Here is a 55,927-nt window from a genome sequence, read left to right as displayed (position 1 = left end):
CGGTCCGCCACGACGTGGACACCCCGGACGACCTGCGCCTGGCGCTGACCCTCGGCGTCGGCCCCCGCACGCTGGCGGTGGCGAGAAAGATCTCGGCGTCGGGCCCGGACGGAGGGCGAGACCCGGAGGACGGGGACGGCGGACCGAGAACGGACCGCGAATGAGACGAGGGCGGCGGGCGCGGGACGGGCGCCCAGGCGGGAGTTAGGCTGGGCGGGTGCAGGCGACGGTGCGGAACTTCGACCCGGCGACCCGGTCGGGGTCGGTCTTCCTGGACGACGGGACAGAGATCCCGTTCGAGGCGGCGGCGTTCGACGCGGGGCCGCTGCGGCTGCTCAGGTCCGGCCAGCGGGTCAACCTCGTCATGGACGGCGACGACGTCACCTACGTCACCCTCTCGACCTTCCCCGTTCCCGGGTAGAGGCCCCGTTCCCGGACAGGCGGCGCCGGGCACGCACCGGGGAGGTCCTCGGGTGAGCGGCCTCGCCGGGCGAGGCCGCCGGGAAAGCCGGACGCCCGGCCCCCCGTCGTGGGAGTCCGGGCGCCTGTGCCCGAGGCCTACCGCTTCTTGGACGCCTTCTTGCCGCCGGTGTTGACGAGTTCCTTGAAGTCGGAGCCCGGCCGGAACTTCGGCCCCCAGCTCTCGGCGACGCGAATCTCGGCCCCCGTCGAGGGGTTGCGGGCGGTGCGGGCCGGCTTGTGCACCATCTCGAAAGCACCGAACCCCGTGATCGAGACCTTGTCGCCATTCGCGACGGCGGTCTGGATGGCGTCGAGCACCGCGTTCACGGCCTCGGTGGCCGTCTTCTTGTCGCCCACCCGATCCGCGATGGCGTCGACGAGTTCCTTTTTGTTCATAAGGTTGCTCCCCCTGCTTACCGATGTCCGGGAGTGGGTCACGAGGCAGAAAACCCGTCTCACCCGATTTGTCACGGCGAGGGGTCTCATCACAGATCTCTCATCAACGATCACGATGAGAAACCCCTTGCCCGCTTGAAATTAGGGGACGGAGCCGTATGACTCAATCACCTTCCGCAATGTTTCCAGTGCTTGGCGTATCTGAAACCACGACATCAATGCTGAGAAGGAACAAATCAAGACGCCCGGCGGCGTGTTCGAGGTCGCGTTTGGCCAAATCGCAGATGGCCAGAAGACGCCGCGCGAGACGTTTTTTCTCCTCGTCGGGCACGGGCAGGGACCGGACGTGGCGGTGCGCCTCGCGCAACCGCCACGCCAGCTCGTGTTCTGAACTCGTCAGACGGTCGTCGGCAGCCATGGCTGCCGACCATTCTCGTATGCCCCTATGGCGTCGGCGTTGCGCAGGGTCAGCCCGATGTCGTCCAGGCCCTCCGTGAGCCGCCAGCGCGTGTAGTCGTCGATCTCGAACGCGGCGACCTCGCCGGCCCAGCGGACCTGGCGTTCTCCCAGGTCGACGGTGATCTCCAGCGTGGGATCCGCCTCCACCGCGGTCTGCAGGGCCTCGACGATCTCGCCCGGCAGGACGACCGGGAGCAGACCCATCTTGGTGGAGTTATTACGGAAGATATCCCCGAAGCGGGCCGCGATCACGACGCGGAAACCGTACTGCTGCAGCGCCCAGACCGCGTGCTCGCGGGAGGAGCCGGTGCCGAAGTCGGGTCCGGCGAGCAGGATCGTGGCGCCCTCGTGGGCGGGGTTGTTCAGTACGAAGCCGGGGTCCTCGCGCCAGGCGGAGAACAGCCCCTTCTCGAAACCGGTCCGGCTGACCTGCTTGAGCCAGACGGCGGGGATGATCTGGTCGGTGTCGACGTTGCTGCGGCGCAGCGGCACGGCCCGGCCGGTGTGGGTGACGAACGCTTCCATCGCGAGGACTCCTTACAGGTCGGCGGGCGCGGTGAGTTTGCCGGTGACGGCGGTCGCGGCGGCGACCTGCGGGGACACGAGGTGCGTACGGCCGCCCTTGCCCTGACGTCCCTCGAAGTTGCGGTTGGAGGTCGAGGCGCTGCGCTCGCCGGGGGCGAGGGTGTCGGGGTTCATGCCCAGGCACATGGAACAGCCGGCCTCGCGCCATTCGGCGCCCGCGTTCCTGAAGACCTCGTGCAGCCCCTCCTGCTCGGCCTGGAGCTTGACCAGCATCGAGCCGGGCACGATCAGCGTGCGCGTGACGACCTGGCGCCCGCGCAGCACGTCGGCCACGGCACGCAGGTCCTCCAGACGCCCGTTGGTGCAGGAGCCCACGAAGACCGTGTCGACCTGGACCTCGCGGAGCGGGGTGCCCGCGGTCAGGCCCATGTACTCCAGGGCGCGGGCGGCCGCGGCCGGGTCGTCGGTGTCCTCGGGGCGCGGCACGGACGTCCCCAGCGGGGCGCCCTGGCCAGGGTTGGTGCCCCAGGTGACGAACGGGGTCAGCGTCGCGGCGTCGATCTCCACGACGGTGTCGAAGGCGGCGTCCTCATCGGTCACCAGCGACTTCCAGTACGCGACCGCGGCGTCCCAGTCCGCGCCGGACGGCGCGTGGGGGCGGCCCTTGAGGTATTCGAAGGTGGTCTCGTCCGGAGCGATCATGCCCGCGCGGGCGCCCGCCTCGATGGACATGTTGCAGACGGTCATCCGGCCCTCCATGGAGAGCTTGCGGATGGCCTCGCCGCGGTACTCGACGATGTATCCCTGGCCGCCGCCGGTACCGATCTTGGCGATGATCGCCAGGATCAGGTCCTTGGCCGTGACGCCGGGCGGCAGCTCGCCGGAGACCTCGATGGCCATCGTCTTCGGCCGGTAGGCGGGCAGCGTCTGGGTGGCCAGCACGTGCTCGACCTCGGAGGTGCCGATACCGAACGCGATGCCGCCGAAGGCACCGTGGGTGGAGGTGTGAGAATCACCACACACGATCGTCATGCCGGGCTGGGTGAGGCCGAACTGCGGGCCGATGATGTGGACCACGCCCTGGCCCGCGTCGCCCATCGGATAGAGCCGGACGCCGAACTCCGCGCAGTTCTTGCGCAGCGTCTCGACCTGCACCCGCGACACCGGGTCGTCGATGGGACCGCGTACGGTCGGGACGTTGTGGTCCTCGGTGGCGATGGTGAGCTCGGGCCGCCGGATGGGGCGATTGGCCAGGCGCAGGCCGTCGAACGCCTGCGGGCTCGTGACCTCGTGGATGAGGTGCAGGTCGATGTAGAGCAGGTCGGGTTCTCCTTCGGCACGTCGCACGACGTGCTGCTCCCATACCTTCTCCGCGAGCGTGCGGCCCATGTCGCCTCCTTGCGATCGGCTGTCCCACTCCCACTTGCTTTCTCATATGTCGAGACGGCAGTATCGGTGTATGGACAACTCTAGCGGAGTCGGCGTACTCGACAAGGCCGTCCTCGTGCTCAATGCCCTCGAAGCAGGCCCGGCGTCCCTCGCACAGCTCGTTCAGGCCACCGGCCTGGCACGGCCCACGGCCCATCGGCTGGCCGTCGCGCTGGAGCATCACCGGATCGTCTCCCGCGACACACAGGGCCGGTTCGTACTGGGCCCACGCCTGTCCGAGTTGTCCACGGCCGCCGGCGAGGACCGGCTGCTGGCCGTCGCCTCCCCGATCCTCACCCAGCTCAGGGACCTGACCGGGGAAAGCGCGCAACTTTACCGTCGCCAGGGTGACGAGCGGGTCTGCGTGGCCGCCGCCGAGCGCGCCAGCGGGCTGCGCGACACCGTGCCGGTCGGCTCGGCGCTGCCGATGCTCGCCGGTTCCGCGGCGCAGATCCTGCTCGCCTGGGAGGAGCCCGACCGCCTGCACCGGGGCCTGCGCGGGGCCAAGTTCACCGCGGCCACGCTGGCGAGCGTGCGGCGCAGGGGCTGGGCGCACAGCGTCGGCGAGCGCGAGCAGGGCGTCGCCAGCGTCTCGGCGCCGATCAGGGGCGCGGCCGGCAAGGTGGTCGCCGCGGTGTCGGTCTCCGGCCCGATCGAGCGCCTGACCCGCACCCCCGGCCGCCTTCACGCCGCCCCCGTGGTCACCGCCGCCGAGCGGATCACCGAATCGATGCGCCGCGCCAACTGAGGACCGGCCGAGGACCGGCCGACGGCGAGCGGCCACGTCACGGCGACCGGCGGCGAGCCGGAGAACCACCCGGCCGTCGGCGAGCGGCCCGCAGCGCCGGAGGACCACGCCGGCCGGTGACGAGCGGGCCGCCGGGCCGGACGGCGGTGCCGGGCCTCGGCGGCCGGATCACCTGGCGAAGGGCCGCGCCGGTTGACATCGGCCGACCTGAGGACGATATGAGGAGGCGAGCACCCCTGCGGCCCCCTAGGCTGGGAAGGTGACAGATCGCATCGAGGCAGCCGCGGCTGAACTGCGTCCCCTGCTCCAAAACTTCATCCTCTGGGCGCGTGAGAACGCACCCGGCAGCGATTCCAATCTGGTCGGCTCTGTCGCACTGTGGCACCGCCTGATCGCCTCCGACGACGTCGGCCGGTGGAAGCAGTCCGACCTGCGCACGGTGCTCCTCGATCGGATGCCGCAGGTCGTCGAGGACCCTGACGCCGCCGCCGACGGCATGGTGCCCGCGATCCGCGCCTACCTGACCTTCCTGTCGGAGTCCGACCGCCTGGCCAAGGGCTCCGCCTCGCTGGACGATCTGCTCGCCGAGCTCGACCGCCTCGAGGACGACTTCGTCGACGCCATGGAGGATCTCGTCGTCGAGGACGACGAGGACGAGGAGTACGACGACGAGGAGGAGTCCGAGGGGCTCGGCGACTTCGAGCCGTTCGCCGACGAGCTCTCCGAGCTGCCGACGATCCGGCTCCGCCCGGACAGCGAGCTGGCCGCGGCCACCCGCGGGACGACCCTGATCGCCAAGGCCCGCGACCTCGCGGTCTGGGTCGGGACCGAGCGCCGGGTGGGCGAGACGAGCCTGCTGGACGACGCCGAGATCGCCGAGGCCCTGGCGGTCCTGAAGCTTCCGGTCCCCGAGAAGGGCGGCGCGTCGCTGGCCGACTCCGTCCCCGCCCTCTGGAACATCTGGAACCTCGCGATCGACCTCGACTTCCTCCAGCCCGAGGGGGAGGACACCGTCAGCGTCGACGCCGACACCGCGGAGTGGCCCTTCGAGGAGGACGACGACGCGCTCGACGCGTGGATGGCGGGCCTGCACTCCATCGACTACGGCGACCCCGAGCTGGAGGACGAGGAGGCCACGATCGCCCTGTCCGGGCTGACCAGGGCGCTGCTGGTCCGGGTGCTGCTGGCGACGGGTTCGAAGCCGCTGGCCGAGCTCCGCACCGAGCTGGCCGAGGCCGCCGCCGAGTACGACGACCTGGGCGCCGAGGCCTGGGCCGCCGCCACCGCGCAGTACGGCGACCCGCTCAACCCCGTGCTCGACTGGCTGGCCGGATACGGCATGGTCGAGGTCGAGCACAACCAGGTGCGGCTGACGCCGCTCGGCATGGAGGGCGTGGTCCACCTCGTGGACGACGCCGACATCGAGCTGGACGCCCGGCCCGCCATCGACGCGATGACGGCCCTCGACCTGCTCTCCTTCGGCGCCGAGCTTCCCGAGGAGGAGGCGGACGCCGAGTTCGCGGCCTGGATGGAGCTGCGCGCCCCCGAGCAGGCCGCCAGGGACCTGCTGGAGGCCGCCGCCGAGGACGACGCGGACGCGCTGATCCGGGTCCAGGCGGCCAGCATGGTTGGCTCGCTCGGCGACGTGGCCGTGCCCGCGTGGCGGGAGGCCCTCGACGAGCCTTCCCTGCGCCCGTACGCGGCCACCCACCTGGCCCAGCTGGGCGTCGAGGACGCTCCCACCCCCACCCAGGCCGACACCCACTGGCTGATCCTCGACATGCTGACCATCTCCGCCGGCCTCGGCCGCCCGGAGTTCGTCAGCAGCCTCGACGACATCGGCAACGTGCCGAACCTGGTCAGCCTGCTCGAGGTGATCTGGAAGGTGCCGCACCCGCACCTCGAGGAGCTGCTGGAGGCGATCGGCAAGGCCCACCCCGACAAGCAGGTGGGCAAGGCCGCCAAGCGGGCCCTGTTCAAGGCCCGTTCGGGACAGAACTAGCCGTCCGGCCCGCTCCGGAGCCCGGGCGACCGGCTCCGGGGCGGGACCCGGCCCCTACCGGGAAACAGCCGGGGACGGCTGGAGGACGGCTGGAAACGGCCGGGACGGATCAGCCCAGCGGGAAGACGGCGCAGGTCGTGGTGGCGTGGGCGTACAGCTTGCCGTTGCCCTCACCCACGATCCGCGCCTCCGAGGTGGCGACGGTCCGGCCGACGTGCAGGGTCCTGGCCTCGCAGCGCAGCGGCCCGGTGTTCGCGTAGACCGGCCGGACCATGTTCACCCCGAGCTGGACGGTCGTGTACGCCTTGCCGGGCGGCAGCTCTGTCATGATCGCGCACCCGAGGGCCGAGTCGAGCAGGGTGGCGAGATAGCCGCCGTGCACGCTTCCCAGCGGGTTGTAGAGGTGCTCGCCGGTCTCCCCCACGAAGACCGCCAGGCCACGCTCGACGTGGGTTATCCGGAAACCGAGCGTGCCCGCGATCGGCGGCGGCGGGATGCGGCCGTCGACCAGCCGTTCCAGGAACTCCAGGCCCGACAGTTCCGCCAGGTCGGCGGGGAACGCCGGTGGCGTCCACGAGTGGGTCCGCGAGATCGTCGGCTGGGTCTCAGGGGTCGTCGGCATGGGCTCCACCATCGCGAGGGGTCGTACCCGGGTACGGATCACGTACCCCGCACGGTATTTGATCGCCTGCCCGCCGGGGAGGGCGATCCGCACTCCGGGGCCCGTCCGGGCAGGAAGCCCGGTCCCTGGTCGAGGGACCTCCCGGGCGGGGAGCGCGGCCCCCGTTCCGGGATCCGCCCAGGTGGGGAGCGCGGTCCCCGCTCCGGGATCCGCCCAGGCGGAGCGGGGTCCGCGCGGAAACGCGAGGGCGGAAACAGGAGGAGAGATCCGGAACGGGGGCGCGGGAATTTTCGAGGGATCCGGAAATGCGAAAACCCCGGAAGCGGTTGCTTCCGGGGTTCGCGATGTAGCCCCGACCGGATTCGAACCGGCGCTACCGCCTTGAGAGGGCGGCGTCCTAGGCCACTAGACGACGGAGCCTTGCGAGAGACAGTGGTAGTCCCGACCGGATTCGAACCGGCGCTACCGCCTTGAGAGGGCGGCGTCCTGGGCCACTAGACGACGGGACCCTACACACTGTCATCAGATTCGGAGGGGACCGAATCTGCGGCATCTTCCTGAGAAGATGCAGCTGGGGTACCAGGACTCGAACCTAGAACAACTGAACCAGAATCAGCCGTGTTGCCAATTACACCATACCCCACCGCGCTGGACCCCCTTGCGGGACTCGCTGGCGACTCCGAAAGAATAGCCCAGGTTGGGGGTCAAGACCAAAACGATTGCCTGCGGCCGAATCGCGGTATCACCGGGCTGCCGCCACGAAGGTCCACTGTGTAACGCTGCTGGAGAAGATCCAGCCGCATGTGAGGAGTTCCCACCTTGACCGACAACCCGTTCTTCACCCCCAGCGAGCTGCCCTACGGCCTTCCGCCGTTCGCCCTGGTCAGGGAGGAGCACTACCTTCCGGCCTTCGAGCGCGGCATGGCCGACCAGCTCCGTGAGGTGCGGGAGATCACCGAGAATCCGGAGCCCGCGACGTTCGCCAACACGATCGAGGCCCTGGAGCGCTCGGGGCGGATCCTCCACCGGACCGTGACCGTTTTCTTCAGCGTCTCGGCCTCCGACGCGACCGACGGCATCCGGGAGATCGAGACGGAGATCTCCCCCAGGCTGACCCAGCACGCCGACTCCATCCGTCTTGACCGCTCCCTGTACGCCCGGATCAAACAGGTGACCACCGATGACACCGAGGAGGCGTGGCTGCTGGAGAAGTACCGCGTCGACTTCGTCAGGGCCGGGGCCGACCTGTCGGAGACCGACCAGGGGCGCCTCAGGGAGCTCAACGAGGAGCTGAGCAGGCTCGCCACGACCTTCTCCCAGAACCTGCTGACGGCCTCCACCGCCTCCGCGCTGGTCGTCGATGACGTCAGACTGCTGGACGGCCTCCCCGAGAGCACGATCAAGGCGATCGAGAAGGACGGCTCGTACGTCCTGACGCTGTTCAACCACACCAACCAGCCCGCCCTGGCGGAGCTGACCGACAGGGAGACCCGCAGGAGGCTGTACGAGCTGTCCACGGGCCGGGCTCCGGAGAACTTCGAGCTGGCGGCCAGGATGGCGACGCTCCGCGCCGAGCGGGCGGCGCTGCTCGGCTACCCCAGCCACGCCGCCTACTCCGTCGCCGACCAGACGGCCAAGACCACCGACGCCGTCGAGGAGATGCTCGGCAAGCTGGTGGGCCCGGCGGTGGCCAACGCCCGCCGGGAGGCCGAGGCGCTGAGCGAGCAGGCCGGTTTCCCCATCGAGCCGTGGGACTGGTCCTTCTACGCGGAGCGGGTGCGCAAGGCCCGGTACGACTTCGACGGCGCCGACCTGCGCCCGTACTTCGAACTGGACCGGGTGCTGCGCGACGGGGTCTTCCACGCGGCGGGCGAGCTGTACGGGGTCACCTTCTCCGAGCGGGACGACCTGGCCGGGTACCACCCGGACGTGCGGGTCTTCGAGGTGTTCGACGCCGACGGCTCGCCGCTCGGGTTGTTCCTGTTCGACGCGTACGCCCGGCCCACCAAGCGCGGCGGCGCCTGGATGAACAACCTGGTCGACCAGTCGCACCTGTTCGACGAGCGGCCCGTGGTGATGAACAACCTCAACATCACCAAGCCCGCCGAGGGGCCGACGCTGCTCACGTTCGACGAGGTCAACACCGCCTTCCACGAGTTCGGCCACGCCCTGCACGGCCTGTTCTCCGACGTGCGCTTCCCCCTGGTCTCCGGGACGGCGGTGCCGCGCGACTTCGTGGAGTACCCCTCTCAGGTCAACGAGATGTGGGCCACCTGGCCGTCGATCCTCGCCAACTTCGCCAGGCACCACGAGACCGGCGAGCCCGTGCCCGCGGAGCTCCTGGAGAAGATGAGGGCCGCCGAGAAGTTCAACCAGGGCTTCAGCACCGTCGAGTACCTCGCGGCGGCACTGCTCGACTGGTCCTGGCACAAGCTGGCGGCGGGCGAACCCATCGAGAACGCCGCGGACGCCGAGGCGTTCGAGAACGCCGCCCTGGAGCGCGCGGGGATCGCCTTCGACCTGGTCCGACCCCGCTACCGGACCAACTACTTCGCGCACATCTTCTTCAGCGGGGTGGGCGGCTACAGCGCCGGCTACTACTCGTACATCTGGAGCGAGGTGCTCGACGCCGAGAGCGTCGACTGGTTCGAGGAGAACGGCGGCCTCGGGCGCGAGAACGGCGACCACTTCCGCTCCACCCTGCTGTCGGTGGGCGGCTCGCGGGACGTGATGGACGCCTTCCGCGACTTCCGCGGGCGCGACCCGCGCATCGAGCCCCTGCTGAAGCGCCGCGGCCTGCTGGTCTAGCCGGCCGGAGCCGTCCTTCGAAGGACACGGTCTGCCGGTATGTGCCTCGGCGCACCGCCGGGGTGCGGTTTCCCGCACCCCGGCCGGGGACGCAGATCCAATGCGCCGGGAGGCGGCCGGAAGGCATCGTGGACGCCATGAGACGACCGTGGAACAGGACGGGCGCCGCGCTCGTCGCCGGCCTGGCCGGAGCCCTGCTGCTGGGAACGACGGGCCCCGCGACGGCACGGGCACAGCAGGAGGAAGGCCCTGACGCGCGACAGGCCGCCCCCGTCGCGGCCTCCCCGATCTCCCCGGCCTCCCCGGCCGGAACCGGCGGGGACATGACGGTGCGTACCGACGCCGGGTGGGTGAAGGGCGTGCGGGCCGGCGGCCAGCGGCTCTTCCAGGGCATCCCGTACGCCGCGCCGCCGGTCGGGGAGCTGCGCTGGCGGTCGCCGCAGGCCGTCGCCCCGTGGCGGGGGGTACGCGACGCCGGCGCGCCCGGCAGCCGGTGCGCGCAGGTCGCCGACAAATGGGGGCTGCCGGGAAGCGAGGCGGAGGACTGCCTCTACCTCGACGTGACCGCGCCCGCGCCCGCGCGAAGCGTCGGGAACCGCCCCAGGCCGGTCATGGTGTGGCTGCACGGCGGGGGCCTGATGAGGGGCGCGGGCAGCGACTACGACGCCCGCAGGCTGGCCGGGCGGGGCGACGTCGTGGTGGTCACGGTCAACTACCGGCTGGGGATCTTCGGGTTCTTCGGCCATCCCGGGCTGGAGAACTCCGGTTCCTTCGGGATCGAGGACCAGCAGGCGGCCCTGCGCTGGGTGCGGCGCAACGCGGCGGCGTTCGGCGGCGACCCACGCAACGTCACCCTGGCCGGCGAGTCCGCGGGGTCGCACTCGGTGTGCGCGCAGCTCACCTCCCCCTCGGCGGCGGGGCTGTTCCACCGGGCGATCGCCCAGAGCAGCCCGTGCGGGGCGGGGAGCTTCGAGGGCACCCCGCTGACGCCGGTCCTGAAGGTGCCCCTGTGGCTGCCCAAGGCCTCCTACGAGGGCTACGGGCAGTATTTGGCCGCTCTGCTGGGGTGCGGCGACCCAGGGACCGCGTCTGCCTGCCTGCGGGGCAAGCCGGTGGCCGACCTGCTCACCGCGCCCGTCATCCCGCTGCCGGGGTACGGCAACGCGGTGTTGCCCGAGGATCCGGCGAAGGTACTTCAGGAGGGCCGCTTCCACCGGGTGCCGGTGCTGACGGGCATCACCCGGGACGAGGGCACCTTGTTCGCTCCGGCGCTCTTCGAGGAGCCGCTGACGGCGGAGGACTACGAGCTCAAGGTCAGCGCCAACTTCGGCACCGCGGGGCCCGAGGTCCTGGCCCGGTACCCGGTGGGCACCCACGACGGCCCGCCCCTCCAGGCGCTGGCGGCCATCATGAGCGACCTGGACTGGGCCTGGCAGGCGCGCGACACCGACCTGCTGCTCGCCCGGCACGTGCCGACCTACTCCTACGAGTTCACCGACCGTACGGCGCCCCCGCTCTTCCCGCTGGACCACGGGGTCAGGCCGCTCGCCGCGCACGGCTCCGAGCTGTCGTTCCTGTTCGGGGTCGGCTGGGAGTCCGCTCCGCTCACCCCCGCGCAGCGGCGGCTCGGGGACACGATGATCGACTACTGGTCGAGGTTCGCCGCCACCGGCGACCCGAACCGGCCGGGCCTGCCCGCCTGGAAGCGCGTGCGCCCCGCCGACGGCACGCCGTACGTGCAGGAGCTGGCCCCGGGAAGGGGCGGTATCAAGCCCTTCGACCGCGCCTCGGCCCACAACCTCGCCTTCTGGGACGAGCTCGCCGGGCGGGGGACGGGAGCCGGGCAGGGCGCGAAGACCGAATAGGGCACGAAGACCGCTCAGGGCGCGGAGCCCGGTCAGGGGTGCGGAAGGGAAGCGTTCCTCCGAGTCCCCTTCCTGATCTCTCTCCCGCGGCTCCGGCCACCGGCGGCCACCCGGTGGCCACCCGTGGTCGGTGACCGGTGACCGAAAGCGAAGGCCCGCCCCCGGCGAATGCCCGGGGGCGGGCCTTGTGGTTCGGCCTCGTCCCGTCAAAGCGTTCGGCCAGGCCTGAGACCCCGGCCCTGAGACCCCGGCCCGTCAGATCACCCGGCCGGGCCCGGAGCCCGGCTCGGATCCGCGGGGTCCGGTCAGGCCTGGAGCTTCGCGAGGGCGGCGCGGAGGCGCTCGGCGGAGCGCTCGCGGCCGAGGACCTCGATCGACTCGAACAGCGGCAGGCCCACGGTCCGGCCGGTGACGGCCACCCGCACGGGGGCCTGGGCCTTGCCGAGCTTGAGACCGTGTTCCAGGCCGACCTCCTCCAGGGCGGTCTTCAGCGATTCGGGGTCCATGTCGACCGTCTCCAGGCGGGCGAGATAGCCGGTGAGGATCTCCACGGCGGAGTTCTTCATCGCCTTGTCCCACGACGCCTGGTCGAAGACGGGCTCGTCCAGGAAGAGGAAGTCGACGTTCGCCGTGATCTCGGACAGGACCGCGATGCGGGTCTGGGCGAGCTCGGCGACCTTGGCGAAGGTCGCGCGGTCCCAGCCGGGCTCCAGCCACGGCTCGCAGCGGGCGGCGAACTCCTCCAGGGGCAGCGCCCGGATGTACTCGCCGTTGAACGCGCGGAGCTTCTTCTCGTCGAAGAACGCCGGGGAGGGGTTGACGTCCTCCAGCTTGAACAGCGGCACCATCTCCGGCCAGGGCATGATCTCCCGGTCGTCGCCGGGCCCCCAGCCGAGCAGCATCAGGTAGTTGACCATCGCCTCGGCCAGGTAGCCCTCCTCACGGTAGGACTCCAGGGCGACCTTGTCGCGGCGCTTGGACAGCTTCTGGCGCTTCTCGTTCACGATCACCGGCACGTGCGCCCAGGTGGGCGGGGCGACGCCGAGCGCCTCCCAGAGCAGCTGCTGCTTGGGCGTGTTGGACAGGTGCTCCTCGGCCCGGACCACGTGGCTGATCCGCATCTCGACGTCGTCGACGACGTTGGCCAGCACGAACAGCGGGGAACCGTCGCCGCGCGCGACGACGAAGTCCTCCATCGCGTTGTTGGGGAACTCGACGGTGCCGCGGACCAGGTCCTGGACCACGGTGACGCCCTCGTCCGGGGTGCGGAAGCGGATCGCGCCCTCGGTCAGGCCGCGGTCGCGGCAGAAGCCGTCGTAGCCCTGGTGCTCGGAGCCGGTGCGCGCCTTCACCTCGTCGCGGGTGCACGTGCAGTAGTAGGCCCGGCCCTCGGCGACGAGCCTGGCCGCGGCCTCGCGGTGCTGCTTCTCGTACGACGACTGGAAGTAGGGGCCCTCGAAGGCCGGGCTGTCCTCGTTGACGCCGATCCAGGCGAGCGCCGAGATGATGCCCTCGGTCCACTCCGGCCGGTTGCGCGCGGCGTCGGTGTCCTCGATGCGCAGCACGAACCTCCCGCCGGCCTGCTCGGCCAGGGCCCAGTTGAACAGCGCGGAGCGGGCGCCGCCAACATGGAACATGCCGGTCGGCGAGGGAGCGAAACGAACCCTAATCACGGGAGACCACCCGGTTGCTGAGAGTGCCGATTCCTTCGACGAAAACGCTGACCTCGTCGCCGACGCTGAGCGGGCCGACCCCTTCGGGGGTCCCGGTGAGGATGACGTCACCGGGAATCAGGGTCATGACCGCGCTCACGTGGGCGATCAGCGCGGGGATGTCGTACATGAGCTTGGAGGTGCGCGAGTTCTGCTTGATCTCGCCGTTCACCGTCGTGACGATGCCGACGTCGCTCGGGTCGAGCTCGGTCTGGATCCACGGGCCGAGCGGGCAGAAGGTGTCGAAGCCCTTGGCCCGGGTGAACTGGACGTCCTTCTTCTGCAGGTCCCGCGCCGTGACGTCGTTGGCGCAGGTGTAGCCGAAGATGACCTCGTGTGCCCGCTCGCGGGGCACCTCGCGGCAGAGCCTGCCGATCACCACGGCCAGCTCCCCCTCGTAGTCGACCCGCTGGGAGAGCGTCGTCGGGTAGGCGATGGCCTCGCCCGAGCCGATCACCGAGGTCGACGGCTTGAGGAAGACCAGCGGCTCGTCGGGGACCTCACCGCCCATCTCCCGGGCGTGGTCGGCGTAGTTCTTGCCGATCGCGACGACCTTGCTGGGCAGCATGGGCGCGACCAGCCTGACCTGGGAGAGCGAGTATCGCTCGCCGGTGAACTGGATCGGCCCGAACGGATGACCGGAGATCCCGGAGATGAACTCCTCCCCTGGGCCGCCCTCGACCACCCCGAACCCGACACCTTCTCCTGTGGAGAACCTCGCTATACGCACACGACAAGGCTAGTCGCGCTCAGGGTCCCGCCGGACCGTGCCCGCGTCTCCTCGCTCCGCCGCTCGGAAACCTTGCACCATATGCAGCTAAAAGTAGCTACAAATCCGATTTTATCGATAGTGCCATGTTTGCTCCAAGAAAAGCTATGTCCTGATTTATGTGCATATGAGGGGTATGACCGCCTCAGAGGCATCGGGGAGGCCAGAAGGCCTTCCCAACGGGGGAAGGAACGGACGTGACTGAAGCCAGCACGGTGAACAGGCCCAAGGGCGACGAGGCCACGGTGCCGCGGGCACGCACCGACAGCCCCGGATCCCAGAGTGGCCTGGTCACCTCCAAGGGGACCACCACCATCGACAGCGGGGTCGTATCGAAGATCGCTGGGCTCGCGGCCAGGGAGATCCCCGGCGTGCACAACATGGGCACGGGCACGGCGCGCGCTCTGGGCGCGGTACGCGGCATGGTGGGCGCCGACAAGAGCGCCACCCAGGGGGTCTCGGTCGAGGTGGGCGAGCGGCAGGCCGCCGCCGACCTGGAAGTGGTCGTCGATTACGGGATCGCCATCCCCGACCTGGCCGCCGCCGTACGCCGCAACGTGATCACGGCGGTCGAGCGCATGACCGGGCTCGAGGTCACCGAGGTCAACATCAAGGTCTCCGACGTCCACATGCCCGGCCAGGACAAGGACAGCTCGGAGGATTCGTCCGAGTCGGAGCCCCGCGTCCAGTGAAGGGCCCGGCAGGCGGTGCGGCGGGACCGGGCCGCGAGCCCAGGGACCCGGCCCGCGAGACCGTGACGCCTCCGACGCCGGCGGATCCCGGCCGCGGGACGGCCGCGCCCGCGCGGCACGGGGAGTCCGGCGCCGGCACGACCCCGCCCGCGCGGCAGGGGGAGCCCGGCGGCGAGACGACCACGCCCGCGCGCGAGCCGGCGAAGCCCGCCAGGACCGCCGTTCCGACACCGGCGACGGCCATACCCGCGCACCGGCCGAGCGATCCGTCGCGCAGGCCGGCCGCCGCAGCCCGGCAGGTACCCCGGCAGAAGGCCGCGCCCGCGCCGGCGGACCCCGCCCGCGGACCGGCCGGTCAGAGCCGGGAAACGGGTCGTGGCCGGGAGACCGGGGAAACGGCGAGGCCGGCGCGCGAGCCCGGAGCCCCGGCCCGGGCGGCACCGGGTCCCGCACGCGATACAGCCGTCGTCACCCGCGAACCCGAAAATCCGGTTTTCGGGGCGACCGACCTCGCGCACAGGATCGCCTATGCCGTACGGCGCTGCCCCGACGTGGTGGACCTGTCGGGCGGGCCGTTCGGGACCGTGGCGACCTACCTGCCCGGCGAGCGGTTGGCCGGTGTCGCGCTGCGCGAGAACGAGGTGGAGGTCTCGGTCGTCGTCAGGCTGGGGCGCCCGCTACCGGAGATCGCCGACGGAGTGCGAGCGGCGGTCGCCCCGATGGTGGGGAACCGGCCGGTGAACGTCCATATCGGAGGTTTGAGATGAGTAATTTCCCAGTGTGGTCCGTGGTCGGCACGATCGTCGGTGTCCTTCTGGGCTTCGCGGCGGCCTTCGGCGGCCTCGGCGCGTTCCTGCTGGTGCTCGTACTGGGCGCCGTCGGATTCCTCATCGGCCGCTTCGCGGAGACCGGAGAGGTCGACCTGTCCCGGCTGGCGGCGAGACGGCGATGAACACCCCCGTCGAGCACCGTCCCGCGTCCTCCGGGACGGCCGCGGATCCGGACCCCCCTGCCTCGCGGCAGGCGGGCTCCGTCCCCGCGGAAACCGGCGGGTCCGCGCGGCCCGCCGTCCCCGCCCAGCCGTCACGGCAGGCCGTACCGGCCGAACGGCGCGGCAGGACCGACATACCCGACCGGGTGGTGTCGCGCATCGCGGCCCGCGCGGCCGGAGAGGTGGCACGGGTACGGGAGGTCGGCGAGCGGAGGCCGCTGTCCTTGCGCGGCGGCACCCACGCCACCCTCGACGGTGAGCTCGCGACGCTCCGGCTGGAGGTGACGGTCGAGTATCCGGCTCCGATCCGCGAGGTGGCCGAGGAGGTCAGGCGCCACGTCACCGAACGGGTCATGGCCCTCACCGGCATGGACGTCGGCTACATCGACGTCTTCGTCACCGATGTGGCCCCCGCCCGTGATGATCACGGCGATCGTGGAATCTCGCGGGCCGGGGACGCCGTACCGGCCGGAGGAGGTCAGGCGGAGAACCCGGCGGGCGGCGTCGGCCGGGCCGGCGCCGGGACCCCGGACCGGACCGCAGCGCCCGTCGGCGATCCCGCCGACGACCCCACCGAGGACATCGTCCCGTTACGTGAGGAGCGATGATGGCCAGGCAGGTACCCGACCCGGCGGAGCCGGTCCCCGGAGCGGAACCGACCGGCGAGATGACGACCGCACCCCGTGCGGAACCGGCCGTACCGCCGGCGTACGGCACAGCCGAGTCCTCACCGCCGCCGATATACGGCACGGTGGCGAAGGACGCCTCCGCGGATCGCGCGGCGGTCAGGGCGTTCCGCCCGCGCCGGGTGGTTCCCGCGGTCATCACGGCCATCCTGATGACCCTGCTCGGCCTCCTCGTCGCGCTGGAGGTCATCTCCGCGCTGCTGGGCCGCCCGCTCCGCCTGGTGCCGTACGACCGGATCCTGTCTTGGGCGACGTCGACGCCGTGGAACGACCCGCGGGTGATGACGGGCGCGGGCCTGGTGGGGTTGCTGGGCCTGCTGCTGGTGCTGCTCGCGCTCATTCCGGGCCGGCCCACGCTGATCCCGGTGAGGACCGGGGACAGGGACCTGGCCATCGGCATGCAGCGGCGGGGCTTCACCCGGTCGCTGGCCCACGCGGCCGAGCAGGTGCAGGGAATCGAGCACGCCCGGGTACGGCTGCGGGGAAAGGCCGTGCACGTCGCGGCCGACAGCGGCATGCGGGACACCCGCGGGCTGGCCGACGCCGTACGGGAGGCCGTGAACCTGCGGATCACCGCGCTCTCCCCCGTCTGGAAGTATCCCGTCCGCGTGCATCTGCGAGAGAAGTGAGCGCCATGGACGACAGGACCGCCCGGGGCAACCGGCTGGGGTTGCTGATCGTGGGACTGACACTGATGATCCTCAGCGCCCTGGCGATCGCACGCGGCGCGGGAGCCTTCCCGCAGGCCGTGGCGCCCGCCCGCAGCCCGCTCGTGGACGGCTCGGTACGCCAGCCGTTCGCCACCTACAACCCGTGGCTGTGGTGGGTGATCGCGGCGGCGGGCATCGTGCTCGCGCTGTTCGGCCTGCGCTGGCTGCTGGCCCAGGGACGTCGCGGCAGGCTGGGCGGCATGCGCCTCGAGGGCGGCCCCGCCGGGGTCACCGAGGTCGACACGGGCAGCGTCACCGACGCGGCGGCCGCCGAGGCGGGCACGCACCCCGCGATCATCAACGCCACCGCCGACATGATCGGTACGAACGCGCACCCGGCCGTACGGATGAAGGTGGTGGTCGCCGAGGACGCGCCGATGAGCGCGGTCCGCGAGCAGCTGGGCGGGGTGGTCATCCCGCACATGCGCCAGGCTCTGGAGACCGAGCGCATGCCCGCCGTCGCCCGGGTGAGCCTGGAGGACGCGCCACGCCGCCCGAGGACCATCGCCTGACCCGCACGACGGAGCGCCGATCATAGAGTGATCAGGGAAACCAACGCTTCGAGGAGACGATGTGCCTTCGGTCGTGAAGATAAACGCGCTGACGGTGTCCGGGGAGATGCGCGAGGAGCTGGAACGCCGCTTCTCCAACCGGGCGGGGATCGTCGAGTCCGCGGACGGGTTCGAGTGGTTCGAGCTGCTCCGCCCCGTGGACGGCACCGACCGGTACCTGGTCTACACCCGCTGGCGCTCCGAGGAGGACTTCAAGCGCTGGACGGAGAGCCAGGCCTTCCAGCGGGGCCACGCCCAGGCCGCCGCCGAGACCGGCCAGGGACAGGGGCACGCCGACGCCCACAGCGCGGCCCAGGGCCACGGGCACGGCCAGGGGCAGGGTGGCCCGGCCCAGGGGCACGGCCACGGGCAGGGGCCCGCCGCCACCGGGGCCGAGCTGTGGTCCTTCGAGGTCGTCCAGAGCACCGGTCCCGCGCCGGAAGCCTGAGCGGCGACGAGAGCAGGGCTTCCCCCGAGAAGCCCGAGCGGCGACGAGAGCCGGGCTCCCCGCGGGGAGCCCTCAGCGGTCCAGCGGGTTGGCGGCGATGCGCTCGGCGACCCCCGAACGGACGAACCGCCCGGCCAGGCTGTCCGGCTTGCGGGCGGCCTGGTCGACGAAGCACGCGGTGAACTCCGGGCCGATCCCCAGCCGGGGGTGGCGTTCCAGCACCTCGGCGCGGAGCTCCGCCGGGAAGTCCTCCGGCCGCCGCCCGGAGATGTCGAGCCCGGTGGACAGTTCGAGCAAATACCCCTCGGGGTCCTGTTCGGGGTCGACCTTGTCCCACATGTGGCGTACGACGATCTCCGACGCGCGCACGCGGCGCTCGACGGGCCACCCGGCCCCGGCGGCGAAGACCCACGCCACGTGGCCGCCCGCCTCCTCGAACGGCACGGTGTGGCTGTCGAACTCCTTGACCAGGCCGATGTCGTGCATCATCGACGCGACGTACAGCAGCTCGTCGTCGAAGGCGACGTCGTTCATCGCACCGTAGGCCGCCGCGAAAAGGTAGGCCCGGACGGAGTGGTTGAGCAGGGCGGGCGAGCAGTAGGCGGTCGCCACCTCCAGCGCCCCTCGGGCGGCCGGTGTGTCGGGGATGACGATGTCGGCGAGTCTCATACCGCCCAGCCTGCCGAAACACGGCGACGTCCGCGAGTGGCAGGAGAGCCATCGACCGACAAAATCGCGCCATGGGCGAACGGACGGGCCGGGTGGGGCGGGTGGGCGCCCGCAGGCATGCGGGAGGTCCGGAGAACGCCGGGAACACGGTGAGAGCGGTGAGAGCGGTGAGAGCGGCGAGAGCGGCGAGAGCGGCGAGAGCGCCGGACGCCCCGCGAAAGCCATGGCCCCGTGACTCCTGTGACCCTCGTGACCTCTGTGGACTCCGGTGCACGCTGTGAGGAAACTGGGAGACCCGCATCTAGTTGCTAACGATGTTCCAGAAGGGACCATCCCGGCTTGACCGGTTTGGTGGGATCCGGACAGCATGATCCGCCCCCCTCGTTCGGCCCGGAAGGAACTGGCGTGCGCCGCCGCACAAAAGCATTCGCTCTCTGCATCATCCTCCTGACGACCTGCGGCGTCACGGTCGGTACCGCGGAGGCGAGGGAGGCGAAACGCACCGCCGAGTGCCAGGGCGACTGGCTGCCCGCCACGCCGACGTCGACGGACATCATGAACGGCGAGGTCGACTTCCTCGACCTCGCCCCGGTGAAGGTCGGCAGGAACGTCGACTGGCGCACCGACCCCTACCGCAACCGCTCGTGGAGCATGGTCTTCCACTCGCTGCGCTGGATGGGCCGTCTCGTCGCCGACTACGAGACGAACGGCAACGAGGCGTACCTGACACGGGCCGTCGAGATCGCCAAGGACTGGGTGGCCGACAACCCCCGCGGCGGCGCGAGAACCAGCCCGTACGCCTGGCAGGAGCACCCGATCGCGCTGCGCGCCCCCGCGCTGGTCTGCCTCAGCAAGCACGTCGGCGGCTCGTGGCTCTCCGGCAGCCTGGCCGAGCACGCGAAGATGCTCTCCGACCCCAGGCTGTACGAGAAGGGCCACAACCACGGCATCGACCAGGACATCGCGCTGCTCGGCATCGGCTGCCGCTACGGCCGCGACCAGTGGTCCAGCCTCGCGATCAGGCGGCTCACCGAGACCGTGAAGCTCGACGTCGACTCCCAGGGAGTGCTGCGCGAGCAGGCCCCGCGCTACGCGCTCTACGTCTACGACCGCCTGAAGGTCGCGATGGACAACATCAGGGCGTGCAAGCGGAAGGTGCCCGACGACATCTCCCGGCGCTGGGAGTCGCTGGAGGACTTCATCTCCCACTCCACCCAGCCCGACGGGTTCATGGTCCCGATCGGCGACGGTGGCGCGGACGTGCGGCCGGTCGGCTACAGCCACCCGAAGCAGACCGTGCGGGTGTTCGGCGGCGGCTACGTCTACGGGCGCACCGCCTGGGACAAGCCCGAGTCGGCCTTCTACTCCATCCGCTTCGGGCCCGGCATGAAGTACCACGGCCACGAGGACCATCTGGGCGTGACCTACTACGCCCAGGGCCGTGACGTCCTGGTCGACGCCGGCTTCGACTCGTACGAGAACAGCGGCTACCGAAACTGGACGATCTCCCCCGAGGCGCACAACACGTCGATGGTGGCCGGAGCGAGGTTCCGCGGCAAGACCGCCACCGCGCTGAGCAGGTCGTCGATCGGACAGGACCGGCAGAGCTACCGGCTGACCGACAGGGCCTACGGCGTGCCCAGGACCCGCTCGGTGCTCGTCAACCACCGCCAGGACGTGATGGCCGTGCTGGACACGGTCCCCAAGGGCTCGAAGGTCCGCAACGTCTGGCACTTCTCCCGTGACCTGTCAGCCGTCTCCAGCGGTGGCGGCCAGGTCGTGGTGAAGGACAAGGCGGGCTGGAAGGCGACGCTCGCCCAGGTCTCGATGCCGTCCTGCCGGCCGGTCTCCGGGCTGAAGGTGGTCCGCGGCCAGAAGAACCCGTACCAGGGCTGGGTCTCCTCCGCCTACCTGCAGAGACACCCCGCCCCCGCGGTCGTCGCACCCGCCTCGGGCGACTCCGTGCTGACCGTGGTGGTCCCCGGCAGCGGGAAGCCGTCGCTCTCCTGCTCCGGCGGCAAGGTCAGCCTGGAGACCTCCGAGGGCCAGGTGAGCTTCCGCGTCAGCGGCGCCGACCTCTCCTGACGGGCTTCGTCCCCCCGGCTCTCGCCGAGGGGGCTCTCCGGCCGTCTCCCAGGCGGTGCCTTCCGGCTGGGAGACGCCGGTGGCCTGGCGACGGCCGGGGCGGGCGGGTCAGGCGGTGTGGCCCGCGCGCAGGAGGCCGTAGGTGACGGCCTGCTCCAGCGCCTGCCAGGAGGCCTCGATGATGTTCTCGTCGACACCGACCGTGGACCACTCCCCGGCGGCGTCGCTGGAGGTGATCAGCACGCGCGTGACGGCGTCGGTGCCGTGCGTGCCCTCCAGGATGCGTACCTTGAAGTCGATCAGCTCGACCCCCGCCAGCTCGGGGTAGAGCCGCTCCAGCCCCAGCCGTACGGCCCGGTCGAGGGCGTTGACCGGGCCGTTGCCCTCACCGGTGGCGACGATCCGCTCCCCCTTGGCGTGCAGCTTCACGGTGGCCTCGCTGACGACCTCGCCACCCCGGGCCCGCTCGACGATCACCCTCCAGGACTCGACCTGGAAGTGGCGCCTGCGCTCGCCCGCGACGGTGTCGCGCAGCAGCAGCTCGAAGGAGGCGTCGGCGGCCTCGAAGGTGTAGCCCTTCGACTCCATCTCCTTGACCCGGTTCACCAGTTCCCGCGAGGTGTCGGAGGCCAGCTCGTAGCCCAGCTCGCGGCCCTTGAGCTCCACCGAGGCGCGTCCGGCCATGTCGGAGACGAGCATGCGCATGTCGTTGCCGACCTCGGCGGGGTCGATGTGCTGGTAGAGGTTGGGGTCGACCTTGATCGCGCTGGCGTGCAGCCCCGCCTTGTGGGCGAAGGCGGAGACGCCCACGTAGGGGGCGTGGGAGTTGGGGGTGACGTTGGTGACCTCGGTGATCGCGTGGGCGATCCTGGTCATGTCGGCCAGCGCCTCCCGCGGCACGAGGTCGAACCCCCGCTTGAGCTGCAGGTTGGCCACCACGGTGAACAGGTTGGCGTTGCCCGAGCGCTCACCGTAGCCGTTGGCGCAGCCCTGCACGTGGGTGGCGCCGGCCTTCACCGCGGCCAGGGAGTTGGCGACCGCGCAGCCGGTGTCGTCGTGGCAGTGGATGCCGATCCTGGCCGACGTCCCGACCGCCGCGTGCACGACCTCGGCCAGCTCGTCGGGGAGCATGCCCCCGTTGGTGTCGCACAGCGCGATGACCGAGGCTCCCGCCTCGGCGGCGGTGCGCAGCACCTCCAGCGCGTAGTCCGGGTTGGACTTGTAGCCGTCGAAGAAGTGCTCGGCGTCGAGGAAGACCCTCTGTCCCTCCGCACGAAGGTGGGAGACCGTGTCGCGGATCATCGCGAGGTTCTCCTGGAGGGTCGTGCGAAGGGCCAGCTCCACGTGCCGGTCGTGACTCTTGGCGACAAGCGTCACGACCGGCGCGCCGGATTCGCGCAGCGCGGCCACCAACGGGTCGTCGGCCGCCTTCACACCTGCCCGGCGGGTCGCGCCGAACGCGGCGAGCTGCGCGTGCTTCAGGTCGAGCTCTGTTTGGGCGCGCCTGAAGAATTCCGTGTCCTTGGGGTTGGCGCCGGGCCAGCCTCCCTCGATGAAGCCGACGCCCAGGCCGTCCAGGTGACGCGCGATGGCCAGCTTGTCGGCCACCGTGAGGTTGAGCCCCTCCTGCTGGGCACCGTCACGGAGAGTCGTGTCGTACACGTGGAAGCGATCGTCGGCCATGTCGTTCTCCTTCGCGGGTTCGATGATTCGCCGCGCGCTCATCCGGCTTCTGGAAACAAAAATGACCCCTCACGGACGTGAGAGGTCTGCGCGCTGGCGGTGTCCCTTTTCAGCCAGCGCGCCTGCCGATAATGAGCAGACCGTAGAACATGATGCTTCGGAGTCTGCCATACGCCGACACCATCTGACACATCGATCTCAGGATCCGAGACCCGCGGCGTGTCGGCACAGACCGGGCGGGCCCGGAACACCGGCTCGTACACGACCCGGACACGACCTCGAATCACCCTCCGCCGCCGTCCGGCACCGGCGAGAATGGGCCCCATGAAGGCGACTTATCTCGACCCCACCGTGGGGCAGTATCTGCTCGCGCACACCACCCAGCCCGACGACGTCCTCGACGCGCTCGCGCTCGAGACCCGCGAGCTGACCGGCAACAACGCGTCGATGCAGATCTCCCCCGACCAGGGGCGCTTCCTCACCATGATCGCCCAGCTCGGCGGCGCCAGGAACGCGGTGGAGGTGGGCACCTTCACCGGCTACTCCTCCATCTGCCTCGCCCGCGGGCTCGCCCCGGGCGGCGGGCTCACCTGCTTCGACGTGAGCGAGGAGTGGACGGCGATCGCCCGGAGTTACTGGGACAAGGCGCGGGTCGCCGACCGCATCGAGCTGAGGATCGGCCCCGCGGCCGAGCGGCTGCGCGAGCTTCCCGAACACCCGGCCATCGACCTGGCGTTCATCGACGCCGACAAGGTCAACTATCCCGTCTACTACGAGATCCTCATGTCACGCCTGGCCCCCGGCGGGGTGATCCTCGTCGACAACACCCTGTGGAGCGGCCACGTCGCCGATCCCAGCAGGGACGACGAGACCGTCAGGCACATCCGCGAGTTCAACGACATGGTCAGCGCCGACGAGCGGGTCACCTCGATCATGCTCCCCATCGCCGACGGGCTCACCATGATTCGAAAGCACTGACGAGAACTTTCCCGGATCGCGGGCGCGCGGGAATCTTTTCGATTACTTTAAGCGACGCGACAAACACGTTGCGCCCACCCGCGTGGAGGGAAGGATGACCGCATGGCCAAGACCCTGGACCGTCGTGAGGCGAAGCCCATGTCCACCAACCACCAGGAGCTCGAACGGCACTACCAGAAGACCTGCGATCAGTGGCCCGACCGCAAGGTCGAGCTCATCAACGGCCGGATCGTGGTGAGGGAGTTGCCTACCCTCAACCACGCCAAGATCATCCTGCAGCTGCTGATCCAGCTCATCCCGTTCGCAACGGAACAGGGCTGGCATCCCGTATACGACGTCAAGCTCTTCCTGGGCGTCCAGAAAGATCGCTATCGGCCCGATCTCCTCGTCGTGCCGAAATTCCCCCGCATGTGGGACGACGAGAACGTCTATGCCGAAGAAACGCTGCTCGTCGTGGAGGTGGTCTCCCCCAGCAGCCGGGACGACGACCACGTCACCAAGCCCGAGAACTGTGCGATCGCGTGCGTCCCGCTCTATCTGGTGATCGACGCCACCCAAAATCTCGCCCGGCTGCTCAGCCACCCCGGGGAAAGGGGCTACCAGCAGCAACACCAGGTGATCCTCGGAGAGCCCCTTGAGCTCCCCGCGCCCTGGAATCTCACGATCGACACCGGCAAGCTGATCGAGGGATAGATCCGCCCGCCAGGAGGCCGGGCCGGGTGGGAGACCGGGCCTCCCGCGCGGGGACCGGTGGACACTTCTGCCGGCCGGTCCCCGCGGATCTCCTTCGGGCGGGACTAGCAGATCTTGTGGACCCAGCTGTGCGGGTCGGGACGGGATCCGTACTGGATGCCCACGAGTTCCTCGCGGATCTTCGAGGTGACGGGCCCCTGGGTGCCGTCACCGATCGTCCAGGCGCGGTCGGCGCCCTTGACCGAGCCGACCGGGGTGACCACCGCGGCGGTGCCGCAGGCGAAGACCTCGGTGAGCTCGCCCGTCTCGCAGCCCCGCTGCCACTCCTCGACCGACAGGCGCCCCTCCTCGGCGTGGAGGCCGAGGTCGGAGGCGAAGGAGAGGATCGAGTCGCGGGTGATGCCGGGCAGGAGCGTGCCGGTGAGCGCCGGGGTCAGCAGGCGGTCGCCGTAGACGAAGAACAGGTTCATCCCGCCCATCTCCTCGACGTAGCGGTGCTCGCCCGCGTCGAGCCAGACCACCTGGTCGCAGCCCTGCTCGACGGCCTGGCGCTGGGCCACGAAGGCCGCCGCGTAGTTTCCGCCGCACTTGGCGAAGCCGGTCCCGCCGGGGGCCGCGCGGGTGTACTCGGTGGAGAGCCAGACGGTGACGGCCTTGCCCCCGCCGAAGTAGGCCGCCGCCGGGGAGGCGATGACCATGTACTTGTAGGTCCTGGACGGGTAGTTGACTCCGAGCGCCGGCTGCGTCGCGATCATGAAAGGACGCAGGTAGAGGCTGTGTCCCGGCGTGGTCGGCACCCACTCGCGGTCGGTCTGCACGAGCAGCTCCAGCGACTCGACGAACGTCTCCTCGGGCAGCTCGGGCATGGCCATCCGCGCCGCGGAGGTGTTGAAGCGCGCGGCGTTGGCCTCGGGCCGGAAGGTCACGATCGTGCCGTTCTCCTGGCGGTAGGCCTTGAGCCCCTCGAAAAGCTCCTGCGCGTAGTGGAAGACCGACGTCGCGGGGTCGAGGGTGAGCGGGCCGTACGGCATGAGCCTGGCGTCGTGCCAGCCCCGTCCCTCGGTGTAGTCGATCGAGATCATGTGGTCGGTGAAGACCTGACCGAACCCCGGGCTCGCCAGTACCTGCTCGCGCTCTGCCGCGGTGCGAGCGTGGTCGGAGAGCTGCACGTCGAAGCTGAGCTTCTGAGCGGTGGTCATCGCACGGATCCTTCTCTTGGTGTCTGGCTTACCCTTGGGTCCATTCTGCGTCGGACCGGGTAACGGGAAACTACTCCATCTATGCCGAAAACCGGCAGTGCTGGAGAAACAAAAACGCACCTGGCGGCTCGGGTGAGCCGCCAGGCGCGTCGGGGTCGAGGAGGGCGGCTTCCTCAGCCGGCTACTCGGGCGGTGATGTCGTCGCCGATCTCGTGGGTGGTCCGGCCGGCCCGGCCGGCCGGCCGCTCGGCCAGGTCGTCGGCGACGGCCCGCTCGACCCTGGCGGCCTCGGCGGCCATGCCCAGGTGGTCGAGGAGCATGGCGACCGACAGGATCGTGGCGGTCGGGTCGGCCTTGCCCTGGCCCGCGATGTCGGGGGCGCTGCCGTGGACCGGCTCGAACATGCTCGGCGCGGTGCGGTCGGGGTTGACGTTGCCGCTGGCCGCCAGGCCGATGCCACCGGCGATCGCCGCGCCGATGTCGGTGAGGATGTCGCCGAAGAGGTTGTCGGTGACGATCACGTCGAAGCGCTCCGGCTGGCTGACGAAGAACATCGAGGCCGCGTCGACGTGACAGTAGTCGGTCTGGACGTCGGGATACTCCAGGCCGACACGGTCGAAGGTGCGGGCCCAGAGGTCGCCGGCGTAGGTGAGCACGTTGGTCTTGTGGACCAGCGTCAGCTTCCTGCGGGGGCGGCCCAGCGCCTTGTCGAAGGCGTAGCGCACGACGCGCTCGACGCCGTGGGCGGTGTTCAGCGACTCCTGGGTGGCGATCTCGTGCGGCGTGCCCCGGCGCATGACGCCGCCCGCACCGGCGTACGGGCCCTCGGTGCCCTCGCGGACGACGACCATGTCGATGTCCTCGGGACGGGCCTTGCCCAGCGGCGTCTCGACGCCGGGGAAGAGCTTGACCGGGCGGAGGTTCACGTAGTGGTCGAGCTGGAAGCGGAGCTTGAGCAGCAGGTCGCGCTCCAGGACGCCCGGGGGCACGCTGGGGTCGCCGACCGCGCCGAGCAGGATCGCGTCGTATCCGCGCAGTTCGTCGAGGACCGGATCGGGCAGGGTCTCGCCGGTCTCGTGGTAGCGCTTGGCACCGAGGTCGTAGGTGGTGGTCTCCACCTTCGTGCCGACCGCTTCGAGGACCTTCAGCCCCTCGGTGACGACCTCGACTCCGATTCCGTCCCCGGGGATGACCGCCAGGCGAATGTTACGCGAATCCATGCAGGCACCTTACCGGTCCGTCTCGGTGATCGAACACCGGTCTCATCCTCCGGACACATCCGCCCGACGAGGCCTCTGATCGTTTTGTCCATCTTTGCTTGGTATTGACCGTTTCGAGAGGTTTCGTTATGGTCCTCCCATTCACGTCAATGCCTAATCCGTACGGGCCATCCCCTTACCGGGCCCGCACGGAGCCGGGGAACCACTCTTTACGGGATCTACCGGACCCCGGGCACCCCGCTCCTCCCCCGGAGCGCGTTCCCGGCCGTCATCAGGTGGATTCCTTGGGGCGAATCAGCGCGTTCTCGCGCCGTAGGGCGGCCTCCACGCCCGAGCCCGACAGCTCACCCGGCCGGCCTTATGGAAGGAATCACCCTGTCCGGCACAGTTCTCCCCCGTGTCCTGTCCATCTCCGCCTCCATGATCGTCGCCGGCGCCGCGGTGTGCGCGACCTCGACCGCCGCCCTGGCCGCATCACCGCCCCCCGCCCCCGGGCCCGCCGCGCTCAACACCCCCGCGCTGAAGGACGCGCTGAAGGCCACGGCCGTCAAGCCCGCCTGGCAGAAAGCCGTGAAGTGGGCCATGTCCAAGCGCGGAACGCCCTACGTCTGGGGCGGCACCGGCAACGGCGGCTTCGACTGCTCCGGCCTGGTGCTCCGCGCCTACGGCGCAGCCGGGATCAAGCTCCCCCGCGTCACCAACGACCAGTACGCCGCCTTCTCCAAAAAGATCACCTGGGAGAATCTCAAGCCCGGTGACCTGGCCTTCTTCAGTGGCCTCGGCCACGTCGGCATGATCACAAAGCCCGGCTACATGGTTCACGCCCCGCGGACCGGCGACGTGGTCAAGGAGGAGAAACTCGACTCCTGGCGTCGCGAATCCTTCGTCGGCGCGGTGCGTCCCGACCCGCAGGGGGTTCAGCTGGCCAAGCGGGTCGAGCTCGCGACCGAAGCCGTGACCGACGGATGAGACACGCCGGCGGATCACCGCTGGGAGGCCGTGGAGACCCCGGCGGTGGAGAGAACGGGTTCAGCGGGTGGGAGCACCGCCGTTGTCCCTGCGGTCCAGAGCGGTCTGGAGCGCGTCGATGGCCTCGTCCTCGGTCTCCTCGGGACGGTTCCAGGGATACATGTCGTACATGGCGAATCTCGTCTCGGTCGCATGCCGGCAAGGAAGGTGGTCGAGACTCCGGTCGGGACTCCGACCAGGCCTGATGTCGCGGGTCCGGATCACGGACCGGCGGCGGGGGCTTGGGGCCGGCATGCGCCACGACACCGCGGCGAGTCGCCGGCCTGCCCCTGTCAGGCCTCGCCGCGGCAGGTAGGAATTACGAGAACCTGGCGCATTTGACTCCAGGTTACCCGTCCGCGGGAAAACCGTCTCGCCCGGCGTACGCACTTCTCACATGCTGAGACGAGACGTGGCCGCCGCCCCGGTCCCCGGGGCGGCGGCCACGTCGGCGGTACGGCTAGTCGGCCAGGTCGACCGAGCGGCCGCTGTCGGCGCCGATCTCCGAACCAATCTGGTCGATCACCTCGGCCGGGATGGCGGTGTCGACGGTGAGCGCGATGAGCGCCTTGCCGCCCTTGGCGTCACGGGCCACCTGCATCGAGGCGATGTTGATCGAGTGGTCGCCGAGAATGCGGCCGACCACGCCGACGATGCCGGGGCGGTCGGTGTAGGTGAAGAACGACAGGTGGTCGGTCGGCTCGATCTCCATCTGGTAGCCGTTGACCTCGACGATCTTCGTGATCTGCCTCGGCCCGGCCAGGGTGCCGGAGACCGAGACCGCGCGGCCGTCGGCGAGGACGCCCCGGACCGTCACGACGTTGCGCCAGTCGGGGCTGTCGGAGCTGGTGATCAGCTCGACCGACACGCCGCGGTCCTTGGCCAGCAGGGGGGCGTTGACGTAGGTGACCAAGTCCTCGACCACGTCGGTGAAGACGCCCTTGAGCGCGGCCAGCTCCAGTACCCGGACGTCGTGGGAGGCGATCTCACCGCGCACCTCGACGTCGAGCTTGGTGGCGACCTCGCCCGCGAGGGCGGTGAACACCCGGCCGAGCTTCTCGGCCAGCGGCAGGCCCGGCTTGACGTCCTCGGCGACGGCGCCGCCCTGGACGTTGACCGCGTCCGGCACGAACTCCCCGGCGAGCGCGAGCTTCACGCTGCGCGCGACCTGGGTGCCGGCCTTCTCCTGGGCCTCGTGGGTGGAGGCGCCCAGGTGCGGGGTGACGACGACCTGGTCGAGCTCGAAGAGCGGGCTGTCGGTGACCGGCTCCTTCGGGAACACGTCGATGCCGGCGCCGGCGACGCGACCTTCCTTGATCGCGGAGTAGAGGGCGTTCTCGTCGATGATGCCGCCGCGGGCGACGTTGATGAGGCGGACGTTCGGCTTGACCGTGTGGAGCTCCCTGTCACCGATGAGACCGATGGTCTCCTTGGACTTGGGCAGGTGCACGGTGATGAAGTCGGCCTCACTCAGCGCCTCCTCCAGCGAGACCAGCCGGACGCCCATCTGCGCGGCGCGGGCCGGCTGCAGGTAGGGGTCGTAGGCGATCAGCTCGACGCCGAACGGCTGGAGGCGCTGCGCGACCAGCTGGCCGATCTTGCCGAGGCCGAGGATCGCGACGACCTTCTCGTCGAGCTCCACGCCGGTGTACTTCGAGCGCTTCCACTCGCCGCCCTTGAGCGCGGAGTGCGCCTGGGCGACGTTGCGGGCGGAGGCGAGAATGAGGGCGACGGTGTGCTCGGCGGCGCTGGTGATGTTGGAGGTGGGCGCGTTGACGACCATGACTCCGGCCTTGGTGGCCGCCTCCACGTCGACGTTGTCCAGGCCGACGCCGGCGCGGGCGACGACACGGAGCCTGGGAGCGTTGGCGATCGCCTCGGCGTCGACCTGCGTGGCGCTGCGCACGATGAGCGCGTCCACGTCGGCGAGGGCGGGCAGGAACTGGGCACGGTCGGCGCCGTCGGTGTGGCGGACTTCGAAGTCCGCGCCCAGAACCGCGAGACCGGCCTCGGAAAGTTCCTCAGCGACCAGTACGACGGGCTTGTTCACAGGCTGGATCCTTACTAGGCGGTGAGGGGTGCACGGACCTCACGTAGTCTATCGGCGCTTGTGAACGCGTTCACGAGTGTCCCGCGATCCGAGACGCCCCACGCCGTCCCGGGCGCCTTCCGAGGCCTTCCGGAAGCCCTGGGAGGCTCGCGGGACGCGAGAGGGCTCCGCGACCCATGAGGCGGTTACCCGTCCTTGACAGATCTCATGCACCCAAAATTCAAGTTGGTATTGATCCCAGGAAAACTTCGCGATTACCCTGATAAGCCGTGGTCCACTACCTATCGTTCCTCATATGAGCATCGGGAACCCCGCTCTCGGCAACGTGCTCGCGCAGCACGGCGACCCGCACCGGCTGCTTGCGGCGCTGGCCGAATGGGGACTCCTGGTTGCCGTGCGACCCGACCGCTCCGTCGTGCTCGGCACGACCCAGGCCGGTGATCGTGTCCTGCTCGGTTACACCTCGGCGGACACCTACGCGCGGCACCGTGGCAGCCACTCGCTGTCGGCGTGCGACGCCGACACCATCCTCGACATCCAGCGCGTCACCGGCGTGCGGGAGATCGTGATCGACGCGGCGGGCCCTGCGGCCGCGGCCGTGCCGATCGAGGATCTCCAGCGCTACCTGCTCTCGACGCGCAGCGGCCCCACGCCCGCGCTGTCGAGCGCGGCGCCGACGGCGTACGCGACCGGGGCGATGGCCACGGTCTCGCGTCCCGCGCCCGCGCGCCCGCCGAGAGCGCCGGTGCCCGCCGCGCCCTCCCAGCCGTGGATCCCGGCGCCCCGGCCGCACCTGTCGGGCCCGATGCAGATGGTGGACCCGGGATACCGCCGGTGCGACCACCCGATCCTGCCCGCGCTGCGCGCCGCGATCTCGCAGCTGCTCGTCGACTATCCGCTCGTCCACCACGTGTGGATCTCCGAGGCCAGCACCTCCTCGGGCGCGCCGGGAATCATGCTGCACGTGAAGGTGCACATGTCGGCGGCCGAGGACGTGGTCAGGGACATCCATCGCGGGGTGCGCGCCCGGCTGCCGCAGCTCGCCGCGAGCGAGGCGCCGATCCTGATGGCCAGGGTCGCCGACGCGCGCAGCGAGCAGCGGATGGTCGAGCTGGGCGCCCACGTGGTCTGCGCCGACGTCACCGACTGAGCGCCCCGACCGGCCGGGCGGTGGCGGGCCGGGGCGTGCCGATGGGGAGGTCTCGCGATCCGGCCTGATCACCGCCATCCGGATCCCGCGTACGCGCGCGCCGATGCCCGGCCGCCCCCGGAGCGCCGGGCGAAGGCCGGGCACGGCCCGGAACGGCGGGTCAGGTCAGGCGGCGGGTGAGCACCACCCTCGTCCGGACGCACAGCCCGGCCAGCAGCGCGGTCAGCAGGGGCAGGCCGACCAGCACGCCCGCCACCACGAGCCAGGGCACGTCGACCACGAGGGTGACCAGGTCGGACGGCATGTCGTTCACCGTTCCGATCCCGGAGGCCCGGGTGCGGTAGAACCCGCTGAAGACGCTCGCCACCCCGGCGACCAGCCCGACGAACGTCCCCGCCCCCACCCCCAGGCCGGAGACGAACGCGGCCTGTCCGGCGACGAGAAGGCGCTGGACGCGGCCCGCCGCCCCCACCGCCGCCAGCGTGGCGCGGTCGGGACGGCCCTCCGCCACGGCCAGGCCGGTCGCCGCGAACGTGCCCCCGAGAACGAGGACCGACGCGCCGGCGGCGAAGGCGAGGAGCGTCGCCATGTCGTCGCCACGGAAACCCCGCTCGACCTCGGCGGTGGTGGTGGAGCTGACCTCCCGGACGGCGGCGTTCAGCCGCTCCTCCTGCTGCGGCGTCGTACTCACCGCGGCCGGATCGGCGACGAGGGTGTCGTGGCGGACGGCGAGGCCCAGCTCGGCCGCCAACGAGACGGGTAGTACCGCGGTCACCAGCGGCTCGCCCGGGGGCCGCCGGACGACGGCGGGCACCGAGTGCGTGACGCGTTTCGTGACCTCGGTCGTGAAGACCAGCTTCCCGTCGCGCAACACCCTCGGGTCGAACACCACCGCCTTGCCCGCGGCGAGAGCGGTCTCGGCGGCGGGATCGGGACCACGCAGGAAATAGCGGACCAGGTCGGCGCCGCCTATCGGCGGGGGGCGGAACAACGCGCGGGAGAGGAACACCCCGCAATCCCTCGCGCAGCCGGGCTGGACCACGAGGTTGACAGGTCGCGAGCCGGGCCCGGCGAACTTTCCCACCTCGATCAACGGCACTCCGGGCAGGGCGGAGGTGACGACTTTCTTGATCTCCCGCCAGACCGCGGGATTGGCCGCGTAGGAGGACACGACAGTGCTTCCCCCCACGTACTGGGGCATGTAGCGCTCCCGCGCCCGGGCGGTCTGGCTGGAAACCATCACCGCCACGGTGGCGAAGACGGCGGTCGCGACGAGCACCGCGGCCACGGCGGGGGCCGTGCGGCCACGGTTGCGCGCGGCGTCCCTGGCGGCCATCCGGAACGGCAGCGGCAGCCGCGCGGCCAGGCGCGCGGCGACGCCGACCAGCCACGGCGTCAGCAGGATCAGCCCGAGCTGCCCGAGCACCGCGCCCAGCAGCATGCTGATCGGCTGCCACGGCACGCGCTGATCCCACCGTTGCAGGAAGGTGGCGCCGAGAAGGATGACCGCCATCGCCACCGCCAGGAGCACCACTCCCAGCACCGGCAGGCCACGACGTTCCCTCGCCCGGCTCCGGCGACCGGCCAGCACCTCCGCCACGGCGGCCCGTGACGCCTGGACGGCGGGGACGACCGCCGCGAGCAGCGCGCTCACCACCCCCAGAAGCACGGCGAGCGCGACCAGGCCGGCGGGCACCTCCAGGGGGCCGCGGTGGACGAACGGCGCGGCGGCCGCGCCGATCCCGATCCCGCCCGCGGCTCCGAGCAGGGAGGCCGCGAGCCCGAGGGTGAGCCCGTCCGCGAGGACGACGCCGCGCAGGTGGCGGGGCGAGCCGCCCTGCGCGGTGATCAGCGCGAGTTCGCGCCGGCGTCGCCGGATGCCGACGGCGAACGCCGGTCCGGCCAGGAAGACGACCTCCAGCACGACGATGACCACGCCCAGGACGGCCATCACGACGTCCGACGTCCGCACCGACACGTGGGGGAACGGATCCTCCGGACCGTTCCCCGCGGAAGGCGGATCGTTGACCACCGCTCGCGAGAGGACCCTGACACCGTGCTGGTTGATCTCGCGAACCCGCTGCCAGGAGACCGGGGCGGAGGTATCGACGAGCCAGCTCGTACCGGCCTTCCCGGTGTCGTCGAGCGCGGTCCCCGGAGGCGCGACGATCTCGAGGCTTTCGGGCTCGCTCTGGGACTCGACGACGCCGACCACGGTGACGGCGGTGCTCGTACCGGTCAGGGTCAGGGTTCTCCCCTCCCGCAGCCCCAGCGCGGCGCCTGCCGCGACCTCCCCCGCCACCCGCGGCAGGCGCCCTGACCGGAGCGTGTACATGCCCGTGGTGATCGGGTCGTGCAGGTCGATCTCCCGGAGTTCGGCCTCCCGGTAGGCGCCGGCCGCCTCGTAGCCGGTCCAGAGGCCGCGCAGGGGGATCGCGCGACTGCCCGGCCCGAAGAGGGTGAGGACCTCCTGTTCGGTGAGGGCCCGCTGCTTGACGCCGCGGCCCGCCGCGTGGAAGATCTCGGCGCCGGCGCTCTGCCGCACCGGCCTGTCGAAGGCCGTACCCCGCACGTGCGCGTCGGCCGCGCCGATGTTCCAGTCCAGCCCTTCCCTGAGCGTGACGTCCCCGGTGGCCTGCCAGGTCAGGCCCGCCGTGAGCAGCAGGACCGGCAGGCCGATCATGACCATGATGAGCGCGCTGCGCCCCCTGGCCCGACCGATCTCCCGGCGGGAGAGGCGCAGGGCGGCGATGATCGCGCTCACGCGGCCGCCCCCGCCCGCCGCGGGCCCGTGAACGCGCCGCGCGTGTCCGGCCGCCCGCTCATCGGGCGCTCTCCAGGGGGGCGGCGGTGGAGTCGGCGATCTCGCCGTCGCGCAGGAAGACCACCCGGTCGGCCCAGGCGGCGTAGCGGGGTTCGTGGGTGACGAGCAGCACGGCGGCTCCCGCGTCGCAGCGGGTGCGCAGGAGCCGGAGGATGTCGTCGCCGGTCGGGGTGTCGAGCGCGCCGGTGGGCTCGTCGGCCAGGATCAGCCGCCGCTCCCCCACCAGCGCGCGGGCGATGGCGACCCGCTGCCGCTGGCCACCGGAGATCTCGTCGGGGAAGCGGCCGGCGACCTCGCCGAGGCCGACCTCGGCGAGCACCTCCATCGCCTCGCTGCGGGCGTTTTTGAAGGCGATCCCGTCCAGCTCGCGCGGGAGGGTCACGTTCTCCAGCGCGGTGAGCGAGGGGATCAGATTGAGGTCCTGGAAGACGTAGCCCACGTGCCTGCGCCGGAGCCCGGCCAGTTCCCCGGCCGGCAGGCTCGCCAGCGGCGTGCCCTCCACGACCACGGAGCCCGAGGTGGGCAGGTCGAGGCCCCCGGCGAGGTTGAGCAGGGTGGACTTGCCGGACCCCGAGGGGCCCATCACCGCGACGAGCTCTCCGGCGCCGACGTCGAGACTCACCCCGCGCAGCGCCGCCACGGTCCGGGGCCCGTCGCCGTGCGTGCGGGTCACGTCCGCGAGCCGGACGACCGGGTCGAAGGTCATCTGGGTCCCCCCGGTGTGCGGGTCCCTGGCTGTGGTTGTGGAAAAGATGTCAACTGTCCGTCTCCTGCGTCGGGGGATCGCGCGTCGGGAGATCACGCGCGTGAAGATTCTGTGTCCGGGACCTCTGCGTTCGGGTGTTCCGCGTCCGCGGGCCTCCGTGGCCGGGGGGAGGCCGTGAGCACGGCCTCGCAGTGGTCGAGCCAGCGTTGCTCGGCCTCGGCCTGGAAGATCATCGAGTCGAGCACCAGCCGCTGGGCGGGGCTCTCGGCGCTCGCGCGCCTGGCCTGGACGAACGCCTGCAGCGTGCGCATGGTCGCGGTGCGCTGGGCCTGGATGATCGGCCGCACGTCCGCGGCGGCGGTGACCGCCAGGGCGAGCTTGATGACCAGCTCGTCCCGGGGCCGGTCCGACTGGGCGACGGGGGTGCCGAACCATCGCCCCATCTCGGCCAGACCGGCCTCGGTGATCGAGTAGACGACCCGGCCCTGCTCGTCCTGCTCACCGGGGCTCACCAGGCCGTCGCGTTCCAGGCGGGAGAGCGTCGTGTAGACCTGGCCGATGTTGAGCGGCCAGGTCGCCCCTGTCGACGTCTCGAACTCGGCACGCAACTGGTAGCCGTAACGAGGCCCCTGACTCAGCAGGGCCAGGAGCCCCTGTCGGATCGCCATGGATACTGAGTATGCATACGCAGTATCCATGAGGCAAGAGATCTGCATATTCTGGACAGGTTCCGCCCCTGGGGCCGATACTCGGAGGATGAGCTCGACGCATCCCCCGGCCCGCGCCTCCGACGGGGACCGCGATCGCGCGATCAACGAGCTGCGTGACCGTGCCGTCGAGGGGCGCCTGTCGCACGACACCTTCCTCGGCCGCGTCGACATGGCCCTGCGTGCGCGCAACCAGGGCGAGCTCGACAACCTGGTCGCCGACCTGCCGCAACGTGGCCGGTTCCGCCGCATGGTCACCGAGGCCGTCGCCTCCGCCTCCGACTTCACCAAGCGTGTGGAGTCGGCCTGGCGACGCCCCAGGCTGCCCCGGCTCGCGTTGCCCGGTGACGGCAGGACCCGCTACGTGGTGGGCCGGGGCTCCGCCTGTGACCTGGTCCTCGCCGACCTGACCGTCTCCCGGGTGCACGCCGAGCTGCGCCGCGACGAGGAGGGCTGGGTCCTGGTCGATCTCGGCTCGCTGAACGGCACCCGGCTGAACGACTGGCGCCTGGTCGGCCCGGCCAAGGTCCGGCCGGGCGACGTCGTCTCCTTCGGGGACTGCGGCTTCCTGATGATCACACCCCAGATGCTCTGACCGGCCGCGCCCAGGCCGCCCCGGACCGCGCCACGGTCGCCTCGAACCGCGACACGATCACCTCGGACCGTGGCGCGGCCTCCGGGCGGGAACGGCCTCAGCCCTCCTGGGCCTCGACGGTGCCGACCGGGGTCTCGGCGGCGGCGCCCTGGGCCTCCTTGATCTTCGCCGCAGTCAGGGTGTAGCGCATGGTCAGCAGGATGCTGACTCCCATCAGGATCGCGGGCAGCAGCGTCGAGCCGTACAGAGCCGCCGTGGTCGCCGACTCGGGCTGCGCGACCGGCGTCGAGGGGTCGGACTCGACGAACCCGGTCGCGGCCAGCAGCCAGCCGAGCACGAGCGCGCCGAACGCGAAGACCACGGTCTCCGCGGCCGTCCAGAGCCCGGTGAACACCCCGGCCCGGCGCTTGCCGGTGACCAGGGCGTCGTGGACGATCACGTCGGAGAGCATCGAGAACTGCAGCAGCTGGAACCCCGCGTAGCCGACGCCGACGAGGAGCACGCACGCGTGCGCGTACGCCGAACCGAGCGGGCCGGAGAAGGCCATCCCGGCGGCGCCGGCCAGGAACAGCGCCGACGACAGGACCATCGCGCCGCGCTTGTCGTAGCGCTTGGACAGCCAGACCCAGAGCGGCATGGTGATCAGCAGCGGGCCGACGATGCCCAAAAAGAGCGTGGTGGTCGCCGTCGGGTCGCCCAGCGTGTAGGTGGCGAAGTACGGGGCGCCGGCCAGCATGACACCGGCCGCGAACATCTGGGCGCAGCTGAAGCCGAGCAGCACCATGAACGTCTTGTTCGAGCGGGCGGCGGCGAACTGGGCGGCGATCGACGGCTCCGCCTCGGCCCGCGCGATCACCGGGGCGCGGGCCGTGCCGAAGAAGGCGGCGAGCATCGACACCAGCAGCACGGCGCCGATGAGCAGCCCCATGGTCCGGTGGCCGGAGACGTCGGTGCCCGCGATCGCCGGCGCGCCGGCCCCGGAGAGCAGGATCCCCAGGCCGACGAAGACCATCTTCCACTGCAGGAGCGAGGAGCGCTCGTGGTAGTCGTCGGTCATCTCCGCCGGCATCGCCTTGTACGGAACCTCGTAGAAGGCGTAGGCCGTCGCGGTGAGGAAGTAGAAGAAGGCGACGTACAGGGCGGCCTGGACACCGGTGAGCGGGGGACCCGCGAAGGTGAGGGCGAACGTCACCGGCAGGGTGACCGCACCCAGGAGCATCCAGGGGCGGCGGGCGCCGAAGCGGGAGACCGTCCGGTCGGAGCGCTGGCCCACCCAGGGGTTGATGAACATGTCCCAGAGCTTGGGCAGGAAGACCACGACGCCGGCGATCCAGGCGGGAACCGCGAGCACGTTCGTCATGTAGAAGAGCAGCAGCAGTCCGGGGACCGTGGAGAAGGTGGCGGTGCAGACGGAGCCGATACCGTAGCCGACGCGCACGCCGCGCGACACGGTGACGACGGCGGGGGAGGGCGCCGGGGAGACCATGCCACATTCAATCGCAGCGAGTGGGCGCCCGGTAGGTCCCGAGGAGGGGCGGCCCGCGAAAGGCGAGAATATTTCGGCTCCACCCGGCCGGGGGTGCCGGGCGACGGGACCGCCGTCCGTCCCGCGCGATCCGGCGGCAGGCCCTCCATCCACGTGGCATACATCCAGCTCAGGCTGCCCATAAACGGAAATATCGGGATTAAGCGGGCTGAAGCGCGACCCGGGCACCATCGACCCCCGACGCCTCTGCCGCCACTCTGGTTTACCTGGGACCCACAGTTAATGTCCGGAATTTGCTGACAAGAGCGATCCGTCCCCGACAGAATGCGGAGTCCATCCAGCGCCTAACCAACTGGAGGAACCGACATGCGCAGACCGCTAGGGGCACTTCTCTGCCTCGGGAGCCTGGCGGCCCTCAGCACGCCGATCGCCACGGCTCACGCCGCGGCCGCTCCCCAGGCCGAGTGCCGTGTGTACGCCGCCAAGCCGTACGTCAACGCCGCCGGACGGATCCAGGCCTCCGCCGCGCGGCTGGGCTGCGACGACACCGCCCTGGTCCGCATCCGCATCAAGCGCGCCGTCCCCGGAACCGACCCGATCGTCAAGAGCGCGTCCCGGCAGGGGACCAACGGACGGGTGACGGTGAAGCTGCGCTGTGCCCCCGGCGTCTACTACGCCGTCGTCACCGACTACCGGGGCAACAACGGCCGTTCCAAGCCCGTCAGGCTCGGCTGCTCCCCCAGCACCCCGACCCCCACCCCGACCGGCACCACCAAGCCGACTCCGGCGCCGACCCCCTCGGCCAGCACCACCCCCACCCCGGCTCCCAGCTCGGCGCCGGGCTCCTCCCTGTCCGAGGAGGTGGTGCGCCTGACCAACGTCGAGCGGCAGAAGAACGGTTGCGGCCCGCTCGTCTCCGACCCGCAGCTGCGCTCGGCCGCGCAGGGCCACTCGGACGACATGGCGGCCAAGAACTACTTCAGCCACACCTCGCAGGACGGCCGCGACATGACCGACCGGATCAAGGCGAGCGGGTTCAGCCCGATGCGGGCCTGGGCCGAGAACATCGCGATGGGCCAGCGCACCCCGGCCGAGGTGGTCACCGCCTGGATGAACAGCTCCGGCCACCGGGCCAACATCGTGAACTGCGCCTACACCCACCTCGGGGTGGGCGTGGCCAACAGCTCCCGGGGCATCTACTGGACCCAGAACTTCGCCAGGCACTAGGCACCCCGGGCCGCCGGTCCCCCACCGGCACCCGGAAGGCACCTGACGGAAAACGGCCCGTGCCCCCCGCGACGTGAACTCGTCGCGGGGGGCACGGGCCGTTGCTCTCCCCGAGCGCGGCCACCTGACCCCGGTGACCTGAACGCCGCGAATCGAGCGCTGTGAATCCGAGCGCTGTGAGACCGGGCGCCGTTACTTGAGCCAGCTCATCATCGGGCGGAGCTTGGCACCGGTCTTCTCGATCGGGTGCTCGGCGATCTCCTCGCGGTAGGCGGTGAACTTCTTCTGGCCGCCGTCGAACTCCTCCACCAGCTCCTTGGCGAACTCGCCGGACTGGATCTCGGCGAGGATGCGCTGCATCTCCTTCTTCGTCTCCGGCGTCACGATGCGCGGGCCGCGGGAGTAGCCGCCGTACTCGGCGGTGTCGGAGACCGACCAGTACATCTTCGAGATGCCGCCCTCGTACATCAGGTCGACGATCAGCTTCATCTCGTGCAGGCACTCGAAGTAGGCGACCTCGGGCTGGTAGCCCGCCTCGATCAGGGTCTCGAAACCGACCTTGATCAGCTCGGACACGCCGCCGCACAGCACGGCCTGCTCACCGAACAGGTCGGTCTCGGTCTCCTCCTTGAAGGTCGTCTTCAGCGCGCCGGCGCGGGTGCCGCCGATGCCCTTGGCGTACGACAGCGCGAGCTCCAGGGCGTTTCCGCTGGCGTCCTTCTCCACCGCGACGAGACACGGCACGCCGCGACCCGCCGTGTACTGGCGGCGCACGAGGTGGCCGGGGCCCTTGGGAGCGACCATGGCCACGTCCACGCCCTCGGGAGCCTCGATGAGGCCGTAGCGGATGTTGAGGCCGTGCCCGAAGAAGAGCGCGTCGCCCTCGACCAGGTTCGGGGCCACGTGGTCGGCGTACAGGTGGCGCTGGATGTGGTCCGGCGCGAGGATCATGGTCAGGTCGGCCTCTTCGACGGCCTCCGAGGGGGTGAGCACGCGCAGGCCGTCGGCCTCCGCCTTCTCCCGGCTCTTGGAACCCTCGGGCAGACCCACCCGGACGTCCACGCCGGAGTCGCGCAGCGAGAGCGCGTGGGCGTGGCCCTGGCTGCCGTATCCCAGAACGGCGACGTGCCGGCCCTGGATGATCGACAGGTCGGCCTGGTCGTCGTAGAAGATCTCAGTCACTTGCTTAACCTTTCGGGTTTCTCGTACGCGTTACGCGGTCCGGTCCAGGGCCCGGAGAGAACGGTCGGTGATGGAACGGGCTCCGCGGCCGATGGCCACCATGCCCGACTGGACAAGCTCCTTGATGCCGAACGGCTCCAGGACCTTGATGAAGGCCTGCAGCTTGTCCGGCGTGCCGGTGACCTCGATGGTCACCGCGTCCGAGGAGACGTCGACGCAGCGTGCCCGGAACAGGTTGACCAGCTCCAGCACGCTGGACCGGTTCTCCGCGTCGGCCCGCACCTTGATCAGGGTGAGCTCGCGCTGCACCGACTGCGCCGGGTCGAGCTCCACGATCTTCAGCACGTTGACGAGCTTGTTGAGCTGCTTGGTGACCTGCTCCAGCGGCAGGTCGGCGACGTTGACCACGATGGTCATCCTGGAGATGTCCGCGTGCTCGGTCGGCCCGACCGCCAGCGAGTCGATGTTGAACCCCCTGCGGCTGAACAGTGACGCGACGCGCGCGAGCACGCCCGGCTTGTTCTCCACCAGCACGGAGAGCGTGTGCCTGCTCATGCCTAGTCCTCGCTGTCCCAGACGGGCGCCATGTCGCGCGCGAACTTGATCTCGTCGTTGCTGGTCCCGGCGGCGACCATCGGCCACACCATGGCGTCCTGGTGCACCACGAAGTCGATGACCACCGGCACGTCGTTGATCTCCATGGCCTTCTTGATCGTCGCGTCCACGTCCTCCGGGCGCTCGCACCGCAGCCCCACGCAACCGTACGCCTCGGCGAGCTTGACGAAGTCGGGGATCCGGCGGACCGTCTGCAGGTCGGTGTTGGAGTAACGCTGGTTGTAGAACAGCGTCTGCCACTGCCTGACCATGCCCAGGTTACCGTTGTTGATGATCGCGACCTTGATCGGCACGCCCTCGATGGTGCAGGTGGCGAGCTCCTGGTTGGTCATCTGGAAGCAGCCGTCGCCGTCGATGGCCCAGACCGTGGTGTCGGGGCGGCCCATCTTGGCGCCCATCGCCGCAGGCAGGGCGAAGCCCATCGTGCCCGCGCCGCCGGAGTTGATGAACGTGCCGGGGTTCTCGTAACCGATGAACTGCGCGGCCCACATCTGGTGCTGGCCGACGCCCGCGGTGTAGATCGCGTCCGGGCCGACGAGCGCGCCCAGCCGCTCCATGACGTACTGCGGGGCGAGGGAGCCGTCCTCGAACTCGGTGTAGCCCAGCGGGTAGGTCGCCCTGTAGGCGTTGAGCGCCGTCCACCAGTCGGCGTAGTCGCCCTTGCGCTCCTCGTTGCGCACCACGCTGATCAGGTCGGAGAGGACCTCCTTGCAGTCGCCCACGATCGGGACGTCCGCGTGCCGGTTCTTGGAGATCTCCGCCGGGTCGATGTCCGCGTGGACGACCTTCGCGTGCGGCGCGAAGGTGGACAGCTGGCCGGTGACGCGGTCGTCGAAACGGACGCCGAGCCCGATGATCAGATCGGACCTCTGCAGCGCGCCGACCGCCGACACCGAGCCGTGCATGCCGGGCATGCCCATGTGCTGCGGGTGGCTGTCGGGGAAGGTGCCCCGAGCCATCAGCGTGGTGACCACCGGGATGCCGGTCAGCTCGGCGAACTCCAGCAGCTGCGCCGACGCCCCCGCCCGGTGCACGCCGCCGCCCACGTAGAGGACGGGCCGCCTGGCCTCGACGATCAGCTTCGCCGCCTCGCGGATCTGCTTGGAGTGCGGCCGGGTCACCGGCCGGTAGCCCGGCAGCTGCATGACCACCGGCCACTCGAACGTCATCTTCGCCTGGAGCGCGTCCTTGGCGATGTCGACCAGCACCGGCCCCGGACGCCCCGTCGAGGCGATGTGGAAGGCCTCCACGATCGTCCTGGGAATGTCGTTCGGGTCGGTGACCAGGAAGTTGTGCTTCGTGATCGGCATGGTGATGCCGGAGATGTCGGCTTCCTGGAAGGCGTCCGTGCCGATGGCGTTGCTGGCCACCTGGCCGGTGATCGCGACCATCGGGACCGAATCCATGTACGCGTCGGCGATCGGGGTGACCAGGTTGGTCGCGCCGGGACCGCTGGTCGCCATGCAGACCCCGACCCTGCCGGTGGCCTGCGCGTAGCCCTGGGCCGCGTGACCCGCGCCCTGCTCGTGCCGTACAAGCACGTGCCGGACCTTGACCGAGTCGTAGAGCGGATCGTAGGCGGGGAGAATCGCGCCGCCCGGGATCCCGAACACGGTGTCGACCCCGACGTGCTCCAGCGCCCTCACGAGGGCCTGGGCTCCTGTCATCTGTTCGGTCATCGGCTCGTTCCTTGTGGCTGAGCATGCGTAATGGCATAAAAAATGCCCCATTCCGCCTGGTCGGCGGAGCTGGGGCGGCGCGCAGGTCGTAGTGCTTCGGCTATCGGCCCGCGCGCCGGCGAAGTACTACGAGAATCCCACGGTGAAGCTGCATGGCTCCACCATGGCCGACGCGGCACCCCCGCGTCAAATTCATGGGACACATATCTCAGAGTCCGAGATGCGAGGTCACGCGGGAGTGCCGAGGCTGGAGAGGCTGGTGCGCATCAGCGAGTCGACGCCGCGCGCGGCCATCGGGCGCGCCACCAGGAACCCCTGACCGCGGGTGCAGCCCATCTCGCGCAGCAGTTCCAGCTGCTCGGGCCGCTCGATGCCCTCGGCGACGACGATCAGCCCCAGGTCGTGACCGAGCCGCACGATCGTGCGGGTCAGCAGGGTCAGCGTCTCGTCACGGCCGAGCCCCGACACGAAGGACGGGTCGATTTTGATCATGTCGACCGGAAGCTGCCGCAGGAACGCCAGCGAGGCGTAACCGGTGCCGAAGTCGTCGATGGCGAGCCGGACCCCGAGGGCGCGCAGCTCGGAGAGCCGGGTGATGGTCTCCTCCGCGTCCTCGACCAGCATCTCCTCGATGACCTCCAGGGTCAGCGCGCTGGGCGGCAGCCCGCTCTCGACCAGGGCCGCCTCGACGGTCTCCACGAAGCGCGGCGCCATGATCTGCCGGGCCGACAGGTTGAGCGAGAGCCCGATCTCCCAGGCGGAGGCGCGCCAGGCGGCCACCTCCCGGCAGGACTCGCGCAGGATCCACTCGCTCAGCGGGACGATCAGGCCGGTGTCCTCGGCCGGGCCGAGGAACTGCTCCGGCGGGACGAACTCGCCGCCCCGGCACCAGCGCACCAGCGCCTCGACGGCGGTGACGCGCGAGGTGGCCAGGTCGACCACCGGCTGGTACTCGATCGCGAACTGGTTCTCCAGCAGGGCCCGCTGCAGGTCGGCGGCGAGCTCCAGGCGCCGCACCACGTCGGCGTGCATGTGCGCGGCGAACACCTCGACCCGGCGCCCGCCCAGCTCCTTCGCCCTGGCCATCGCCACGTCCGCGTTGCGGATCAGGTCGGCGGAGGAGACGTCGTCGGCGGCGAAGGCCACCCCGACGCTCGCGGTCAGCGCGATGTCGCGGTCGGCCACCCGGAACGGCTCGGACGAGACCGTGCGGACCAGCCGCTCGGCCAGGTCGACCGCCGTCTGGGCGTCGACCGGCGCCTCCAGCAGCACCGCGAACTCGTCACCGCCCCAGCGCGCGAGGGTGTCGTCGGTCCGTACGGCGGCGCGCAGCCTGCGGGCCGCCTGGCCGAGCAGGTAGTCGCCGCTGGCGTGACCCACCGAGTCGTTCACCGCGGTGAAGCCGTCCAGGTCCAGGAAGACCACCGCGACGTTGCACGTGCCCGGACGGGCCAGCACCTCCCGGGTGCGCTCCTCGAAGTAGGCCCGGTTGGGCAGGCCGGTGATGCCGTCGTGGAAGGTGAGGTGGGCGACCTGGCTGCGCAGGGCCTCCTGGTCGCTGATGTCGCGGGTGGTGACGAGCAGCAGGTCCTCGCCGCGCACGTGCCGGGTGGCCACCGACTCGGCCGGCCGCCAGGTCCCGTCGGAGGCCCGGACCCGGCAGGCGACCATGCACGCGCCCGGCCCCTCCTCGGCCTCCTCCTCCAGGCTCATCGCGCTCAGCGCCGCCTGGATTCCCGGCACGTCCTCGGGATGGATGTAATCGAAGATCCTCCCGCCGACCAGGTCGTCGGGGCGGTAGCCGTACGTGATCTCGACGCCCTCGCCGATCTGCCGCACCACGCCGTCGTAGTCGCACAGCATGACCACGTCCCCGGCGCTCTCGGCGAGGTCGTGCAGCTGCCGCTCGCCGAGATGGAGCAGGCTCCGCAGCCGCCCGGTCTCCAGCAGCGTCACGAACAGGCGTACCAGCAGGACGGCGACGATCGACGCGCACACCGAGGCCAGGACCGCCGGCGGGCCGTGCACCCCGCCGCTGATCACGCGGAGGAGCACCACGACGGTGGCCACGCCGACGAGGAACAGCGGCACGGCCGCGATCAGCGACGACGTGCTCTCGCGGACGGACGGCTCGTCGTCCGCGGGCTCGGGCGGCCGGGTCGCGGGCCCGCTCCACGGGACCGCGGCGAGCACCAGGAACGCGGCGGGGGCGAGCCACACCCAGGTCAGGGACGGCGTGTCTCCGCTCACCCGGGCGAGCGCGGTGATCGTCTCAGAGGTCGCGACGGTGGCGAGCACGGCCAGCGCGGCCAGGCCGACCGGCCAGGCCGACCGCCGGATCGGCACCACCGCGGGGCCCACGACGCAGGCGAGGATCAGGCAGAACAGCGGCGAGGCGAAGCTGACCGCGGCGTCGCCCGCGTCACCGGCGTCGCCGTAGACCGGGCCCACCAGCGACACCCAGAGGATCACCAGGATGGCGGCGGCGCACACGTAGGAGTCGGCGAGGTCGCGCAGCAGGGCGTGCCCGCGCGCGGGCCTGGCCGCCGACAGCGCGGTGCCGACCGCGATCATGGCCGTACCGGCCAGGAGCACCAGGTCGGCGAAGGTCACCACGAAGGGCGCGCCGTCCGCGATCGGCCGCACCCCCACCCCGGCCAGCCAGGTGAGCGAACCCCCGGCCAGCCAGCGCCAGGCCAGCGCCCTGCGCCGGTCGATCACCTTGGAGGCGGCGGTGAACAGCGAGCCCGCGGCGGCCGCGGCGGTGACGACGCCCGCCACCGCCTCGACGACCACTGCGGGAGCGCCGCTGACCAGAGCGGCAACGAGCCCCACCACGCCTATGGCGGCGGCGGTCAGCGGTACCCGGGGGTCACGCCAGCGGATCAATGTCGTCTGCCCATCAGTGTCGTTTGGTGTGTCTCGTCGATGTGTTTCGCTTTCGCAGCATCCCTTGCTCGCCGCACTCGCGCTGCCGGCGTGAGCGCGTCGTCCTTCGTCCTCGGCGCTCGCACCGGCACAGGGCCAGTGTGTGCCGTCCGGTCCGCGCGAGGGGCGACAACGCCGTAGTCGTCACCGATCTGATAACCGCGCGAGCCACGGAGATCACTTTTAACCGACGGTACGCACCGCAGGTCACGAGGCAGCCACGGTCCGGATTCCTTTGCCGGTCAGTACGAACCCGTGATCACATTTTTGAGCGGCTCGCCCGCGAGGTAGCGCAGCAGCTGGGAGCGGAGCAGCTTCAGCGTGCGCCGTACCGAGGCCGGATTGCTGCCCGCGACGTGCGGGGTGATGAGAACTCCCGGCGCCGTCCACAGCGGGTGGTCCGCGGGCAGGGGTTCGGGGGCGGTGACGTCGAGCGCGGCGAGGATCCGGCCGCCCCGCAACTCGGCGACGAGCGCGTCCGTGTCGACCACCGGGCCCCTGGCCGCGTTCACCAGGAGGGCGCCGTCCTTCATCGCGGCCAGGAACCCGGCGTCCACCATCCCGGTGGTCTCGGGTGTCGAGGGGACGAGCAGCACCACCACGTCCGCCCCGGGCAGCAGGCCGGGCAGCTCGTCCAGGCCGTGCACACCCGGCCTGGCGGTCCTGGCCACCCGGACGACGTCGACCTCGAAACCGTCGAGCCGCCGTTCCAGCGCCTCGCCGATCGAGCCGTAGCCGACGACCAGGACCGTGGAGTCGGCCAGCACCCCGGTGTGGTGATAGGTCCACTCGCCCCGGAGCTGGGCACGGACGAACCCGGGGAACTCCCGGAGCACGGAGATCATCGCTCCCACCACCCACTCGGCGGTGCCCGCGTCGTGCACGCCCCTGGCGTTGCACAACGTCACCCCCTCCCGCAGGTGCGGCCGGTAGGCGTCGACTCCCGCCGTGACGGTCTGCAGCAGCCGCAGGCCGGTCATCCGGGCGAGCAGCCCGGGGAGGTCCGCCACCGGCATCAGCGGCGGGATCCACACCTCGGCCTCGTGCGCGCCCTCGGGCACCGGCTCCGTGCCGTCGTAGACGACGCACTCCACTTCCGGGAGGTCGCACAGGACATCGGCCGCGGCTTTGGAAGGGACCCAGATCTTCATGGACGCATTATCCAGCCGCACACCCGCGCCGCCGCCCCGCCGGCCACTCCGGAGAGCGGGTGGAGGAAAGGAGAGGCGTGGTGAGGAGCAGGCGCGGCCCCGCTATTCGGGCACGCACTTCAGGTTGAGCTCGGGGCGGTAGACCGTGGTCTTCTTGACCCGCTTGATCTCCTTGCCGTCCTGCTTGAAGACGCGCCAGACGTCGATCGTGAAACCGTTCTGGCCGACCATCTCGATGCAGTCGGGACCGCTGTCGGTCTCGTCCTTGAACGGGGTGATGTCGTATCTCTCGGACGAGATCGACTCGATCTCGTAGCGCTTGGTGCTCCAGAAGGCGACGGTCACCCCGGTGTCGCTGGTGGAGGTCTTCACCAGCACGCCGTACGGCGAGTCGTTCTTCCAGCGGAAGTCGGGCTCGGGCCAGGAGACCGTGGACTCGCGCCCGGCCGGGTAGCGGGAGATGTAGAACTCGTGCGCCACGTGCTGGACGTCCTCGAGACCGCCGAAGAACACCGCGTTGTACATGGTGGTGACGAACTGGGAGATGCCACCGCCGACCGAGTCGACCAGCCTGCCGCCCTGGATCATGGGGGCGGGGACGAAGCCGCGGGCCGTGTCACGCTGGCCGATGACGCCGTTGAGCGAGAAGGTCTCGCCCGGCTTCACCAGGTAGCCGTCCAGGAGCCTGGCGATCGTCCTGATGTTGGTGACCCGGGGCACGCAGCACGCGTAGGGCGTGGTGAACTGGCTGATCCGCTCCTTGATGCCGAGCTTGCGCGCCTCGGCGTCGGACATCCGCGGCTTGACGGTGGTCAGGAGCACCGGGATCGTCCGGTCGCCGTCACCGGCGATCATCTCGACCACGTCGGAGGCGAGCCGCTCGTCGTTGATGCCCTTCCCCCTGCGGCCGGGCACCAGCTTCGGCTTTCCCCCGACGATCTGGAACGTGGGGTCGCGCGGGGCCAGGACCGGGTCGACGAGGTCGCCCTCCACGGAGGCGACCGCGCTCCTGGCGTCGAACTCCGGCTCCATGCCGCCGGAACCGTCCGGCTTGAAGGACAGGTGGGCGGCGAGGGTCTCCACCGGCAGCTGGGCCTGCTTGCCGGCGAAGGTCAGCGTGACCGGCCCTGAAAGGGCCTTGCCGGCGTCGGCCGCGGCCTTTTCGACCGCCTCCCGCCCGGCCATCGGTTTGATCACCGAGACCGGCAGGCGGACCTCCTTCGACGGGCCGAGGAAGGCGTTCGTGATCGCGGTGATCGCGGCCTCCCGCTCCAGCTCCCTGCCGTCGCGGGGCGTCACGACGACGGGCTTGACGCCCTCGAACGTGACCGAACCCTCGCGGACCTTGAGGTCGATCTTCCTGGCCAGGCTCGCGACCGCGGTCCGCATGCTCTCGGAGTCGGCGGAGACCTTGGGCTCCAGCTCGGTGGTGCCGGTGAAGGCCCGCCAGACCTGGGAGGGGCTGGGGAAGTCGCTGGGCGCCTGGTTGATGGTGGCGACCACGTCGAACTCCAGCCCCGCCTTGCCGGGGTCGAGGTCGTAGCGCTTGCCCGCGGCCAGGAGGGTCATCTCCCCGGAGGCCTCGCCCGCCAGGCGGTCCCTGAGCTTGTCGGCCGCCTCGGTCGCGGTCAGGCCGCCGATGTCGATGCCCCGCACCGTGGTGCCCGGCAGCATCCTGCCGGACATGATGACCGCGGGCACCGCGTAGGCGAGCCCGACGACGAACAGCACGGTGAGGACGATCAGGAAGAACCTGCGGGCCCCGCGGCGGCGCGGGGGCGGCTCCTCGTAGCGGAGCCCGCCGGGTTGCGGGAACCCTCCGTCGCCGCCGCGGACGAGCGTGGGCTCGTCACGCTGGAAGGGGCGTTCCGGCGGGGAGGCCATCTGCCAGGGCTGCGGGGGCCGGGGGGCGGGGGGGAGCGTCGTCCCGCGGGCCGGTGCGGCGGGGCCTCCTGGACCGGGAGATGCTCCGGCCCCGGTGGGGCCGAAGATGTCGGGTGAGACCCCCGGCGGAAGGCCGGGGCCGCCCTGGGAACGGGCTCCCTGCACGCCGGGAGGGAGCCGCGGGTCGCGGGCGCCCGGCGGGACGGGGCCCGAGGGAAGAGGCATTGCCTCAAAGGGGTCCGGTGGCGGGTTCACAGACGCTCCGGCGTTCCGCACGGCCTCCGCATCCTCCTGCTTCGCAGCTTCCACCTCCGGCAACCTTAAACCACATTGGTCAACCGCCGTCCCAAAAGGAGTAACAAATCAGCCTGTCCAGCGGTAACGGTGTTCCGGCCTTCCCGCGGTGCCGTACCTCGGGCGGAGTTCCGCCTGGCCCGCCGCGCACAGGTGTTCCAGGTACCGGCGGGCGCTGACCCTGGAGAGACCGGTGATCGTCGCCGCCTCGGCCGCGGACAGGTCGCCGCCGCTCTCCCTGAGCGCCGCGGCGACCAGGGAACACGTGGTGCCGGACAGCCCTTTGGGAAGCGGCGGCGGCACCCCCCTGACCGCGCCGAAGAGCCGGTCGATCTCGTCCTGGCGGGCCTCGTCCCCGAGGGTGGCGAGCTGCCTGCGGATCTCGGCGTACTGTTCGAGGCGCTCGGCCAGGGCGCGGGCGGTGAAGGGTTTGATCAGGTAGTTGACCGCGCCGCCGCGCATCGCCGCCCGGACCGTGGCCACGTCCCGCGCGGCGGTGATCACCAGGATGTCCACGGGGTGCACGGCCTCCCTGAGCTTCGCGAGGACGTCGAGTCCCGACATGTCCGGCAGGTAGATGTCGAGCAGGACCAGGTCGGGCCTGCGCACCGCGGCCGACGCGATCGCGGCGCCCCCGGTGTGGACGACGTCGGCGACCGTGAAGCCGGGCGTCCTGGCGACGTAGCCGCCGTGGATCCTGGCCACCATGAAGTCGTCGTCCACGACCAGGACGCGGATCTCCCCCGTGTGCCCGTTCCCGGTCAACTCGGCACCTTCCGTTCGGCGGATCCCCCGGCGGGGGGCGGCGCGGGTTCACCGGTGCGGGACGGGCCGGTGCGGGACGGATCGGTGCGGGACGGATCGGTGCGGGACGGATCGGTGCGGGACGGGGAAGGCTCTCCGGCGGGCGGGACCGAGGGCTCGCCGGTGGGCAGGAGCGCGGTGAAGACGGCTCCGCCCGCGTTGTGCACCCGCACCCAGCCGCCCCGGCGCGCGCACGCCTGGCGGGTCAGGGCCAGGCCCAGGCCGCGCGGCCCGGCGTGGGCGGCCTTGGTGGTGAAGCCCTCCCTGAACACCTCGTGGACCAGGCCCGGGGTGATTCCCGGACCGGAGTCGCCGACCCGGACGCGCAGGCCGTCCGCCTCGGTACGGACCGAGACCTCCACCGTTCCCCCGGTCTCCTGCAGCGCGTCGAGGGCGTTGGCGACCAGGTTGCCGACGACCAGGACCGCGTCGTGCGGGTCTCCGAGCATGCCCGCCTCCACCCGGGAGTCGTCGGACAGCACCAGGGTCGCGCCCCGCTCGGCCGCCTCTGCCGACTTGGCCAGCAGCAGCGCGGCCAGCGTCGGGTCGGCGACCTTCTCCCTGATGCCCGAGGCGTGCCTGCTGTAGGCCTCGGTGGTCTGGGTGATGTAGCTGACGGCCGTCTCGTGCTCGCCGAGTTCCAGCAGGCCGACCACCGTGTGCATCCGGTTGGCGAACTCGTGGGCCTGCGCGCGCAGCGCTCCGGTCGTGGTGCTGGCCTGGTCGAGCTCGCGTGCCAGCCGCACCAGCTCGGTACGGTCCCGCAGGGTGACCACCCAGCCGCTCTGCCGTTCCCGTACCGCCACCGGGGTCCGGTTGAGCACCAGCACCCGGTCGCGGTGGAGCACCACCCGGTCGTCGCCGGGGTCCACGCCGTCCAGCACGTCCCGCATCCGGTCGGACAGGGGCATCTCCCGCAGGCTCCGGCCGACGTCGTGCTGGGAGAGTCCGAGCAGGTCGCGTGCCGCGTCGTTGACCAGCGTCACCCGTCCCTGGAGGTCGAGGGCGAGCACCCCCTCCTTGACGCCGTGCAGCACGCCCTCGCGCTGTTCGAGCAGGGCCGCGATCTCCCCCGGTTCCAGGCCGAACGTCTGGCGGCGTACCCGCCGGGCGATCAGCGCGGCGGCGGCCGACCCGGCGACGAGGACCGCGAGGACCGTCCACAGCAGCGGCGGGAGCGCCTCGCCGAGCTGGTCGGCGACGGTCCCCTCCAGGATCCCGACCGAGGCCAGGCCGATGACCTGCCCCGAGGCGTCGAAGATCGGGGCCTTGCCGCGCACCGAGCGGCCGAGGGTGCCCGTCTGGATGCCGGTCCAGTGCCGCCCGTTCGTCATCACCTCCGAGCCGTCGGTGGACAGCCTCTTGCCGATCAGGGCCGCGTTGGGGTGGGCGTAACGGATCTGGTCGCGATTCGCGATCACCACGTAGTCGGCGCCGGTGGCCGCCTGCACCCCGAGCGCGATCGGCTGCAGGCTCAGCTCGGGCCGGGGCCGGCCGAACGCCTCACGCACCTGGGGAAGCCCCGCCACCGACTCGGCGATCGCCAGGGCGCGCTGCTGGTACTGGCGGTCCAGCAAAACGCGGGTGTGTTCCATCCAGACGCCCGCCGTACCGCCGACCGCGAGGAACACGATCACGGTCTGTAACGCGAAAAGCTGGGTGCCGAGCGAGGCGTTGAGTAAGCGTCGCACGAGTCAACTCCCTGGTCAGGGCCTCGATGAAAGCAGTCTGAGGTAACGGCGAGGTCGCGAGGAGGTGTGACCAATATGACCGATACGACGGCAACCACGCAAAGGATCGACAGGGCGGCCTCCTGAGGTCACGATCCTCACCACGCTTTCTTCACGTTTGTTTGGAGCTGACCATGCGTCTTCGGAGACTGGCCGCCCTCGCGGTGCTGTCCCTCGCCGCCCTCACCGCCTGCGGTTCCGGCGGCGGCTCAGGTACGAGCGCGCTGAGAATCATGGCGCCGGCCTCACCGGGAGGCGGCTGGGACCAGACCTCCCGCGTCGCCGGGGAGGCGCTCAAGGCCGCCGAGCCGTCCCGCAAGGTCGAGGTCTACAACGTGCCCGGCGCGGGCGGCACCATCGGCCTGGCCCAGCTCGCGGGCGAGAAGGGCAACGGCGACCTGTTGATGACCATGGGCCTGGTCATGGTCGGCGCGGTCGAGCAGAACAAGTCGAAGGTCACCCTGGCCGACACCACGCCGATCGCGAAGCTCACCGAGGAGTACGAGATCGTCGTGGTTCCCGCGGGATCGCCGTACCGGACGCTGGGCGACCTGGTGACGGCGTGGAAGGCGGACCCGACGAAGATCGCCATCGCGGGCGGCTCCGCCGGGGGCACCGACCACATCGTGGCGGGCCTGATGGCCAAGGCCGCGGGCATCGATCCCAAGCAGGTCAACTACATCGCCCACTCCGGCGGCGGCGAGGCGCTCAACGCGCTGCTCGGCGAGAAGGTCGCGATGGGGATCTCCGGCATCGGCGAGTTCGCCGAGCACGTGAAGTCCGGCAAGCTGCGCGCCCTCGGCGTCAGCTCTCCCGAGCGGCTCGGCAACGTGGACGCCCCCACCATCAAGGAGGCGGGCCTGGACGTGGAGCTGGCCAACTGGCGGGGGTTCGTCGCGCCCGGCGGGCTGGACGACGAGGAGAAGAAGGCCCTCACCGACCTGGTCACCAAGATGCACGACTCCCCGGCGTGGAAGGACGCGGTGATGAAGAACGGCTGGACCGACGTCTTCCAGACCGGGCAGCCGTTCGCCGACTTCCTCGCGACGGAGCAGACCAAGGTCAAGGCCGTCATCGCGGAGATGGGCCTCGTCTCCTGATGTCCCCCGTAGAAGACCCGTCCGGTCCCACCGGCACCGGTGCGGGCCCCGAGGCCGAGACCGGGTGGTCGTGGCGGCGGCCGGAGCTGGGGCTGGCGGTGCTGGTCCTCGCGCTGGGCGCGTTCGTGATCGCCGGCACCGCCGACGTGACCGCCGCCGGCTCCGCCCTCGGTCTCGGGCCCCGGTTCTTCCCGGCCCTGGTCGGGGGCGCGATGCTGCTGATCGGGCTGTTCTACGTGGTCGACGTGCTCAGGGGAGGCCACGGCGACCCCGAGGACGCCGAGGACGCCGAGGACATCGACTCCGGCGCGCGGGCCGACTGGCGGACGGTCGCGCTGGTCAGCGTGATCTTCCTCGCCTTCGCCGGACTGCTCGACCTGCTCGGCTGGGTCATCGCGGGCGCGCTGCTCTTCTTCGGCCTGTCCGTGACGCTCGGGGCGGCCCACCGGCTGCGCGCGGGCGTCATCGCGATCGTGCTGTCCACTCTCACCTACCTGGTGTTCGTCAGGGGCCTCGGCGTGACGCTGCCGGCCGGGCTGCTGTCCGGGGTGATCTGAGTGGAGTCCTTCCAGCTGTTGATGGACGGCTTCGCGACCGCCCTCACCCCGGTCAACCTGCTCTACGCGCTGGTGGGCGTCACGCTGGGCACGCTGGTGGGCGTGCTGCCCGGCATCGGCCCGGCCATGACCGTGGCGCTGCTGCTGCCGATCACGTTCACCGTCCCCCCGGCGAGCGCGTTCATCATGTTCGCGGGCATCTACTACGGCGGCATGTACGGCGGGTCGACCACCTCGATCCTGCTCAACACGCCCGGCGAGAGCTCCTCGATGATCACCGCGCTCGAGGGCAACAAGATGGCCAAACGCGGCCGGGCCGCCCAGGCGCTGGCGACGGCCGCGATCGGCTCGTTCGTCGCGGGCACCATCGCCACCGGGCTGCTGGTCGTCGCGGCGCCCCTGGTGGTGGACTTCGCGATCTCCTTCGGTCCCGAGGACTACTTCGCGCTGGCCGTCCTGGCCTTCACCGCGGTGTCGTCGGTGCTGTCCCGCTCCGTCGTACGGGGGCTGGCCTCGCTGGGTCTCGGCCTGGTCGTCGGGCTGGTCGGCATCGACCAGCAGACCGGGCAGGCCAGGCTGACCCTGGGCATCCCGCAACTGCTCGACGGCATCGACGTGGTGATCGTCGCGGTCGGGCTGTTCGCCCTGGGCGAGGTGCTCTACGTCGCCTCGCGGCTGCGGCACGGCCGGCCCGAGGTGGTCCCGGTCGGCCGGGCGTTCCTCGGCCGCTCCGACTGGTCGCGTTCCTGGCGGCCGTGGCTGCGCGGCACCGCGCTCGGCTTCCCTTTCGGCGCCCTGCCCGGCGGCGGAGCGGAGGTCCCCACGTTCCTGTCGTACTCGATCGAGAAGCGCCTGGCGCGCGGGATCGCCCGCGAGGAGTACGGCAAGGGCGCCATCGAGGGGGTCGCCGGTCCCGAGGCCGCCAACAACGCCTCGGCGGCGGGCACGCTCGTCCCGCTGCTCACGCTGGGCCTGCCCACCTCGGCGACGGCCGCGATCCTGCTGGCGGCCTTCCAGCAGTACGGGCTGCAGCCGGGCCCGCAGCTGTTCGACCACAACCCGGCGCTGGTCTGGGGCATGATCGCCTCGCTGTTCGTGGGCAACACCATGCTGCTGGTGCTCAACCTGCCGCTGGCCCCGCTCTGGGCCCGGGTGCTGCGGATCCCCCGGCCCTACCTCTACTCGGGGATCGTGCTGTTCGCGGCGCTCGGCGTCTACGCGCTGAACTCCTCCTGGGTGGAGCTGGTCATCCTCTACATCCTGGGCCTGCTCGGTTTCGCGATGCGCCGCTTCGGCCTGCCGGTGGCCCCGGCGGTGATCGGCCTGATCCTGGGCCCGATGGCCGAGATCCAGCTCCGCCGGGCCCTGGCCATCGGCGCGGGCGACGTGACGGTGCTGGTCAAGAGCCCGATCGCGGCGACGTTGCTGGTCGTCTCGCTCCTGGCGCTGTGCACGCCCCTCATCAGGAAGGCGGCCGCCCGTCGTCGCGGCGCCTGACCGGAACCTGGCCGTACCCGGATGCACCCGGATGCACCCGGACGCACCCGGACGCACCCGGACGCGGCACCCGCGGGCACGGACGGATGTCCGTGCCCGTTTCCGTTTCCTCCCGCTGTTCCCTCGCCACCGCTTCGCCGCCGTTTCCTCGCACGGACGTACGCCGCCGGGAATCTCCGGGCCCTTCAGGAGGTGAACGAGGCCAGCAGGTCGTCCAGCCCCGCCTTGACGCGCTCGACCGTCACCCCGCGATCGCGCAGGCGGTGGGCGAGCAGCGGCGCGGCCAGCGGGACATCACGACCAACCTCGTCCCGCCCGGTTCGACCGACACCGAGTTGGCCCTCTCCTCCTCGTGAGCGAGGGGATTCCCACGGTCGCCCGTGAGGGTTCCTGCTTCGTCGCCGGTCGCCCGCCAGAGAGGACTCTCCGTGAGGTCTCACACCGGCTCCACAGGCGTTTTACCTCTCCGCCAGCCCGGCGGCGAGGATATTCTTCGCCAGCGTGAGCCGACCATCCCGGTAGGTGAACGCCGAGCGGGTGTACTCGGCGCTGAGCCGCGACTTCTTGCGGGACTTGAACGTCGGGTACTTCGCGCGCTTGGCGAAGAAGTTCGCGAACGCCGCCTGCAGGTGCCGCAGCGCCTGCTGCAACGGCACCGACGACCCGACATCGCCGCCACCGTCGCGCAACTGGCGGGAGAGCGCGGCACCCGCCCGGCTGGCCTGCCTGGCGCTCATCCTGATCGGCGTCATCGGCCTCAAGCTCCTGGACGGGTGACACGACACCGGAGCCTCATGACAGGAACGCGGCATCGGGGCCTCACGACAGGAAACGGCCGCCCGGCCGTGGGGAGCCGGGCGGCCGGGCTCATCCCGGAAGAAGGCTATTCCTGGAGGGTGTCGACGGCCGGGCCGTTGAATTTCCAGCCGTCCTCCGTGGCCAGATAGCTGCACGAAACCCATCCCGTGGTGCCCGAGGGCAGCCCCGAGGCCGACCTGCCGCCCAGCCGGAACCTGCACCAACCGCCCGACGAGCCGAGAAGCTGCCCGTAATCGCCGTAGTAGAGGTAGCCGATGACCGTCGACCCTCCGGCACTCGACCGCAGGCGCACCCCGTCGGCGATGATCACCGCGTCCACGGCGGAGACCGCCGACATGGCGGAAGCGCCGTTCACCGGAGTCGCCTGAGCGGGGACGGCCGCGACGGCCGTTCCCGCGGCGGCCGTCAACGTCACGGCGGCGAATGCCAGGAACCTTTTCATTGGACGCTCTTCCGATCGTGAGGTCAGGTCATGTCGGAGTGAAAGGCGAGACTGCAGTGATTACTGTGCAAGGCACCAAGAATTTCGTCAATACCTATTCATATTCAGAAATGGGAATTACCACATAAAAAAGGCCACTCCGATGCCGGAATTCATGCGACCGATAAGGACTTCCGGCCTCCGCCACCCGGCCGGAGGCGCCCGAATTCCCCGGCGATCCCGTAATGCGACCGGCGCGATCTCCCGGGCCCGGCACCGGACGATTCCGGCGGTCGCGGCCACGGTCGCCTCGGACACGGGCGATTCCGGCGTCACGACCATGGTCGCCTCGGACGCGGAAGACGCCGGCGGACGACCGCCGACGCGGGCGGCGATCCGCGCCGAGGCGGGGACGACATGCCCGTACCACGCCCCCCCAGCAGGCCTTTCCCTCCAGGACGGGTGCCACGAAGCCACCCATACAATGCGTCTATACATAGTGTACGGTCTGCGTGTACGACGTCATCGGCCGAGGCCGCCTCCGGCGCGCACCACCTCTGCGCGGGCGATCGTGCCACCGGGACGGAGCCGCCGCGGCCGTTCCCCCATGCCGTACCACCGGACGCGCAGGGCGGCCACGTTCTCTCCGGCATGGGCCACCGAACAAGGAGATCTCTTGCAGAAAATCGCGAACCGCGCCACGTTCCTTCTCGTGCACGGAGGCCATCACGGACCGTGGAGCTGGGAGAGGCTGCAGGGCGTGCTGGACGAGAGAGGCTGGCCGAGCCGCACGGTGAGCCTGCCCAGCGCCGTCCGGAACGAGCCCGGCGCCGAGCCGCTCCCCGGCATGTACGACGACGCCGAGGTCATTCGGAAGGCACTTGACGACATCACCGGACCGGTGATCGTCGTGGCTCATTCGTACGGTGGTGTACCGGCCACCGAGGCCGTCGCCGGGGCGGCCAACGTCGCGCACATCGTTTACGTGGCCGCTTACATGCTGGACGTCGGGGAAGGCATGTTCCAGACGCACGGAGTCCCCGTTCCGGAGTCTCTGGCCGGCCTGCGGCCCGCGGAGAATCCCGATCTCAACCTGCCCGCAGCCTTCTACG

General features: G+C 70.8%; 50 protein-coding genes, 3 tRNA genes, 1 pseudogene and 1 riboswitch (2 of these 55 cut by a window edge). Of the genes and pseudogenes, 24 read left to right on the top strand and 30 right to left on the bottom strand.

The genetic code is table 11. From position 1 onward, the window contains the following. Both cofC and ACTOQ3_RS18425 read left to right on the top strand, forming a co-directional pair. Positions 1-164 carry the final stretch of a 2-phospho-L-lactate guanylyltransferase gene (gene cofC, locus ACTOQ3_RS18430; RefSeq protein ID WP_440084602.1) on the top strand. It extends 541 nt beyond the left edge of the window, so the window shows 164 of its 705 coding nt (coding positions 542-705); the start codon falls outside the window, past its left edge; it ends in the stop codon at positions 162-164. A gap of 53 nt (positions 165-217) precedes the next feature. Beyond that, positions 218-421, top strand: coding sequence for a hypothetical protein (locus tag ACTOQ3_RS18425; protein ID WP_362693664.1), 204 nt, complete (start codon positions 218-220; stop codon positions 419-421). 137 nt (positions 422-558) lie between these two features. On the opposite strand, the gene ACTOQ3_RS18420 is transcribed toward ACTOQ3_RS18425, so the two are convergent. From ACTOQ3_RS18420 to leuC, 4 genes are all read right to left on the bottom strand, one after another. Beyond that, entirely contained in the window at positions 559-858 is a 300-nt protein-coding gene (locus ACTOQ3_RS18420; RefSeq protein WP_329085236.1) for an HU family DNA-binding protein, read from the bottom strand. A 163-nt stretch (positions 859-1,021) separates the two neighbouring features. After that, positions 1,022-1,276 (bottom strand): hypothetical protein, encoded by a 255-nt coding sequence (locus tag ACTOQ3_RS18415; RefSeq protein ID WP_440084601.1) that lies wholly within the window; start codon positions 1,274-1,276, stop codon positions 1,022-1,024. Then, positions 1,255-1,842: a 3-isopropylmalate dehydratase small subunit gene (leuD, locus tag ACTOQ3_RS18410; protein WP_440084600.1), complete on the bottom strand. Its 588-nt coding sequence runs from the start codon at positions 1,840-1,842 to the stop codon at positions 1,255-1,257. Before leuD ends, ACTOQ3_RS18415 begins: the two co-directional genes overlap by 22 nt. Before the next feature lie 12 nt (positions 1,843-1,854). After that, positions 1,855-3,231, bottom strand: a complete 1,377-nt coding sequence (leuC, locus tag ACTOQ3_RS18405; RefSeq protein ID WP_440084599.1) for a 3-isopropylmalate dehydratase large subunit — start codon at positions 3,229-3,231, stop codon at positions 1,855-1,857. 70 nt (positions 3,232-3,301) lie between these two features. Here leuC and ACTOQ3_RS18400 point away from each other — a divergent pair, with 70 nt between their 5' ends. Beyond that, a complete protein-coding gene (locus tag ACTOQ3_RS18400) occupies positions 3,302-4,018 on the top strand; it encodes an IclR family transcriptional regulator (protein WP_440084598.1) in 717 nt (238 codons plus the stop codon). Positions 4,019-4,277: 259 nt separating this feature from the next. Further along, entirely contained in the window at positions 4,278-6,020 is a 1,743-nt protein-coding gene (locus ACTOQ3_RS18395; RefSeq protein WP_440084597.1) for a hypothetical protein, read from the top strand. 109 nt (positions 6,021-6,129) lie between these two features. On the opposite strand, the gene ACTOQ3_RS18390 is transcribed toward ACTOQ3_RS18395, so the two are convergent. The 4 genes from ACTOQ3_RS18390 to ACTOQ3_RS18375 form a co-directional block, all read right to left on the bottom strand. Continuing rightward, positions 6,130-6,642 (bottom strand): PaaI family thioesterase, encoded by a 513-nt coding sequence (locus ACTOQ3_RS18390; protein ID WP_440084596.1) that lies wholly within the window; start codon positions 6,640-6,642, stop codon positions 6,130-6,132. Positions 6,643-6,989: 347 nt separating this feature from the next. Then, a tRNA-Glu gene (locus tag ACTOQ3_RS18385) sits at positions 6,990-7,062 on the bottom strand. Positions 7,063-7,075: 13 nt separating this feature from the next. After that, positions 7,076-7,151, bottom strand: a tRNA-Glu gene (locus ACTOQ3_RS18380). A gap of 62 nt (positions 7,152-7,213) precedes the next feature. After that, a tRNA-Gln gene (locus ACTOQ3_RS18375) sits at positions 7,214-7,285 on the bottom strand. A 176-nt stretch (positions 7,286-7,461) separates the two neighbouring features. On the opposite strand from ACTOQ3_RS18375, the gene ACTOQ3_RS18370 reads away from it, so the two are divergent. After that, positions 7,462-9,450 carry a M3 family metallopeptidase gene (locus ACTOQ3_RS18370; RefSeq protein WP_440084595.1) on the top strand — a complete coding sequence of 663 codons (1,989 nt, stop codon included), beginning with the start codon at positions 7,462-7,464 and terminating at the stop codon, positions 9,448-9,450. 137 nt (positions 9,451-9,587) lie between these two features. Continuing rightward, complete coding sequence (locus tag ACTOQ3_RS18365) at positions 9,588-11,315, top strand: carboxylesterase/lipase family protein (RefSeq protein WP_440084594.1); 1,728 nt, start codon at positions 9,588-9,590, stop codon at positions 11,313-11,315. 305 nt (positions 11,316-11,620) lie between these two features. On the opposite strand, the gene gltX is transcribed toward ACTOQ3_RS18365, so the two are convergent. Both gltX and ACTOQ3_RS18355 read right to left on the bottom strand, forming a co-directional pair. Continuing rightward, a complete protein-coding gene (gltX, locus tag ACTOQ3_RS18360) occupies positions 11,621-12,952 on the bottom strand; it encodes a glutamate--tRNA ligase (protein ID WP_440084645.1) in 1,332 nt (443 codons plus the stop codon). A gap of 28 nt (positions 12,953-12,980) precedes the next feature. Continuing rightward, complete coding sequence (locus ACTOQ3_RS18355) at positions 12,981-13,757, bottom strand: fumarylacetoacetate hydrolase family protein (protein ID WP_440084593.1); 777 nt, start codon at positions 13,755-13,757, stop codon at positions 12,981-12,983. Between the two features lie 236 nt (positions 13,758-13,993). On the opposite strand from ACTOQ3_RS18355, the gene ACTOQ3_RS18350 reads away from it, so the two are divergent. The 7 genes from ACTOQ3_RS18350 (at position 13,994) to ACTOQ3_RS18320 (ending at position 17,874) form a co-directional block, all read left to right on the top strand. Then, a complete protein-coding gene (locus tag ACTOQ3_RS18350) occupies positions 13,994-14,488 on the top strand; it encodes an Asp23/Gls24 family envelope stress response protein (RefSeq protein ID WP_440084592.1) in 495 nt (164 codons plus the stop codon). Continuing rightward, a complete protein-coding gene (locus tag ACTOQ3_RS18345) occupies positions 14,485-15,255 on the top strand; it encodes a hypothetical protein (protein WP_440084591.1) in 771 nt (256 codons plus the stop codon). Before ACTOQ3_RS18350 ends, ACTOQ3_RS18345 begins: the two co-directional genes overlap by 4 nt. After that, the gene (locus ACTOQ3_RS18340; protein ID WP_344749107.1) at positions 15,252-15,440 is read left to right on the top strand and encodes a hypothetical protein; all 189 of its coding nucleotides are present in this window, start codon (positions 15,252-15,254) and stop codon (positions 15,438-15,440) included. Before ACTOQ3_RS18345 ends, ACTOQ3_RS18340 begins: the two co-directional genes overlap by 4 nt. Continuing rightward, positions 15,437-16,087 (top strand): Asp23/Gls24 family envelope stress response protein, encoded by a 651-nt coding sequence (locus tag ACTOQ3_RS18335; RefSeq protein ID WP_440084590.1) that lies wholly within the window; start codon positions 15,437-15,439, stop codon positions 16,085-16,087. The genes ACTOQ3_RS18340 and ACTOQ3_RS18335 overlap by 4 nt, the downstream gene beginning before the upstream one ends. Then, on the top strand, positions 16,087-16,794 hold the full coding sequence (locus ACTOQ3_RS18330) for a DUF6286 domain-containing protein (RefSeq protein ID WP_440084589.1): 708 nt from the start codon (positions 16,087-16,089) through the stop codon (positions 16,792-16,794). The genes ACTOQ3_RS18335 and ACTOQ3_RS18330 overlap by 1 nt, the downstream gene beginning before the upstream one ends. A 5-nt stretch (positions 16,795-16,799) precedes the next feature. After that, the gene (locus ACTOQ3_RS18325) at positions 16,800-17,387 is read left to right on the top strand and encodes a hypothetical protein (protein ID WP_440084588.1); all 588 of its coding nucleotides are present in this window, start codon (positions 16,800-16,802) and stop codon (positions 17,385-17,387) included. Positions 17,388-17,493: 106 nt separating this feature from the next. Beyond that, the gene (locus ACTOQ3_RS18320) at positions 17,494-17,874 is read left to right on the top strand and encodes an antibiotic biosynthesis monooxygenase family protein (protein ID WP_440084644.1); all 381 of its coding nucleotides are present in this window, start codon (positions 17,494-17,496) and stop codon (positions 17,872-17,874) included. 72 nt (positions 17,875-17,946) lie between these two features. On the opposite strand, the gene ACTOQ3_RS18315 is transcribed toward ACTOQ3_RS18320, so the two are convergent. Next, positions 17,947-18,543, bottom strand: coding sequence for an HD domain-containing protein (locus ACTOQ3_RS18315; protein ID WP_440084587.1), 597 nt, complete (start codon positions 18,541-18,543; stop codon positions 17,947-17,949). A gap of 405 nt (positions 18,544-18,948) precedes the next feature. Here ACTOQ3_RS18315 and ACTOQ3_RS18310 point away from each other — a divergent pair, with 405 nt between their 5' ends. Next, the gene (locus tag ACTOQ3_RS18310; protein ID WP_440084586.1) at positions 18,949-20,628 is read left to right on the top strand and encodes a heparinase II/III domain-containing protein; all 1,680 of its coding nucleotides are present in this window, start codon (positions 18,949-18,951) and stop codon (positions 20,626-20,628) included. Between the two features lie 108 nt (positions 20,629-20,736). On the opposite strand, the gene cimA is transcribed toward ACTOQ3_RS18310, so the two are convergent. After that, a complete protein-coding gene (cimA, locus tag ACTOQ3_RS18305) occupies positions 20,737-22,311 on the bottom strand; it encodes a citramalate synthase (protein WP_440084585.1) in 1,575 nt (524 codons plus the stop codon). Positions 22,312-22,635: 324 nt separating this feature from the next. On the opposite strand from cimA, the gene ACTOQ3_RS18300 reads away from it, so the two are divergent. Together ACTOQ3_RS18300 and ACTOQ3_RS18295 are read left to right on the top strand one after the other, a co-directional pair. Beyond that, complete coding sequence (locus tag ACTOQ3_RS18300; RefSeq protein ID WP_440084584.1) at positions 22,636-23,289, top strand: O-methyltransferase; 654 nt, start codon at positions 22,636-22,638, stop codon at positions 23,287-23,289. 102 nt (positions 23,290-23,391) lie between these two features. Then, positions 23,392-23,982: a Uma2 family endonuclease gene (locus ACTOQ3_RS18295; RefSeq protein WP_440084583.1), complete on the top strand. Its 591-nt coding sequence runs from the start codon at positions 23,392-23,394 to the stop codon at positions 23,980-23,982. A 104-nt stretch (positions 23,983-24,086) separates the two neighbouring features. On the opposite strand, the gene ACTOQ3_RS18290 is transcribed toward ACTOQ3_RS18295, so the two are convergent. Together ACTOQ3_RS18290 and ACTOQ3_RS18285 are read right to left on the bottom strand one after the other, a co-directional pair. Further along, the gene (locus ACTOQ3_RS18290) at positions 24,087-25,181 is read right to left on the bottom strand and encodes a branched-chain amino acid aminotransferase (RefSeq protein ID WP_440084582.1); all 1,095 of its coding nucleotides are present in this window, start codon (positions 25,179-25,181) and stop codon (positions 24,087-24,089) included. A gap of 173 nt (positions 25,182-25,354) precedes the next feature. Continuing rightward, a complete protein-coding gene (locus ACTOQ3_RS18285; protein WP_440084581.1) occupies positions 25,355-26,401 on the bottom strand; it encodes a 3-isopropylmalate dehydrogenase in 1,047 nt (348 codons plus the stop codon). 140 nt (positions 26,402-26,541) lie between these two features. Further along, positions 26,542-26,774, top strand: a riboswitch (cyclic di-AMP (ydaO/yuaA leader). On the opposite strand from ACTOQ3_RS18285, the gene ACTOQ3_RS18280 reads away from it, so the two are divergent. After that, positions 26,762-27,370 (top strand): C40 family peptidase, encoded by a 609-nt coding sequence (locus ACTOQ3_RS18280; RefSeq protein ID WP_440084580.1) that lies wholly within the window; start codon positions 26,762-26,764, stop codon positions 27,368-27,370. Its footprint overlaps the riboswitch before it by 13 nt. A gap of 499 nt (positions 27,371-27,869) precedes the next feature. On the opposite strand, the gene serA is transcribed toward ACTOQ3_RS18280, so the two are convergent. Then, positions 27,870-29,459, bottom strand: a complete 1,590-nt coding sequence (gene serA, locus ACTOQ3_RS18275) for a phosphoglycerate dehydrogenase (protein WP_440084579.1) — start codon at positions 29,457-29,459, stop codon at positions 27,870-27,872. A 295-nt stretch (positions 29,460-29,754) separates the two neighbouring features. On the opposite strand from serA, the gene ACTOQ3_RS18270 reads away from it, so the two are divergent. Next, positions 29,755-30,609 carry a hypothetical protein gene (locus ACTOQ3_RS18270; RefSeq protein WP_362693735.1) on the top strand — a complete coding sequence of 285 codons (855 nt, stop codon included), beginning with the start codon at positions 29,755-29,757 and terminating at the stop codon, positions 30,607-30,609. Between the two features lie 160 nt (positions 30,610-30,769). On the opposite strand, the gene ACTOQ3_RS18265 is transcribed toward ACTOQ3_RS18270, so the two are convergent. From ACTOQ3_RS18265 to ACTOQ3_RS18255, 3 genes are all read right to left on the bottom strand, one after another. After that, positions 30,770-33,373 carry an FtsX-like permease family protein gene (locus ACTOQ3_RS18265; protein WP_440084578.1) on the bottom strand — a complete coding sequence of 868 codons (2,604 nt, stop codon included), beginning with the start codon at positions 33,371-33,373 and terminating at the stop codon, positions 30,770-30,772. Positions 33,374-33,431: 58 nt separating this feature from the next. Continuing rightward, the gene (locus ACTOQ3_RS18260; protein WP_440084577.1) at positions 33,432-34,139 is read right to left on the bottom strand and encodes an ABC transporter ATP-binding protein; all 708 of its coding nucleotides are present in this window, start codon (positions 34,137-34,139) and stop codon (positions 33,432-33,434) included. Between the two features lie 92 nt (positions 34,140-34,231). Further along, complete coding sequence (locus tag ACTOQ3_RS18255) at positions 34,232-34,807, bottom strand: PadR family transcriptional regulator (protein ID WP_440084576.1); 576 nt, start codon at positions 34,805-34,807, stop codon at positions 34,232-34,234. Positions 34,808-34,895: 88 nt separating this feature from the next. Between ACTOQ3_RS18255 and ACTOQ3_RS18250 the strand changes: the two genes are divergently transcribed. Further along, positions 34,896-35,441 carry a DUF1707 and FHA domain-containing protein gene (locus ACTOQ3_RS18250; RefSeq protein WP_362693750.1) on the top strand — a complete coding sequence of 182 codons (546 nt, stop codon included), beginning with the start codon at positions 34,896-34,898 and terminating at the stop codon, positions 35,439-35,441. 97 nt (positions 35,442-35,538) lie between these two features. Here ACTOQ3_RS18250 and ACTOQ3_RS18245 read toward each other — a convergent pair whose 3' ends face one another. Beyond that, complete coding sequence (locus tag ACTOQ3_RS18245; RefSeq protein WP_440084575.1) at positions 35,539-36,927, bottom strand: MFS transporter; 1,389 nt, start codon at positions 36,925-36,927, stop codon at positions 35,539-35,541. A gap of 366 nt (positions 36,928-37,293) precedes the next feature. Here ACTOQ3_RS18245 and ACTOQ3_RS18240 point away from each other — a divergent pair, with 366 nt between their 5' ends. Then, positions 37,294-38,154, top strand: a complete 861-nt coding sequence (locus ACTOQ3_RS18240; RefSeq protein ID WP_440084574.1) for a CAP domain-containing protein — start codon at positions 37,294-37,296, stop codon at positions 38,152-38,154. A gap of 192 nt (positions 38,155-38,346) precedes the next feature. Here the strand turns inward: ACTOQ3_RS18240 and ilvC are convergent, their stop codons facing one another. The 8 genes from ilvC to ACTOQ3_RS18200 form a co-directional block, all read right to left on the bottom strand. Then, complete coding sequence (ilvC, locus tag ACTOQ3_RS18235) at positions 38,347-39,327, bottom strand: ketol-acid reductoisomerase (RefSeq protein WP_362693893.1); 981 nt, start codon at positions 39,325-39,327, stop codon at positions 38,347-38,349. Positions 39,328-39,366: 39 nt separating this feature from the next. Further along, complete coding sequence (gene ilvN / locus ACTOQ3_RS18230; protein ID WP_362693759.1) at positions 39,367-39,891, bottom strand: acetolactate synthase small subunit; 525 nt, start codon at positions 39,889-39,891, stop codon at positions 39,367-39,369. A 2-nt stretch (positions 39,892-39,893) separates the two neighbouring features. Continuing rightward, on the bottom strand, positions 39,894-41,681 hold the full coding sequence (locus tag ACTOQ3_RS18225; RefSeq protein WP_440084573.1) for an acetolactate synthase large subunit: 1,788 nt from the start codon (positions 41,679-41,681) through the stop codon (positions 39,894-39,896). A 177-nt stretch (positions 41,682-41,858) separates the two neighbouring features. Further along, positions 41,859-44,519, bottom strand: a complete 2,661-nt coding sequence (locus ACTOQ3_RS18220) for a putative bifunctional diguanylate cyclase/phosphodiesterase (RefSeq protein WP_440084572.1) — start codon at positions 44,517-44,519, stop codon at positions 41,859-41,861. Positions 44,520-44,800: 281 nt separating this feature from the next. Continuing rightward, entirely contained in the window at positions 44,801-45,709 is a 909-nt protein-coding gene (locus ACTOQ3_RS18215) for a 2-hydroxyacid dehydrogenase (RefSeq protein ID WP_440069111.1), read from the bottom strand. Between the two features lie 102 nt (positions 45,710-45,811). Further along, the gene (locus tag ACTOQ3_RS18210) at positions 45,812-47,593 is read right to left on the bottom strand and encodes a VanW family protein (protein WP_440084571.1); all 1,782 of its coding nucleotides are present in this window, start codon (positions 47,591-47,593) and stop codon (positions 45,812-45,814) included. A gap of 363 nt (positions 47,594-47,956) precedes the next feature. After that, a complete protein-coding gene (locus tag ACTOQ3_RS18205; RefSeq protein WP_440084570.1) occupies positions 47,957-48,652 on the bottom strand; it encodes a response regulator in 696 nt (231 codons plus the stop codon). Beyond that, positions 48,649-50,382, bottom strand: a complete 1,734-nt coding sequence (locus tag ACTOQ3_RS18200; RefSeq protein ID WP_440084569.1) for an ATP-binding protein — start codon at positions 50,380-50,382, stop codon at positions 48,649-48,651. The genes ACTOQ3_RS18205 and ACTOQ3_RS18200 overlap by 4 nt, the downstream gene beginning before the upstream one ends. Before the next feature lie 173 nt (positions 50,383-50,555). Here ACTOQ3_RS18200 and ACTOQ3_RS18195 point away from each other — a divergent pair, with 173 nt between their 5' ends. The 3 genes from ACTOQ3_RS18195 to ACTOQ3_RS18185 are packed head-to-tail and all read left to right on the top strand — an operon-like array spanning position 50,556 to position 53,575. Beyond that, entirely contained in the window at positions 50,556-51,521 is a 966-nt protein-coding gene (locus ACTOQ3_RS18195; protein ID WP_440084568.1) for a tripartite tricarboxylate transporter substrate binding protein, read from the top strand. Beyond that, positions 51,521-52,078: a tripartite tricarboxylate transporter TctB family protein gene (locus tag ACTOQ3_RS18190; protein WP_440084567.1), complete on the top strand. Its 558-nt coding sequence runs from the start codon at positions 51,521-51,523 to the stop codon at positions 52,076-52,078. The genes ACTOQ3_RS18195 and ACTOQ3_RS18190 overlap by 1 nt, the downstream gene beginning before the upstream one ends. Then, positions 52,079-53,575 carry a tripartite tricarboxylate transporter permease gene (locus ACTOQ3_RS18185; protein WP_440084566.1) on the top strand — a complete coding sequence of 499 codons (1,497 nt, stop codon included), beginning with the start codon at positions 52,079-52,081 and terminating at the stop codon, positions 53,573-53,575. It begins immediately after the preceding gene. A 491-nt stretch (positions 53,576-54,066) separates the two neighbouring features. Here ACTOQ3_RS18185 and ACTOQ3_RS18180 read toward each other — a convergent pair. The 3 genes and pseudogenes from ACTOQ3_RS18180 to ACTOQ3_RS18170 form a co-directional block, all read right to left on the bottom strand. Continuing rightward, positions 54,067-54,237, bottom strand: a pseudogene (locus ACTOQ3_RS18180) (RNA-guided endonuclease TnpB family protein); the annotation flags it as partial. Between the two features lie 221 nt (positions 54,238-54,458). Beyond that, positions 54,459-54,836, bottom strand: a complete 378-nt coding sequence (locus tag ACTOQ3_RS18175) for an SH3 domain-containing protein (protein ID WP_440084565.1) — start codon at positions 54,834-54,836, stop codon at positions 54,459-54,461. A gap of 501 nt (positions 54,837-55,337) precedes the next feature. Next, complete coding sequence (locus ACTOQ3_RS18170; protein WP_440084564.1) at positions 55,338-55,475, bottom strand: hypothetical protein; 138 nt, start codon at positions 55,473-55,475, stop codon at positions 55,338-55,340. Positions 55,476-55,491: 16 nt separating this feature from the next. On the opposite strand from ACTOQ3_RS18170, the gene ACTOQ3_RS18165 reads away from it, so the two are divergent. Next, positions 55,492-55,927 carry the 5' portion of an alpha/beta hydrolase gene (locus tag ACTOQ3_RS18165; protein ID WP_440084563.1) on the top strand. 290 nt of this gene lie beyond the right edge of the window, so the window shows 436 of its 726 coding nt (coding positions 1-436); its start codon is at positions 55,492-55,494; its stop codon lies beyond the right edge, outside the window.

It is taken from the genome of Streptosporangium sp. LJ11 (assembly GCF_051918945.1).
In the GTDB taxonomy this organism is placed as follows: domain Bacteria; phylum Actinomycetota; class Actinomycetes; order Streptosporangiales; family Streptosporangiaceae; genus Streptosporangium.
Note: the sequence above shows the minus strand (reverse complement) of the source record. Positions and strands in the feature narration are given on the sequence as shown.

What these genes read in the sequence shown, in the direction of transcription:
- ACTOQ3_RS18420 (WP_329085236.1), bottom strand. Translation starts at nt 858, where the DNA reads ATGAACAAAAAGGAACTCGTCGACGCCATCGCGGATCGGGTGGGCGAC.
- ACTOQ3_RS18415 (WP_440084601.1), bottom strand. Translation starts at nt 1,276, where the DNA reads ATGGCTGCCGACGACCGTCTGACGAGTTCAGAACACGAGCTGGCGTGG.
- leuD (WP_440084600.1), bottom strand. Translation starts at nt 1,842, where the DNA reads ATGGAAGCGTTCGTCACCCACACCGGCCGGGCCGTGCCGCTGCGCCGC.
- leuC (WP_440084599.1), bottom strand. Translation starts at nt 3,231, where the DNA reads ATGGGCCGCACGCTCGCGGAGAAGGTATGGGAGCAGCACGTCGTGCGA.
- ACTOQ3_RS18400 (WP_440084598.1), top strand. Translation starts at nt 3,302, where the DNA reads ATGGACAACTCTAGCGGAGTCGGCGTACTCGACAAGGCCGTCCTCGTG.
- ACTOQ3_RS18390 (WP_440084596.1), bottom strand. Translation starts at nt 6,642, where the DNA reads ATGCCGACGACCCCTGAGACCCAGCCGACGATCTCGCGGACCCACTCG.
- ACTOQ3_RS18365 (WP_440084594.1), top strand. Translation starts at nt 9,588, where the DNA reads ATGAGACGACCGTGGAACAGGACGGGCGCCGCGCTCGTCGCCGGCCTG.
- gltX (WP_440084645.1), bottom strand. Translation starts at nt 12,952, where the DNA reads ATGTTCCATGTTGGCGGCGCCCGCTCCGCGCTGTTCAACTGGGCCCTG.
- ACTOQ3_RS18340 (WP_344749107.1), top strand. Translation starts at nt 15,252, where the DNA reads ATGAGTAATTTCCCAGTGTGGTCCGTGGTCGGCACGATCGTCGGTGTC.
- ACTOQ3_RS18335 (WP_440084590.1), top strand. Translation starts at nt 15,437, where the DNA reads ATGAACACCCCCGTCGAGCACCGTCCCGCGTCCTCCGGGACGGCCGCG.
- ACTOQ3_RS18330 (WP_440084589.1), top strand. Translation starts at nt 16,087, where the DNA reads ATGGCCAGGCAGGTACCCGACCCGGCGGAGCCGGTCCCCGGAGCGGAA.
- ACTOQ3_RS18325 (WP_440084588.1), top strand. Translation starts at nt 16,800, where the DNA reads ATGGACGACAGGACCGCCCGGGGCAACCGGCTGGGGTTGCTGATCGTG.
- ACTOQ3_RS18320 (WP_440084644.1), top strand. Translation starts at nt 17,494, where the DNA reads ATGCGCGAGGAGCTGGAACGCCGCTTCTCCAACCGGGCGGGGATCGTC.
- ACTOQ3_RS18315 (WP_440084587.1), bottom strand. Translation starts at nt 18,543, where the DNA reads ATGAGACTCGCCGACATCGTCATCCCCGACACACCGGCCGCCCGAGGG.
- cimA (WP_440084585.1), bottom strand. Translation starts at nt 22,311, where the DNA reads ATGGCCGACGATCGCTTCCACGTGTACGACACGACTCTCCGTGACGGT.
- ACTOQ3_RS18300 (WP_440084584.1), top strand. Translation starts at nt 22,636, where the DNA reads ATGAAGGCGACTTATCTCGACCCCACCGTGGGGCAGTATCTGCTCGCG.
- ACTOQ3_RS18295 (WP_440084583.1), top strand. Translation starts at nt 23,392, where the DNA reads ATGGCCAAGACCCTGGACCGTCGTGAGGCGAAGCCCATGTCCACCAAC.
- ACTOQ3_RS18290 (WP_440084582.1), bottom strand. Translation starts at nt 25,181, where the DNA reads ATGACCACCGCTCAGAAGCTCAGCTTCGACGTGCAGCTCTCCGACCAC.
- ACTOQ3_RS18285 (WP_440084581.1), bottom strand. Translation starts at nt 26,401, where the DNA reads ATGGATTCGCGTAACATTCGCCTGGCGGTCATCCCCGGGGACGGAATC.
- ACTOQ3_RS18280 (WP_440084580.1), top strand. Translation starts at nt 26,762, where the DNA reads ATGGAAGGAATCACCCTGTCCGGCACAGTTCTCCCCCGTGTCCTGTCC.
- ACTOQ3_RS18270 (WP_362693735.1), top strand. Translation starts at nt 29,755, where the DNA reads ATGAGCATCGGGAACCCCGCTCTCGGCAACGTGCTCGCGCAGCACGGC.
- ACTOQ3_RS18260 (WP_440084577.1), bottom strand. Translation starts at nt 34,139, where the DNA reads ATGACCTTCGACCCGGTCGTCCGGCTCGCGGACGTGACCCGCACGCAC.
- ACTOQ3_RS18255 (WP_440084576.1), bottom strand. Translation starts at nt 34,807, where the DNA reads ATGGCGATCCGACAGGGGCTCCTGGCCCTGCTGAGTCAGGGGCCTCGT.
- ACTOQ3_RS18250 (WP_362693750.1), top strand. Translation starts at nt 34,896, where the DNA reads ATGAGCTCGACGCATCCCCCGGCCCGCGCCTCCGACGGGGACCGCGAT.
- ACTOQ3_RS18245 (WP_440084575.1), bottom strand. Translation starts at nt 36,927, where the DNA reads ATGGTCTCCCCGGCGCCCTCCCCCGCCGTCGTCACCGTGTCGCGCGGC.
- ACTOQ3_RS18240 (WP_440084574.1), top strand. Translation starts at nt 37,294, where the DNA reads ATGCGCAGACCGCTAGGGGCACTTCTCTGCCTCGGGAGCCTGGCGGCC.
- ilvN (WP_362693759.1), bottom strand. Translation starts at nt 39,891, where the DNA reads ATGAGCAGGCACACGCTCTCCGTGCTGGTGGAGAACAAGCCGGGCGTG.
- ACTOQ3_RS18225 (WP_440084573.1), bottom strand. Translation starts at nt 41,681, where the DNA reads ATGGGGCATTTTTTATGCCATTACGCATGCTCAGCCACAAGGAACGAG.
- ACTOQ3_RS18215 (WP_440069111.1), bottom strand. Translation starts at nt 45,709, where the DNA reads ATGAAGATCTGGGTCCCTTCCAAAGCCGCGGCCGATGTCCTGTGCGAC.
- ACTOQ3_RS18210 (WP_440084571.1), bottom strand. Translation starts at nt 47,593, where the DNA reads ATGGCCTCCCCGCCGGAACGCCCCTTCCAGCGTGACGAGCCCACGCTC.
- ACTOQ3_RS18195 (WP_440084568.1), top strand. Translation starts at nt 50,556, where the DNA reads ATGCGTCTTCGGAGACTGGCCGCCCTCGCGGTGCTGTCCCTCGCCGCC.
- ACTOQ3_RS18190 (WP_440084567.1), top strand. Translation starts at nt 51,521, where the DNA reads ATGTCCCCCGTAGAAGACCCGTCCGGTCCCACCGGCACCGGTGCGGGC.
- ACTOQ3_RS18175 (WP_440084565.1), bottom strand. Translation starts at nt 54,836, where the DNA reads ATGAAAAGGTTCCTGGCATTCGCCGCCGTGACGTTGACGGCCGCCGCG.